Annotated in this window: 45 protein-coding genes; 20 read left to right on the top strand and 25 right to left on the bottom strand. The window is 58.9% G+C overall.

Translation table 11 applies throughout. The features are described from left to right. A partial coding sequence (locus ACIOWL_RS20100; RefSeq protein WP_400389392.1) for a hypothetical protein occupies window positions 1-1,020 on the top strand: 1,020 nt, incomplete at its 5' end. Window positions 1,021-1,151: 131 nt separating this feature from the next. Here ACIOWL_RS20100 and ACIOWL_RS20105 read toward each other — a convergent pair. After that, a complete protein-coding gene (locus ACIOWL_RS20105) occupies window positions 1,152-2,180 on the bottom strand; it encodes a GAF domain-containing protein (RefSeq protein ID WP_400389395.1) in 1,029 nt (342 codons plus the stop codon). A gap of 292 nt (window positions 2,181-2,472) precedes the next feature. After that, the gene (locus ACIOWL_RS20110) at window positions 2,473-2,682 is read right to left on the bottom strand and encodes a hypothetical protein (RefSeq protein WP_400389398.1); all 210 of its coding nucleotides are present in this window, start codon (window positions 2,680-2,682) and stop codon (window positions 2,473-2,475) included. A 165-nt stretch (window positions 2,683-2,847) separates the two neighbouring features. Between ACIOWL_RS20110 and ACIOWL_RS20115 the strand changes: the two genes are divergently transcribed. After that, window positions 2,848-3,444 carry a dihydrofolate reductase family protein gene (locus tag ACIOWL_RS20115; protein ID WP_400389401.1) on the top strand — a complete coding sequence of 199 codons (597 nt, stop codon included), beginning with the start codon at window positions 2,848-2,850 and terminating at the stop codon, window positions 3,442-3,444. Between the two features lie 12 nt (window positions 3,445-3,456). Next, window positions 3,457-4,584, top strand: a complete 1,128-nt coding sequence (locus ACIOWL_RS20120) for a PQQ-dependent sugar dehydrogenase (RefSeq protein ID WP_400389404.1) — start codon at window positions 3,457-3,459, stop codon at window positions 4,582-4,584. On the opposite strand, the gene ACIOWL_RS20125 is transcribed toward ACIOWL_RS20120, so the two are convergent. Then, window positions 4,577-6,094, bottom strand: a complete 1,518-nt coding sequence (locus ACIOWL_RS20125) for an acetyl-CoA hydrolase/transferase family protein (RefSeq protein ID WP_400389407.1) — start codon at window positions 6,092-6,094, stop codon at window positions 4,577-4,579. The two genes, ACIOWL_RS20120 and ACIOWL_RS20125, sit on opposite strands and share 8 nt — an antisense overlap. 518 nt (window positions 6,095-6,612) lie before the next feature. Here ACIOWL_RS20125 and ACIOWL_RS20130 point away from each other — a divergent pair. Continuing rightward, on the top strand, window positions 6,613-6,978 hold the full coding sequence (locus tag ACIOWL_RS20130; RefSeq protein WP_400389410.1) for an SPW repeat protein: 366 nt from the start codon (window positions 6,613-6,615) through the stop codon (window positions 6,976-6,978). A gap of 119 nt (window positions 6,979-7,097) precedes the next feature. On the opposite strand, the gene ACIOWL_RS20135 is transcribed toward ACIOWL_RS20130, so the two are convergent. The 8 genes from ACIOWL_RS20135 to ACIOWL_RS20170 form a co-directional block, all read right to left on the bottom strand. After that, complete coding sequence (locus ACIOWL_RS20135; RefSeq protein ID WP_400389413.1) at window positions 7,098-7,415, bottom strand: hypothetical protein; 318 nt, start codon at window positions 7,413-7,415, stop codon at window positions 7,098-7,100. A gap of 179 nt (window positions 7,416-7,594) precedes the next feature. Next, window positions 7,595-8,464 (bottom strand): bifunctional hydroxymethylpyrimidine kinase/phosphomethylpyrimidine kinase, encoded by an 870-nt coding sequence (locus ACIOWL_RS20140; RefSeq protein WP_400389416.1) that lies wholly within the window; start codon window positions 8,462-8,464, stop codon window positions 7,595-7,597. 113 nt (window positions 8,465-8,577) lie between these two features. Then, on the bottom strand, window positions 8,578-9,033 hold the full coding sequence (rplI, locus tag ACIOWL_RS20145) for a 50S ribosomal protein L9 (RefSeq protein WP_400389419.1): 456 nt from the start codon (window positions 9,031-9,033) through the stop codon (window positions 8,578-8,580). 18 nt (window positions 9,034-9,051) lie between these two features. Beyond that, on the bottom strand, window positions 9,052-9,291 hold the full coding sequence (gene rpsR, locus ACIOWL_RS20150) for a 30S ribosomal protein S18 (protein ID WP_013350683.1): 240 nt from the start codon (window positions 9,289-9,291) through the stop codon (window positions 9,052-9,054). Window positions 9,292-9,353: 62 nt separating this feature from the next. Then, the gene (locus ACIOWL_RS20155; RefSeq protein ID WP_400389422.1) at window positions 9,354-9,917 is read right to left on the bottom strand and encodes a single-stranded DNA-binding protein; all 564 of its coding nucleotides are present in this window, start codon (window positions 9,915-9,917) and stop codon (window positions 9,354-9,356) included. A 55-nt stretch (window positions 9,918-9,972) separates the two neighbouring features. Next, on the bottom strand, window positions 9,973-10,269 hold the full coding sequence (gene rpsF, locus ACIOWL_RS20160) for a 30S ribosomal protein S6 (protein ID WP_400389425.1): 297 nt from the start codon (window positions 10,267-10,269) through the stop codon (window positions 9,973-9,975). Window positions 10,270-10,698: 429 nt separating this feature from the next. Further along, window positions 10,699-11,715, bottom strand: coding sequence for a GNAT family N-acetyltransferase (locus ACIOWL_RS20165; RefSeq protein WP_400389428.1), 1,017 nt, complete (start codon window positions 11,713-11,715; stop codon window positions 10,699-10,701). A 413-nt stretch (window positions 11,716-12,128) separates the two neighbouring features. Next, window positions 12,129-14,189, bottom strand: a complete 2,061-nt coding sequence (locus tag ACIOWL_RS20170) for an acyltransferase family protein (protein ID WP_400389431.1) — start codon at window positions 14,187-14,189, stop codon at window positions 12,129-12,131. A 179-nt stretch (window positions 14,190-14,368) separates the two neighbouring features. Here ACIOWL_RS20170 and lhgO point away from each other — a divergent pair, with 179 nt between their 5' ends. Continuing rightward, entirely contained in the window at window positions 14,369-15,577 is a 1,209-nt protein-coding gene (lhgO, locus tag ACIOWL_RS20175) for an L-2-hydroxyglutarate oxidase (protein WP_400389434.1), read from the top strand. Here the strand turns inward: lhgO and ACIOWL_RS20180 are convergent. The 3 genes from ACIOWL_RS20180 to ACIOWL_RS20190 form a co-directional block, all read right to left on the bottom strand. After that, window positions 15,574-16,122 carry an LURP-one-related/scramblase family protein gene (locus tag ACIOWL_RS20180; RefSeq protein WP_400389437.1) on the bottom strand — a complete coding sequence of 183 codons (549 nt, stop codon included), beginning with the start codon at window positions 16,120-16,122 and terminating at the stop codon, window positions 15,574-15,576. The genes lhgO and ACIOWL_RS20180 overlap by 4 nt on opposite strands. 77 nt (window positions 16,123-16,199) lie before the next feature. Next, the gene (locus ACIOWL_RS20185) at window positions 16,200-16,691 is read right to left on the bottom strand and encodes a helix-turn-helix domain-containing protein (protein ID WP_400389440.1); all 492 of its coding nucleotides are present in this window, start codon (window positions 16,689-16,691) and stop codon (window positions 16,200-16,202) included. 220 nt (window positions 16,692-16,911) lie between these two features. Further along, complete coding sequence (locus tag ACIOWL_RS20190; protein WP_400389443.1) at window positions 16,912-18,192, bottom strand: M18 family aminopeptidase; 1,281 nt, start codon at window positions 18,190-18,192, stop codon at window positions 16,912-16,914. 363 nt (window positions 18,193-18,555) lie between these two features. Between ACIOWL_RS20190 and ACIOWL_RS20195 the strand changes: the two genes are divergently transcribed. The 3 genes from ACIOWL_RS20195 (at window position 18,556) to ACIOWL_RS20205 (ending at window position 20,463) form a co-directional block, all read left to right on the top strand. Continuing rightward, window positions 18,556-19,017: a helix-turn-helix domain-containing protein gene (locus ACIOWL_RS20195; protein WP_400389446.1), complete on the top strand. Its 462-nt coding sequence runs from the start codon at window positions 18,556-18,558 to the stop codon at window positions 19,015-19,017. A 36-nt stretch (window positions 19,018-19,053) separates the two neighbouring features. After that, a complete protein-coding gene (locus ACIOWL_RS20200; RefSeq protein ID WP_400389449.1) occupies window positions 19,054-19,653 on the top strand; it encodes a PIN domain-containing protein in 600 nt (199 codons plus the stop codon). 315 nt (window positions 19,654-19,968) lie between these two features. Continuing rightward, complete coding sequence (locus tag ACIOWL_RS20205; protein ID WP_400389452.1) at window positions 19,969-20,463, top strand: lipopolysaccharide assembly LapA domain-containing protein; 495 nt, start codon at window positions 19,969-19,971, stop codon at window positions 20,461-20,463. On the opposite strand, the gene ACIOWL_RS20210 is transcribed toward ACIOWL_RS20205, so the two are convergent. From ACIOWL_RS20210 to ACIOWL_RS20250, 9 genes are all read right to left on the bottom strand, one after another. Then, window positions 20,460-21,155 carry a response regulator gene (locus ACIOWL_RS20210; RefSeq protein ID WP_400389455.1) on the bottom strand — a complete coding sequence of 232 codons (696 nt, stop codon included), beginning with the start codon at window positions 21,153-21,155 and terminating at the stop codon, window positions 20,460-20,462. The genes ACIOWL_RS20205 and ACIOWL_RS20210 overlap by 4 nt on opposite strands. Window positions 21,156-21,158: 3 nt before the next feature. Beyond that, window positions 21,159-22,454 (bottom strand): sensor histidine kinase, encoded by a 1,296-nt coding sequence (locus ACIOWL_RS20215; RefSeq protein ID WP_400389458.1) that lies wholly within the window; start codon window positions 22,452-22,454, stop codon window positions 21,159-21,161. A 25-nt stretch (window positions 22,455-22,479) separates the two neighbouring features. Beyond that, window positions 22,480-23,334 (bottom strand): ABC transporter permease, encoded by an 855-nt coding sequence (locus tag ACIOWL_RS20220; protein ID WP_400389460.1) that lies wholly within the window; start codon window positions 23,332-23,334, stop codon window positions 22,480-22,482. A 6-nt stretch (window positions 23,335-23,340) separates the two neighbouring features. Next, window positions 23,341-24,267, bottom strand: coding sequence for an ABC transporter ATP-binding protein (locus ACIOWL_RS20225; RefSeq protein ID WP_400389462.1), 927 nt, complete (start codon window positions 24,265-24,267; stop codon window positions 23,341-23,343). Window positions 24,268-24,406: 139 nt separating this feature from the next. Then, window positions 24,407-25,435 (bottom strand): YdcF family protein, encoded by a 1,029-nt coding sequence (locus tag ACIOWL_RS20230; RefSeq protein WP_400389464.1) that lies wholly within the window; start codon window positions 25,433-25,435, stop codon window positions 24,407-24,409. Between the two features lie 23 nt (window positions 25,436-25,458). Continuing rightward, window positions 25,459-26,871 (bottom strand): phytoene desaturase family protein, encoded by a 1,413-nt coding sequence (locus ACIOWL_RS20235; protein WP_400389466.1) that lies wholly within the window; start codon window positions 26,869-26,871, stop codon window positions 25,459-25,461. Then, window positions 26,868-28,355, bottom strand: coding sequence for a glycosyltransferase family 87 protein (locus tag ACIOWL_RS20240; protein WP_400389469.1), 1,488 nt, complete (start codon window positions 28,353-28,355; stop codon window positions 26,868-26,870). The genes ACIOWL_RS20235 and ACIOWL_RS20240 overlap by 4 nt, the downstream gene beginning before the upstream one ends. Before the next feature lie 72 nt (window positions 28,356-28,427). Continuing rightward, on the bottom strand, window positions 28,428-29,114 hold the full coding sequence (locus ACIOWL_RS20245) for a DNA-binding response regulator (RefSeq protein ID WP_400389472.1): 687 nt from the start codon (window positions 29,112-29,114) through the stop codon (window positions 28,428-28,430). Then, window positions 29,111-30,430 carry a sensor histidine kinase gene (locus ACIOWL_RS20250; RefSeq protein WP_400389475.1) on the bottom strand — a complete coding sequence of 440 codons (1,320 nt, stop codon included), beginning with the start codon at window positions 30,428-30,430 and terminating at the stop codon, window positions 29,111-29,113. Before ACIOWL_RS20250 ends, ACIOWL_RS20245 begins: the two co-directional genes overlap by 4 nt. A gap of 256 nt (window positions 30,431-30,686) precedes the next feature. Between ACIOWL_RS20250 and ACIOWL_RS20255 the strand changes: the two genes are divergently transcribed. The 7 genes from ACIOWL_RS20255 to ACIOWL_RS20285 all read left to right on the top strand — a co-directional run bounded on the left by ACIOWL_RS20255 (window position 30,687) and on the right by ACIOWL_RS20285 (window position 38,912). Next, entirely contained in the window at window positions 30,687-31,883 is a 1,197-nt protein-coding gene (locus ACIOWL_RS20255; protein ID WP_400389478.1) for a cytidylyltransferase domain-containing protein, read from the top strand. A gap of 11 nt (window positions 31,884-31,894) precedes the next feature. Next, window positions 31,895-32,788, top strand: a complete 894-nt coding sequence (locus ACIOWL_RS20260; protein WP_400389481.1) for an N-acetylneuraminate synthase family protein — start codon at window positions 31,895-31,897, stop codon at window positions 32,786-32,788. A 100-nt stretch (window positions 32,789-32,888) separates the two neighbouring features. Continuing rightward, entirely contained in the window at window positions 32,889-33,887 is a 999-nt protein-coding gene (locus ACIOWL_RS20265; RefSeq protein ID WP_400389484.1) for a glycosyltransferase family 2 protein, read from the top strand. After that, entirely contained in the window at window positions 33,884-35,236 is a 1,353-nt protein-coding gene (locus ACIOWL_RS20270) for a polysialyltransferase family glycosyltransferase (RefSeq protein WP_400389487.1), read from the top strand. Before ACIOWL_RS20265 ends, ACIOWL_RS20270 begins: the two co-directional genes overlap by 4 nt. Further along, entirely contained in the window at window positions 35,233-36,291 is a 1,059-nt protein-coding gene (locus ACIOWL_RS20275; protein ID WP_400389490.1) for a hypothetical protein, read from the top strand. Before ACIOWL_RS20270 ends, ACIOWL_RS20275 begins: the two co-directional genes overlap by 4 nt. 7 nt (window positions 36,292-36,298) lie before the next feature. Next, entirely contained in the window at window positions 36,299-37,531 is a 1,233-nt protein-coding gene (locus tag ACIOWL_RS20280) for a DUF6716 putative glycosyltransferase (protein WP_400389493.1), read from the top strand. Between the two features lie 295 nt (window positions 37,532-37,826). Further along, window positions 37,827-38,912, top strand: a complete 1,086-nt coding sequence (locus tag ACIOWL_RS20285) for an inositol-3-phosphate synthase (RefSeq protein WP_400389496.1) — start codon at window positions 37,827-37,829, stop codon at window positions 38,910-38,912. Window positions 38,913-39,468: 556 nt separating this feature from the next. On the opposite strand, the gene ACIOWL_RS20290 is transcribed toward ACIOWL_RS20285, so the two are convergent. Both ACIOWL_RS20290 and ACIOWL_RS20295 read right to left on the bottom strand, forming a co-directional pair. Further along, the gene (locus tag ACIOWL_RS20290; protein WP_400389499.1) at window positions 39,469-39,591 is read right to left on the bottom strand and encodes a hypothetical protein; all 123 of its coding nucleotides are present in this window, start codon (window positions 39,589-39,591) and stop codon (window positions 39,469-39,471) included. A 582-nt stretch (window positions 39,592-40,173) separates the two neighbouring features. Further along, on the bottom strand, window positions 40,174-41,625 hold the full coding sequence (locus ACIOWL_RS20295) for a CCA tRNA nucleotidyltransferase (protein WP_400389502.1): 1,452 nt from the start codon (window positions 41,623-41,625) through the stop codon (window positions 40,174-40,176). A gap of 124 nt (window positions 41,626-41,749) precedes the next feature. Here ACIOWL_RS20295 and ACIOWL_RS20300 point away from each other — a divergent pair, with 124 nt between their 5' ends. The 5 genes from ACIOWL_RS20300 (at window position 41,750) to trxA (ending at window position 47,219) form a co-directional block, all read left to right on the top strand. Continuing rightward, entirely contained in the window at window positions 41,750-42,289 is a 540-nt protein-coding gene (locus tag ACIOWL_RS20300; RefSeq protein ID WP_400389505.1) for an NUDIX domain-containing protein, read from the top strand. Beyond that, window positions 42,273-44,030, top strand: coding sequence for a murein biosynthesis integral membrane protein MurJ (gene murJ, locus ACIOWL_RS20305; protein WP_400389508.1), 1,758 nt, complete (start codon window positions 42,273-42,275; stop codon window positions 44,028-44,030). The genes ACIOWL_RS20300 and murJ overlap by 17 nt, the downstream gene beginning before the upstream one ends. A 129-nt stretch (window positions 44,031-44,159) precedes the next feature. Then, window positions 44,160-45,803 (top strand): hypothetical protein, encoded by a 1,644-nt coding sequence (locus tag ACIOWL_RS20310; protein ID WP_400389511.1) that lies wholly within the window; start codon window positions 44,160-44,162, stop codon window positions 45,801-45,803. A gap of 99 nt (window positions 45,804-45,902) precedes the next feature. Then, window positions 45,903-46,871, top strand: coding sequence for a thioredoxin-disulfide reductase (gene trxB, locus ACIOWL_RS20315; protein WP_400389514.1), 969 nt, complete (start codon window positions 45,903-45,905; stop codon window positions 46,869-46,871). 24 nt (window positions 46,872-46,895) lie between these two features. Then, complete coding sequence (gene trxA, locus ACIOWL_RS20320) at window positions 46,896-47,219, top strand: thioredoxin (protein WP_400389517.1); 324 nt, start codon at window positions 46,896-46,898, stop codon at window positions 47,217-47,219. The last annotated feature ends 1,422 nt before the right edge of the window (window positions 47,220-48,641 follow it).

Genomic DNA, 48,641 nt, shown 5'->3' on the forward strand with positions numbered 1-48,641 from the left:
GACATGGATGGAGAGCACCAAGACGGCAAGATTGTGCTGGCGGAAAATGATGGCTCATTTTCGGAAATCTCAACATGGGGTATGGACATGTGCTCGCTGGAATGGATGAAAGATGGACTGTACTTCAGTGATATGAAGAACGACTACAGGTTCGACAGCGAAGGGCTCACGAGGTTTGAAAGCATGAAAACCGACAGTCAATACGCGATGCTTCCAGCCAATCAAAATACCGTCATCGGCCTCTATAACTTAGGCTTCAGCGATACGGGCTATACAACACAGGTTGTGACTACAACCGAAGATGGAAGCTCCCTGCAAGATGTCGAAGGCGGGTATTTCATTGCCTCGCAATGCGAAGGAGTAGTCTATGGAATCGGGTTAGCCACAGGACCGTATTCCAAGACCAACGACCCGGATACCGAGCCCATGGTACTCAACCAGCTATCGGGCACAACCGATGGGAAAGAGATCAATATTGGCACTAGCACAAAGGCTAGGGAGGGTGCAGTTCTCGATGATGCTCCTTGTATCGATGGAAAAATCTATTACATTTCGGACGAGAAACGAGGTGGATTAGAAGTTCCGCCTGAGGCAGTCCTGTCAATTTGGGATATAAAAACGGGGAAGTACGAGAGCAAAGCATTGCACTCAGACCAGGATATCGAATCGTTCATTAGTGAAGACGGCACAGGGCTTCCCCAAGTGACTAACCAGTCCGTGAAAGGCGGGACGCTTGAGTGGTACGGACTCGAAGATTCGATCATGACCACTGATTTGGAGACAGGGCAGACGGAACGTAAATTCACAGTTGAGGGGCGTAGCGATAATTCTGCATCGTCCAAGGTGATTTTTACCGATACAGAAGTTATTGTCATGGTGGATAACAACGACGGTTCACAATACCGATTTCTACGCTATAACAGGGGCACAGGACAGCAACTGGAAAACGTGGTGCTGGACATCGATCCAGGAAAGCTGAGCGGCGGGTTATTTTTCAGAGGTTTTGCCATACGACCTTGAAAGTCATGGTGCTTCTTTGACCATCGGAACAGTCGGAAACGCCGACCCTAGAATCGGACAAAAAAGCTTTTGCCGAGCTTCTGATGGCTAGCTAGGAAATGCTGCCAGAAGCTCGGGGCTTTCCGGCTCACTCAGTCGGAGAAAACCACCGGGACGGTCAAACGATACGGCCGCGCAACAATGATTCCACCAAGTTTTGCCCGAAGCCGAGAGACCTCAGCACGAACTGTCACCGGGGTAACTGGCTCATCCCACAACTCACGCAACCCCTCCAACCCCACACCCTGCGCATGGCTGGCCAGCACCTGCAAAATACGCCAGTGCCGAAAATTCAGCGGCACCTCGGTACGTTCGGATCCCACCCAGATCACCGCACGCAACAACGGACCACCACACAGCTCCAGCACACTCTGCGCCGCAATGGGACGCAACAGCCAACCTCCCGGGACGGATTCAGCGTTCATGGCACCCAAATCGCGTACCCAAACGCTTCCTTCGTGAAGTCCCCCAATCACCGAAAGCCGCCCGGGGCAGTCGAATCCACGGCTAGCGGCCACCGCATACTGCTCATCAACCAGCACATAATTCTCAACCGGCTGATCCACCGAACCACGCAGCTCATTTAGCTTGAGCTGATGCAGCCGCAATAACTCGCCTTCCGCCTCACGGGCGGTTGCAGAGACCAGCGCCAGTGTGTGCGGATGCGCGGTGCGAAAAGAGCCTGCCAGTGTCACGGTGGCAGCCAGCTCCCCGGTGACCGGATTGATGATCGGAGCCGAGGTGCACACCCACGCATGCTGCTCCTCGCGGCCATGTTCCGGTCCGAAAACTTGCACCGGCGCCCGCTCGGCCATGGCGGTGCCGATTCCGTTGGTTCCCACATCAGCCTCACGCCAACGAGCACCCGCCACAAAACCGATCCCATCACTTTGTCGGCGGACCGACCGCGGACCGAGCACCGAAAGGATATAACCCTCGCCATCGGTGACTACCAGCTGATTTTCGGCTTGCCCAGCCATGGACAGCAATCGCTCGTTTAACAACTCGCCTAGGATCGGCAATTCGTCATTCTCGCGCTGCCGCTCAGCCAACGCAGATTCCGGCAACATTTCAGGCACTCCGCCACGCCCCGGCGCCCGCCCCCATGAACGCGCAATCACGGGACGCACCTCCCTGCGTATCGGTTCGCCCTGAGACCACGTACGGTGCAACGGCAATAGCTGTCGAGCATAATCCAAAGGATCCATGCCGGCTCCCAGCGCAGCCTGAAGGCTCGGGGAAGCAACAGGACGGACGGTTCTCATTCCTAGAGGATGACATGCATTCAGGCGCAAGAAAAGAGGTCTGGAGAGATCGGTATGAGGTTCGTGCCGGCATCTGACGAGAAAACCGAAAGCATGACCACACGCAGCTTTGCCACAGGCACTGACGTTACGGTCCACCGCACAGCAGCTAGTTTCGAAGTGCCTGCGCTACATCGAGTTTTGTTGCTTTTAGTGCAGGAGCCACGGAACCGAAAAACGCCGTAACAAGCGATGCTAACAACCCTAAAGCGCAAAATCTAGCAACCAGGGTGTCGCGCGAAAAGGTCATTGCGCTCAGCTCGATCAATGCTTTCCCCATGTCCTGGGAAAGATCGGGCACTGGTTTGTGAAGCGGCATCTCCGAACACGACATCGCATCCACAGCTAATGAACCCGTGAATGTACACCCGCCAACTTCCCCAAGGACCGAAGGGCTGCTCTTGACCCGGCAAGAGGGTTCCGCCCCGCACGGCATCGGCGTAGAGTTGGCGCACTGCATAGCCCATCAGTTGGAGGGTCCATCATGTCGGCAACCTATACCTTCGATGTGTTCAGCAGCCTCGATGGTTTCGGCAGCGCGGGTTCCGATTGGGGCGGCTACTGGGGCAAACAAGGGCCAGAACTGCTCGGACGCAGATTACAGCTCTACACCCCGCCGTGCCGTATGGTTTACGGGGCACAGACCTTTCGCCTCTTCGAACACTTCTGGAGCCAAATCGAGCAGAACCCGGAGGTGGAGGATCCATGGGGTGTCGCCATGCACGAACAACCAACCACCGTCATCTCCAGCACCTTGGTGGAACCACTGAATTGGCCCGATGCGACCCTCGAACAGGAGGACGCGGTTCGGGTGGTCACCCGGCTCAAGGCGCAGTCCGAGATTCCATTGCGCTCCCATGGTTCCTTGGCCTTGAACCATTCGTTGTTGGCCGCAGGATTGGTGGACTTTATCCAAGTCACCGTGTTTCCGGTACTCACCGGGCGTAGCGGAGCTAGCCCCATCTTCGCCGGGATGGATGACTATGATCTTGAATTAATAGACTCCCGGCTGCTGGATCACAGCATTCAAGAGCTCACTTACCGCCCCACCTTGCACGTGCCAAGGCATCAGGCTCAGTGATAAGGACTTGTCATGCAACGCTCGCGCGCCCTGAGCACCCTGATCGCCGCTGGGTTGCTGCTTGCCTCCTGCTCGGTTCCCAACTCCCCGGCGCCAACCAGTCCCCTGCCAAACGCCTCAGGACCGAACGGCACGGAGCCGACCAGTGATGCCCCCACAAAAAATGATCCGGAGCAGACTGGTCAACAGCACACCCTGGCCACTAATCTAGCTGCGCCTTGGTCTGTGGCGGCGGCAGGGGACGTACTCTTGCTCAGCGAGCGAGACACCGGGCGCATTCTCGAGGTGCTTGATCAAGGTGAAGTCCGGGAAGTTGCCCGGCTGAACGACGTCTCCTTTGGCGGTGAAGGTGGTCTGCTGGGGTTGGCCTTCAAAACACCTGACCGGCTTTATGCCTACTCGACAGGCTCGCAGGGCAACCGGATCCAAGAATTCCAGCTGTCCGGAACTGCCGGAAGCTACTCCCTCTCGGCGCCGACCACACTGCTTGATGCCTTGCCGTCCGCGTCCAACCACAACGGCGGACGGCTGGCTTTCGGTCCGGATGGCCTGCTTTACGCAAGTGTCGGGGATGCTGGCAGGCCCGCAAACGCGCAGGATCTGGGAAGCCTTGGCGGGAAAATACTTCGGCTCACCGCGGACGGCGAGATTCCAGCAGATAATCCATTCCCGGATTCCTACGTATACAGTTATGGCCACCGCAACGTTCAGGGCCTCGCATGGGATGCGGACGGAACAATGTACGCCAGCGAGTTCGGGCAAAACACCTGGGATGAACTTAACCGAATCACCGCTGGCGGAAACTACGGTTGGCCCGAAGCCGAGGGCCACACCTCGAACGACTCCGGCTTCATCAATCCCATCGCCCAGTGGCCCACCGACCAAGCCAGCCCCAGCGGTATCACCATCATCGACTCGGTGCTGTACCTGGCAAACTTACGAGGTCAGCGGCTACGCGCGGTTCAGTTGGCGGACCCAACCGAGCAGCGTGAACTGCTCGGCGAATTAGGCCGGCTGCGCGATGTGGCGCCGGGTGCCCCGGGTCAGCTGCTGGTGCTCACAAACAACACCGACTCACGTGGCGACCCGGGGCCAGGGGATGATCAGCTCATCTCCATCGAGCTGTCGGAGGTCAATTAGCCGGGCGCATGTCTCCGGTCTCGAAATATCGCTGGTGCCAGGACAGGGCCTCGCCCAGCAGGTGCGGGGTGTGTTTGCCGTAGCTCTGGCTGCGGGCGCGGTCGAAGTAGTCCTGCAGCAGTGGGCGGTAGTCCGGGTGTGCGCACTGGTCAATGATCACTTGGGCACGCTGCTTGGGCGAGTGGCCGCGAAGGTCGGCCAGGCCCTGCTCGGTAATCAGGATCATGGTGTCGTGCTCGGTGTGGTCCACGTGGGAGGCGAACGGGACGATACCTGAAATCTTGCCGCCCTTGGCGGTTGACGGGGACATGAAGACCGACAGGTAGCCGTTGCGGGCAAAGTCGCCCGAACCACCGATGCCGTTCATGACGTGTGAGCCCAGTACGTTGGTGGAGTTCACGTTGCCGTAGATATCCGCCTCAATCATGCCGTTCAGCGCGATACAGCCCAGCCGGCGGATGATCTCCGGGTGGTTTGAGATCTCCTGAGCTCGCAACAGAATCCGCTCACGGTAATGGTCGACGTTTGTGTTGAACTCGGCGATCCCTGCCTCGGACAGCGAGAAGCTGGTGGCTGAGGCAAACTCAATGGTGCCGTCCTTGATCAGTTCAAGCATCCCGTCCTGGATGACCTCGGTGTACGCGGTCAGGCCCTTATAACCACCGCGTGAGAGCCCGGCCAGCACCGCGTTGGCAATATTGCCCACACCGGACTGCAGCGGCAGCAGCTTTTCGCTCAGGCGGCCGGCACGGATCTCATAGTCCAAAAATCCCAGCAGGTGATCCGCGATTTTCTCGCTGGTGACATCCACCGGAGCGAACGGGCTCAAACGGTCCGGGGCATCGGTCTGAACCACGGCGACAATCTTGTTCACGTCCACGTTCAGATACTTCTGGCCGATGCGGTCACGCACCGTAGTCAGCTCGATGGGTTTCCGGTGCGGAGGCAAAGCGGTGCCGTAGTAAATATCATGCATTCCATCCATGGCGGCGGACTGCTGGGTATTTACCTCAATGATGACCTTGTCTGCCATCTCCAGCCAGGTTTTGTTGTTGCCCACGGAGGAGGAAGGAATCAGGTCGCCCTCGGCGGTCACCCCGACGACCTCGACGATGGCGAGGTCGATTTTTCCATAAAAACCAAACCAGGCATGCTGGGCCACATGGGACAGGTGAATGTCCATGTATTCCATGTTTCCCTCATTGATCCGGCGGCGCAGTTCCGGGTCGGACATGTAGGGTAGGCGCAGATTCATGCCTTCCGCCTTGGCAAGGACCCCGTCAAGTTCTGGGGCGGTGGAAGCGCCGGTCAGCACGTTGATCTTGAAGTCGCGGCCGGCCTCATGTTCGGCCCCGATAAGTTTGGCCAGGGCGCCGGGCACGGCCTTCGGATATCCGGCACCGGTGAAGCCGCTCATGGCTACGGTCATGCCGGGCTTGACGAAAGTGGCGGCTTGCTCCGCGCTCATCAGTCGTTCGGTGAAGGCGCGATGGTGAATACGCTGGTGCATGTTAGCCCTTTCCCACTTCATTGTGATCCGCAACAGTAACGGGTGTCTCAACCCCATACTCTAGTGTCGCTTTCACCCCTTGACCGCCACTTTCTAGGTGCTTTGCCGAATAAAGCACCCACAAAGCGCTGACGTGCTCAGAGTTTGCGGTAGCCGGTCACCGGATGTGTGCAGGTTGCGAGTAATATTCTCCCCCGGCGTCCCCCGGCTTCTACATCGAGTACGTGCGTTGGACCGTTCCGTTGTGATTTACAGATTCGCTGGATACTCGTGGTGGCCTGGATTTGCCGCGAGCTCCCATCATCGCGAAATTCGAAGGCGCTCAACCCAAGTGTCTGGGTTAAAACTGCGTAGAAACGGTCGTCCGGCAGGCCAGAAATTCACCACCGTCGAAAGGAAATCAGGTTGTTACCGTTTTGTCCCCGAATAGCCGTTGACCGCCTTCCGGGCCGCTCCTACATTTGAAGGTGACTCCCGTCGGGGGCCCACTGAAATTTCAGGTTGGAGGTCGGTTTCAAATGAAGAAATGGACTCGGTGGCAAGACTGGGTCGGTGTGGCGGCAGGCTTGTACGCAGCCATTGCATCAATCTGGCTCGCTGGAACAACCAGATCCATGACGCTGATGATGGTTTTTGGTCTGTTGATGGTCGCAACCGCCGTATTGAGCGTTGCGATGCCACGCTTGGTCTCAATGGAATGGGCGCTGGCTGCTGCTGGCGCACTGCTTTTTGTCTCGCCATGGATAGGACAGTACACCGGCTACGCCATGAGCACGTGGGTGTCTTGGATTTGCGGTGCCGTTGGTATCGCGGCAGGCCTGATGGCCCTAGCACCCGCCATGGAAATGCGTCATGCAACGGGTGATTCGAACACGGCCCACTAGAACCCTTGGATGGCCAGTTGTACGTTTATTGTCTGCGTTTCGGATTTTTTGGCTTCCGGAACGCAGACAATTTCGTTAACGACGTTCTTCGGTTACCACCGGCCACCCTTCGGGTTCTCCTAGCCGAATACTGCGTGAACTCCATCCGCTACGTAACGCAGTTCCATCCGGCACCCCATGGCCTCTGCATGTCGGCGCAGGGTTCCCAATTGCGCTCGGTCAAGCTGCCCGGCTTCAAGTTTTTTCAAACGCGCAACATCCATGTTGAGGCTTACTGCCAGTTCCTTGGCACCGAGCCCAGCCAGTTCTCGCAGTTGGGTCAGTGATTGCTCACGCGATTCTTGGGAGCCATCATTCAAAGCATGGAGGCGGTGCTCTTCCAGGCTTCGCCGCTGTTCTTCCGAGAGTTCGCGCGGATCAAGAAAACCGAATCCCATGAGTAGTGTTCTCCCAAGTACTTCAATGACTGGACTGCTACACCAAACCTAAGGTCTTGGATTTGCCGGGAAATTACACTTTGCGGGCGCAAAGATGAACAGGAAATGAGACCGCGGTTTTTCGGTAAGTGGCTTCGAACCTACGGTTTGGATCAGGGAGCCGGCCTACGTCCCGCTCACTACAGGTTGTTTTTGGAGCTGAGCTCAAGGCTGCGCGCCACGAGCCGTTCACGGACACCGATACCGGCCCGGTACACGGATTCAACAATGCCCAGCCCCTGGTGCAGTCCTGCAATGATCGACGCGGCCATCACATCCCCGGTGCCCTTGGCTCCAGATTCCAGCCGTTCAAAGTCGATTACGTCCAGCGAATCAGGTGTGAGAACAAGGTTCTGCCCCCGGGCGCCTGCCTGTTGGTTGGCTGCATGCTTCAAACCGGTCACCGCAATCCAGCGGCAACGTCCAGCCAGGAGCAGGCGTGCATCGGCGGCGACCTGTTCGGTGGACGGCGTCTGGTCAGGCTCTCGCCCCAGCAGGTGATGGAGTTCAAAGAGGTTCGGAACGATCCCCGTAGCCAGCGGAAGCAACTGCTCACGCAAGACCCCGGCAACCGCTGGATCGGTGTAGGCTCCCACGTCGTAGTCCCCCAAGGTAGGGTCCACAATGACGCGCAGCTGCGGCCTGCGCTCCAGCAGTTCCCGAATCCAGTCGGCCACCGCGCCGACCTGCTGCGGGGTTGCGAAATATCCGGTGTACACCGTGGAAGCCTCGTCTGCCACGCCCAGGGCGGTGAGATCATGCAACGCATCATTAAGCCACGGCCCCGACAGGTCGGCCGCATGCACGTTGGGATAGTGCGGCAGGTTGCTGAGCATGGCGGTGGGCAGTGCCGCGACCTTGAGGCCGTAGCTGTTGAGCACCGGCACCGAAGCGCTGAGGCCTACGGTGCCGTAAACGACCTGTGATCCAATGGCGATGACGTTTACCGGGCGGGAGTCCAGTTCCCACCGCTGCCGTGACAAAACGCTGTTTTTATCCTGTTGATCCACACCCATATCGTAGCGGTTGCCGGAGCGCCGATGGCCGGTTAAACGCCAAAGGGCGGCACATGCCCCTTGCGGAGCATGCACCACCCGATGAACGAAAGGTGAGTCTAAAAGACTTACTTCTTTGCGGCAGCTACAACCTGCAGGCGCACGGTTGCAACAACGTCCTCGTGAACGCGAACGGTCGCGGTGTAGTTACCGGTCGACTTGATGTTGCTAACCTCAACGTTGCGCTTGTCGACCTTGCCCAGGCCGGCAGCCTCAACAGCAGCAGCAATGTCTGCGGTCTTCACGGTGCCGAACAGGCGGCCGTTGGAGCCAGCCTTGACGGTAACCTTAACCGGCTGGGACTTCAGCGATGCTGCAAGTGCCTGAGCTTCCTCAAGGTTTGCAACGGCGCGAGCGGCGCGAGCAGCCTTGATGGACTCAACCTGCTTCTCACCGCCAACGGTCCAGACGATTGCGAAGCCGCGTGGCAGCAGGTAGTTACGGGCGTAGCCGTTCTTTACCTCAACAATGTCGCCAGCAGCACCCAGACCGGATACTTCGTGAGTCAAAATGATCTTTGCCATTGTGATATCCCTTCTTCCTTAGCCGCGGCCAGCGCCGGAGTAAGGCAACAGGGCAACTTCACGTGCGTTCTTGATTGCCTGAGCGATCTTGCGCTGTTCCTGAACGGAAACGCCGGTCACACGACGAGCGCGGATCTTACCGCGGTCGGAGATGAACTTGCGCAGCAGTGCAGTGTCCTTGTAGTCGATGACGGTGATGTCAGCGGCCTTCAAGGGGTTGGACTTTGGTTTGGGCTTACGGATTTCAGCCTTAGCCATCGTGGAGCTCCTTTAGTTTGGGAGCCCGCAGAGTGATCTGCGGGATGGTGAATAAAAAGTGTTTAGAAAGGCGGTTCGTCGTTGCCTGGGTTGCCCCAGCCGCCACCATTATTCCCGCCAGTGCTCCACGGATCAGCGGCTGGAGCGTTCCAGCCACCACCCTGCTGCGGCTGCTGTTGTTGCGGCTGCTGCTGTGGTGCATTTTGCTGTGGTGCGTTGGAGAAGCCTCCACCGCCAAATCCTCCGCCGCCACCGCCGGAGCGCTGGGTGCGGGTTACCTTGGCGGACGCAAAGCGGAGCGACGGGCCGATTTCATCGACTTCGAGCTCCATAACGGTGCGCCGTTCGCCTTCCTTGGTGTCGTAAGAACGTGAACGCAAACGACCCTGGGCGATGACACGCATGCCCTTGGTCAGCGTTTCAGCAACGTTCTCTGCAGCCTCGCGCCATACCGATGCGCGCAAGAACAGGGCTTCCCCGTCCTTCCACTCATTGGACTGGCGGTCAAAGGTGCGAGGAGTCGAAGCGATCGTAAAGTTCGCTACGGCTGAACCGGACGGCGTGAAACGCAGCTCCGGATCGGCGGTCAGGTTTCCGATAACGGTAATAACAGTCTCGCCTGCCATTGACTCTCCTTAGAAAAGTTTGAACGTTTGTCTTACGACGGAAGTACAGGCGTAATTAAACGCGAGCCTCTTCCGGACGGGTGACCTTGTGGCGCAGGATCAGTTCGTTGATCTTCAGCTGACGCTCAAGCTCAGCCGAAGTAGCTGGATCTGCGGTGTAGTTCACCACGATGTAAGTGGCTTCTGCCTTCTTCTTGATTTCGTAAGCCATCTTGCGACGACCCCAGATATCAACCTTGTCGATGGTGCCACCGTGGGAGCGAACAACCTCGAGGTACTTCTCGATGGTTGGCTCTACGGTGCGGTCATCGACCTCTGGATCGATGAGGACCATAAGTTCATAAGCACGCATGTGAACCCACCTCCTTTGGGCTAAACGGTCGCGGCATTTCCGCAACAGGAGGTTCTTGCGTTGCCTGAGCCGGACACACCCAAGTTTCGGGCGTGCGGTAGCACAGACCTTACAAGCTTACCCGAGTAACCGAACATGTAGTAGTTAGGGTGTCGTAGATCATGGGAGTCATCGCGCAAACCTCAAGTTCACACTTGCCGGCGCAGCGCCTCCCCGAGTCGTTTGGCGGCTTCTTCCAACCGGTCTTCGGCAATATGCCCATAGGAAAGCCTCAGGTGGCGTCCGCGTGGAACCCAGCGTCTTGGGCCTGGCGCCGTGGTCTCTCGACTGAGTGAGCCGCTGGAGCCGATCCGATGGCGGCGCCCTGTGCTTGGGGGGAACGAAAGTTTGGTGTTGGGTGAGGTCCGCAAGGAATTTGGCGTGCTGTACCTAGGCGAATGACGGAGCCGGATCCACCGTTTTGCCGAAGGCCAGCACATGGCCGATGCCCGGGTGCTCGCGTTCGCGCAAATGCAGGCGCCGGTACCCCAGTTTTCCGTATAACGAATGCGCCGGAAACATCTTGATGCCGGAGTTCAGGACCACCCGTTGCAGCCCTCGCTGCGCGGCAAGCCATTCAACGTGGCTGATCAGCAAGGTGCCGATACCTTGTCCCTTGGCATGCGGGGCAATGGCCAGAAACCTGAAATCGAGTTCGTCGGGCTGGCCAAGCTCGGATACGTTCGCCCCGGGTTTGGGAGTTGTCACCGTGCCAAGCAAACGCCTGGTTGAGCGCTGTGCGGCAATCCAGACTTGATGTTCCGTTGCCCGGCTCGACACCGCTTGCAGGGCTTCGCGGTACTCCTGGCGAATGGAATAATCCGATTCGTAGGATTCGAGGGTCAGTTCTGCCACATCAGCGTATTCGCTTGAGTTGGCCTGGCGCACCACGATATCGCTGCCCCACAAACGCTGGGCATACACCACCAGGTCCGGGTGGGAATCGTTGCCCTGCACATCACGCCACGGCTGTCTCTCATAACCGAATCCATCATAAAGTCGGCGAGAACGCTGATTGTCCGCAGCAGTGTCCAACACCAAGTGTTCGGCATCCCAGAGATCCGCCACACGGGCGGCCTCTTCAAGCAGTAGCCAGCCGACACCTCGCTGGCGGGCTTCGCTGTCCACCGCCAGCAAACGAACTTCGGCTTCCCCTGGCTGCGCCTGGCGGGAATACGGCACCCCTGCTGGCAATACGGTGACTGTGCCGCTGAGCGCCCCGGTCTCAGAGTCTTCCGCGACAAGTACTTCACCCTGGGCCGCACGCCCCTGTGTGTCGTGCAACAAGCTGAGTCGATCCGCAGTGGCAGCCCGGGCATTTTCACCTGTATGTCCGAATGCGGACAACGCCAAGTGGGCAACGGCTTCGTACTCGTTTCGACGAGCGGTTCTCACGTGAATAGCCATAGAGCGGCGCATCCTTTGTTTCCAGGATCCTTGGGCAGGGCAACATTTCCGAACCACAGGTTGTTTGAGCAGTGCGCCAAACACAAAACATGAGCGGGAATTGATTGCCAGCCAAGTCGGCTGAACGATTTTCTAATCTCCAATCTAAATATCAGCGCTGTCCGTGCGGAGGAGATGTCAAAGTACGACGTCCCGTGGAGAAATATGTCATCCACCATCCGCGTGAGGTAGCCAGCACCGCTGGGATGTAAACCGTTTGTGCTTTCACCAAGGCTCAGAGCGGCCTGAATAGAGACACCCTCACCACCGTCCCGGATCGGATAGCTTCCTGCTCCCGGCGTCAAAAGCTGCACCTACCAGAGCACTGGCCGGGGCAAACTGTGAAGTTCTCAAATTATTAGAGGTTCAGTTGGTCAGCGAACCGGTTTGATGAGCGGTTGAACCCGGCGGATGAAGTCCGGGGCGACGGTGCGCATATAGGTATCCGAGACATGGTGTTTATCTCGATACACCAAAACGTTTCCCACCAGCGCGGGACAGCTCCCGGAGTTGCAGAATTCATCGGTGAGATCTACAACTTGCGCGCGGGGTTCCAGCTTCCCGGCCTCTTCGGTGGCATCCGTAGGCACCAAGGCGTCGGTGCGCGGGGTGGCGCACCGTCCGGGGTCGTCCGGGTTTTCGGCCAGGCAATCCCTGGCGTACCCGTTCAGCGCTGGGCGCGGTGTATCAACCAGCGCAATGACATGGATCCCGGCGTCTTCAAGTTCTGACCAGGCATCGGCGAAACCACGTGCCGGATCGGTGCTGTACCCGGCCTCCGCCCAGTTGGCCGTCAGGACCACGTCAATATCACCGCGCTCACTCAAACGATGAGTAATCGTTTCATTGGCTTCGCTGCAGGAAATTGAACCGTTTACTTCCGCGGTGCGTTGCGCCTTCGAGTAGGGGCAGGAGTCCTTCAGATATGTGACCAGCTTATAGTCATTAGCCTCAGCCAGCGCCAGCACCGCTTGGTACCAGTGGGTGGCATGTGAATCACCCACCAGGGCAATCGTTGTGGTGGCGTCCGGGTTCCCGAATTCGCATTCTTTGGACTGAAGAGATTGAGGTTTTTGCACGCAGTCGCCGATTGGCGGTAAATCTTCGTCTGCTTCGCTCAGCGTCGGAACTATCTGGCGGTTCTCCCCCACATACGCCTGCGATTCGAGATCCAAAGACGCTGCACCAAACCCCTCGGGCGGGTTGGTTCTCAGCTCAGTGGCCTCCAGGTTCTGCTGCTGGGCAAGCGCTGATTGAGCCTGCTGAGGAACAAAACCCAGACTCGCCACCAGCGCCACCGAGGTCGCCCCGACCAGAATGGTGCGCCCTGCGCCGCGGGAAAGAATCGACCAGTTCCGTACCGGATTCTCGACATATCGATAACTGAGCTGCGCCAAACCCAGCGACACGGCCAGCAATCCCACCGAGACGACAGGTCCCGCTTCTCCGCCAAGAAGATGTGCGGCGAAAACGATGAGCGGCCAATGCCATAAATATAGCGAGTAGGACACCGCCCCGACCCACTGGACCGGAGCGCTGTCCACCAGCTGATGGACCGACATGACTCCACTGGTGCGTTCAGCGGCGATGATCAAAACGGTAGCCAACACCGGAACCAGGGCGGCCGTACCGGGAAATACCGTCCCGTCGCCATAGGTGAATGCCGTCCCAGCCAATGCCGCCAGCGCAAAAAGCACCAGGGCGCTACGCAGCCAATCCGGAATCCCCTGAAGGATTTTCTCCCCCTTCGCGGCCCGGTGTGCGGCGAACAGGGCCAGCAAACCTCCCGCCGCCAGTTCCCAGACACGGGTTGTGGTCACGAAGTATCCGCTGGGGTCCCCGCTAAACCCCAGGAGGGCAGAATACGCCAGAGAACTCAGTGTCACCACGGAAAACCCGATCCAGAGCGCACGGGTTCTCCAGCGACGCTTGACGCTCACGTAGGCGATCAGCACCAGCAGTGGCCAGAACACGTAAAACTGCTCTTCGACGCCCAGAGACCAGAAATGCTGAAGCGCGCTGGGAGTTTGCTCTGCCGCGAGATAATCCACCGATGACGCAGCCAACACCCAGTTCTGCACCGACAGGGCTGAGGCGACCGCTTGGATGCCCACCAATTGCCACAAGGTACTGGGCATGAATATGAGTGTGCCAATCACGACCACCACAATGACAAGCAAGGCCGCCGGGAGGATTCGCCGCACCCGACCGGCATAAAAGGCCAGAAGGTCAATCCGGCCGGTCCGGTCAGCCTCCCGAAGCAGGTGAGAGGTGATGAGAAAACCGGAGATCACCAAAAAGATGTCCACCCCGATATACCCGCCCGGCAAGATGTCGGGCTCCAGGTGGTAGAGCACCACCAACAGGACCGCCACGGCGCGCAGGGCTTGGATCTCAGGCCGAAAGTTTCTGACCGGGGTGGAAAACGAACTCATAGTGTTTGATCGAATCAGCCCCGGGTAAACAGCGGGTGAGCATCAGGCAACGCACGCAGAAACGGGAGCTCAGACATCTTTGTTTTTCCACGCTTAATTCAATTGTTTCGCGCCTGATTCGTGGGTAGCGTTTCTTGATGTCCAATTGAACATCGCCATCACCCAACGAAAGGTTCCCCATGCCTCACGCCACGTCGTTTGTTGTCGTCGGCGCCGGAATTATCGGCGCCGCGGTGGCCCGGGAATTGCTGCGCAAATATCCCGGCGCAAACATCACCGTGGTGGACAAGGAACACACCGCCGCAGCGCACCAGACGGGACACAATTCCGGGGTAGTGCACGCCGGGCTTTACTATGAGCCCGGCAGCCTCAAAGCCAAACTTTGCCGACGCGGAGTCCAGCTGCTCAAAGAACTTGTGGCTTCCAAGGCACTTCCGTATGAGGCATGCGGGAAGCTCGTGGTCGCCCTGGAACCCGAGGAAGAACAACGGCTGAAGAACATTTTTGATCGGGCCAAAGCCAACGGGGTTCCCGGGGTGTCGTTGCTGGGTCCGGACGGTATCAAAGATATCGAACCCAATGCCGTGGGACGGATGGCCTTGCATTCACCCGGCACCGCAATCATCAGCTACCGGGCGGTCACCGAAGCCTTGCTTGAAGAGGTCCAACAGCTAGGAGGCGACGTCCGTTTTGGCTGCGCCGTTGAGCGTATCGAAGAACTGGCGTCCGGGGTTCGCGTGCACACCAGCGCGGGAGAATTACCGGCAGATCATGTCATTGTTTGCGCCGGCTCCCAGTCCGACCGGCTGGCGCGCGGTGCAGGGGCCAACAGGCAGCCACGTGTGGTGCCGTTTTTTGGCCAGTATTTCCAACTGGAGGAAAGCTACCGCAGCATACTCAACGGGCTGGTCTATCCGGTCCCGGATCCAAAATACCCATTTCTCGGGGTCCACCTGACCAAACGTGTTGATGGACAGATGATGGTTGGGCCTAACGCGTTCTTGTCCCTCTCCCGGGAAAAATATCGGGGACTGGGTTTGGATTTCAGAGACCTCGGTGAGACGCTGAGCAACCCGGGGTTCTGGAAGTTCGCCTCGCGCAATTTTCCTACGGCTTTCCGCGAAGCTCGCACCGTCATCTCGGAGCAGTTTTTCCTCAAAGAGGCCGCCAAATACGTTCCCTCCCTGGAGGGCGCCAAAGCTGCACGCCTGACCCGCGGGATTCGGGCCCAAGCCATGGATGCCGACGGTCGATTGCTGGATGATTTTGCCATTGACTACCGAGAGCATGCAACACACATCCGCAATGCCCCGTCCCCCGGTGCTACCAGCTCACTGGCAATCGCCGAGTATATTGTGGAATCCCTGGCCTCCAGAAAATCCGCTTAACCCCGGTTCTGTTTCTCCCGAATCAGGTCCAAGGCCAGCACCGAGCCGATGCTCATTAGACGATGGCCCACACTGAGGTTTGGAGCCAGCTGCACCGAATAGGTTGATTTGCCCATCAAGGCATTGCCAAGACCCGACCAGCTGCGTGACACGCTGGCAATCACTGCCGAACGCGCGCTGATCTGAAATTCGAAGTCCCAGAGATTGCCAAGCAACTCGATCTCTTCACCTTGGAACTCCACGGTGATCCGGGTCTTGAACAAGGTGATCCGCTTAACCAGGTTGGCGATGTGCTGTCCCTGCCCATCAAGGATCTCCATCCGGTCGCGCCCCACGGACATGTTGTCCTTCACCTGCAGGACCGGGTTATTCGGCCCATCGAACACCGTCAGTTGCCGCGACCCCGCAAATAGCCGACCCAGGGCGCTGCCCCCGGTCTCCACGTGAGCGATCTGCGTTCCTTGGCCATCCAGGATCGCGAAGTCGTTTTTCATCAGATTTTTGATCTGCTGAAAAACTAACACGTTAGGTTCGAAGATCGTCATGCAAGCGATTATGCCAGCAGGTTCGCCGCCGCACCGACTCCGGCAAGGCCCAGGTGCCCTGCTGGTGCGCTTCGGTGTTATCCCAAAATTCCGCGGTCGGCCTTGGAAAGTGGATACCGTTCGTCAAGTTTCGGATCCAGCACCAGACGGAACAGCGCCTCAAGGATCAAGCGTCCCGCACCCCAATAGACCGGGATTATCAACCAGCTGAACCAGCCCCAGTGCAGGGAGAAGGCAAGGAACACCGAGGCGAAAACCAACACGATTCCCACACCTCGGAAAATTGAGACCACACCCTTGGTGTAGGAATCTCGTTGTTCCTGCTGCTGAGCCACCCGCTGTTCCAGGCCCTCAACCGACGCCTGGAACTGTGGTGTCTGCACACTGGCGAACAGGTCGCCTACGGGCACCTGGAGGGCGGTGGCGATGCGGGAGAGGGTGTCCATGCTGGCATCCTGTCCGGCCTCAAGTCGCTGGACCGTCCGAACGGTGACCGAGCTTTCAGTAGCGAGCCGTTCCTGCGTCCATCCCTTGGAGCGGCGAATTTCTGCAATCCGTGATTCATTCATGAAACTCACATTAGCCATCACATGCCCGCCAGCACCACGACTTTGCCCCGACAACAGCCCGACAAAGTCACGACAGGAACACGACACCTGCTTGTCAGCCTGTAAATACGGGATTCAGTTGCACTCTCGGGTAATAGATTCCACAGAAGGCATATATAAAGATGTGACGGACCGAAGCCGGTTGCTGTATCGACAGCTCTCGGCCACGGCCCGTGCACTTTCAGTCGTTGAAGAACGTGCGTGCCACCTTGGACAGGTACCACGGGTCATCAACACCGCACATCTCTCGGGCCGAATGCATGGACAACAGCGCGACCCCCACATCCACCGTGCGAATGCCAATACGGGTTGCGGTCAGCGGTCCAATGGTCGAGCCGCAAGGAACTCGGTTGTTGGAGACAAACTCCTGATACGGCACCCCGGCGCTCTCGCACCACCGTGCGAACGCGGCAGCCCCCACGGCATCCGTGGCGTAACGCTGGTTGGCATTAATCTTCAACAGCGGACCGGCATTCACCTGCGGACGGTTCGCCGGATCGTGGCGATCGGCGTAGTTCGGGTGCACCGCGTGACCGGCATCCGCGGACAAACACACCGAGTTGGACAGCGCCCGCGCGGTGTCCTGAACTGTGGCTCCCAGCGAGGCCTGAATGCGTTGGAGCAGCTCCTCAAGGAAGGGGCCGCTTGCGCCTGACCGCGACTGCGAGCCCAATTCCTCATGGTCGAAGGCAGCCAGCATGGCGATGCGCTGCCCCTCGGGTTTACGCGCGTAGTCGCTCAACGCGATCAGACCCGCGTGCACCGAGGAAAGGTTGTCCAGGCGTGAGGAAGCGAAAAAGTTCTTACCGTCGCCAAACACCTCACCACGCTGCGCCGGAGCGGTCAGCACGTCATACCCGGCAATTTGCGCCGGATCTACCCCGGCAGATGCGGCGAGCACTGCAAGGATGTCTGCATCGGCAAGATCGCCCGCACCAAAAATCGGGTTGGTGTGGGTCTGCCGGTCAAGGGTCAGGCCGTCATTTACTTGGCGGTCCAGGTGGATGGCCAGCTGCGGGATCCGCAGCAGCGGTTCGGTTTGCGCCAGGTGCACCGACCCGTCACGCAATACCAGGCGGCCTGCCAGCACCAGCTCACGGTCTAGCCAAGAGTTCAGCAGCGGGCCGCCATAAACCTCGACACCGGCCTGCCACCAGCCGTTGGAACCCGTAGTGGGTTTGGGCTTGAGTTTGAAACCCGGGGAGTCGGTGTGGGCTCCGAGGATGTGGAATCCGGTAGTTGCGGTGGCACCTTCGGGCTGCACCCAGGCAATAACCGCGCCATCACGCACCACATAGTAGGCTCCGGCCCCAAGGGTCCACTCGTCAGCTTCATTCAGCGCCGTGAATCCGGCTGCATCCAGGCGCTTCGCCGCACTCGCGGCGGCGTGGTAACTCGATGGAGAGGTCGCTACGTATTCGGCCAAATCTGCAATGTGTGCCATTGCCGCGGCTTGTGCCATGACTGGGTGCTCACTTCTTTCGAGATCAGTTGTTTCAGTTTGTGCGCTCCAGCAGAACCTGCCGGACACCTTCCAGCTTAGTAGCCCGCACGGCAGATGATGTGTCAGGAGCCGCCAACTTTGCCAGACGGGGAATTACCGAGGAATTACGACCCCGGGGTTGACGTGGAACAACCTCGATACCCGTCTAAAGATCCGCGTTGGCAAGCTTCGCACCTGACGCCCGCACCCGACAGGTGCTAATCCCCGGATAAGGCAAAACAATAGTAGGCACCCGTCGCGAAAGGTCCTGAAAGCCGCTTCACCGGCATTGCACTTATTTCACTTATGATGCATAGTTGAAATAAGTGAAAGGAGAAAGTAGTGAGCTTACGCGCCACCACCCAAAACCTCCAAGTCCTCGACGTGACTCCTTCCCAGCACGAGGAAGCTGCAGAGGTTGAACGTCGCTTAGATGACGTTGACCCAAAAACCTTGAAGATTCGTATTGAGTCTACCTCCGGCGAAGAAATCGTCATCCCCTCTGACTTGGGAAAATTACTGCACCAAATCCTTCGGATGGCCGCATCGGGGAAATCGATTTCCATCTCTCAAATTACTCAAGAACTGACCAGCGTAGAAGCAGCCAAAATGCTGGGCATGTCACGCCCGACGCTTCTGAAACTAGCGGCACAGGGCGACATCGAGTTCCACAAGGTGGGATCCCATTCGCGCTTCACCCGCAAAGACATCCGGGCTTTTCAAGAAAAACGGCTGGAAGATCGACGCCGTGCCTTTGACGAACTGCGGGAATTCGAAGATTCTTTGGACTTGAATGAAACATAACATCGGTGTGGGCCATAGTTGCTTATCATTAGCATTATGCAACCGGGGCCCACACTATTGTTTTTAGATGCGAATATCCTGCTGTCACGAACACTTCGAGACTGGTTTTGCCTGATTGATCTGGAATCCGGTCACGAGGGGATACAGCTTCGCTGGAGCGAGGACGTTCTCGCAGAGTTCCTATACCACCTGCGCAAGAGGAACCCTTCAGCATCCGAGGAGAAAACCGGAGGACTACGCCGCCGCCTCGAGAATACTTGCCCCGAAGCTTTGATCTCCAATTATCAAATCCGGAAAGATCTCGTACAGTTTGGACGCGACAAATTTGATGCGCATGTAGTCGCTGCGGCCGAACATGGAGGCGTCGATTATTTGGTCACTAACAACATCAAGGATTTTCAACCCTTCGCCGACGAATGTGAATTTGAAATCTACTCTGCCGACGAGATGCTTTGCCTGATCTACGAACGCAGACCCGATGTCGTTCGTACTGTTGTCCAGAGGCAATTTCCTTATTGGGCAAAGCGCCAAAACCCCAAAACGCTTCACGAAGCACTTGTAGCAGCGCAGGCCCCCAACTTTGCAGAAAAGGTCAAGACTCAGCTAAGGCATCTAGCCATGTCAGGAACGTACTAAAGGCAGGGAATAGCAACAGCGCAATCAGTCCCAGTCCTTCAAATAAGTCATAAAACCCCTCATCCCCGGCACCCTTCGGCGCTTGGTGGGTTTCATCATTTATGTGCGTCAAAGCATCCTCGCCGACCGACGCGCCTGCCGGTCGCCACTTATCGTGGGAACTGCGGTCAAAGTCACCGGGAATCCGCCCGGCGAAGTACCCGGACTGTGCCAGACGGGGAATTACCGAGGAATTACGACCCCGGGGTTGACGTGGAGCATCATGGGCATCAATGCTGTGAACAGGTCCCTATTGGCCAAGAAAGCGAGCGCACCATGTCAAAAGCCAACCGTACCCCCGAGGAACTTCCCGAGTTCTCAGATGCGCGCGAACCTCAGCGAGAAACCGAGCTGGAGCTTTCAGGTGAGCCTGAGGGTGAACTGGCTCCGTCAATGAGCTCTGATCCGGTAGCCGTTGAAGCCGAGCAATCCTATGACCTGCAAGAACCAGATCCCCAAGGCCTGCAGCCGCTTCCGGCGCCAGAGCCAGACGAGCATTCCGGCTCAACAAAACTCGGCCGGTTATGGACCGCTACCGTGATCAGCGTGCTGCTGCTGATCTTGCTGATCATCTTTATCGCCCAGAATCAGAATCCGGTCACCGTGCAATACTTCGGGATGCGCGGGGAAATCAGCTTGGGCCTGGCGCTGTTCATCGCCGCGTTAGGTGGCGCCTTGATCGTTGCGGCCATCGGCGCGGCACGCGTGATCCAACTGCGCGCCAGCGCACGGAAAAAACGCCGGGCCGAAAAGAAGAACTCCGCGTTTTAGAAGTCCAGCCCCTGTGAAGGGATCACCAATCCGGTCTCGTAGGCATAAACCACTGCCTGGACCCTGTCGCGCAGGTGCAGTTTGGTCAGGATGCGTCGCACATGGGTTTTCACCGTTGCTTCCGACAGGAAAAAGCGGTGCGCGATTTCGGCATTGGACAGGCCTTCGGCGAGCGCACGCAGCACTTCCTGCTCGCGCGGGGTCAGGTCGTCAAGCAGCGGATCGCGCTGCGGCGCGGCGGTGTTCGCGGGGGTGCGACCCGAGTTGCGCACATAGGTTTCCAGCAGCCGGGCCGTCACCCGGGGAGCCACCACGGCATCCCCGGAGGCAACCAACCGCACGGCGGAAACCAGTTCTTCGGGGGCCACGTCTTTGAGCAAAAAAGCGCTGGCCCCAGCCTGCAACCCGGAGAACGCATATTCGTCGAGGTCAAAGGTTGTCAGGATGATGATTTTGGTTTCCGGATGCGCCTTGGCGATACGTTCGGTGGCCTCGATGCCGTCCATGTTGGGCATCCGCACGTCCATCAGCACCACGTCCGGGTGAAGGGTCGCGGTCTGGGTTAACGCCTCCAGCCCGTCGGCCGCCTCTCCGGCAATCTGGATGTCGTTTTCGCCCTCCAAAATCAGGCGGAAGCCCATTCGCAGCAGGGGTTGGTCGTCAACCAGCAATACCTTGATGTTTTCGTCCATGTCCTACCCCTTTACGGATTTCTGATTACTATTCTTCGCACTGCACTCGGGCAGTTGCAACATCGCTTTCACAATCCAACCGCCACTGGCCACGGGGCCAGCATCTACCGTGCCGTCAAAAAGTTCAGCGCGTTCACGCATGCCACGCAATCCCCGGCCGCTGCCGACGCTTGGTACCCGGGTGGCATCCCCGTTGTCCATGATTTCCAAACGCACCTGGTGCCGGCCGCGTTCCAAGCGCACCTGCACATCGGTGACGTTGCGGGCATAACGCAGCGAGTTCGTCAACGACTCTTGGATGATTCGGAAGATGGTCAGCTGGAAGGCTTTGTCATCCGGCAACGGCTCGCCCACGTAGGTGTAGGTCAGTGGCAGCCCCGCCACCCGGAACCCCTCCAACAGGTGCTCCATGCTGCCGCCGGTTGGTTGCGGGGATAATTCGCTGCCTTCGCCTTCACGCAGCACCCCGAGCATCCGGCGCATGTCGGCCAGCGCCGCCCGGCCGGTGCCGGATAGTTCGCTCAAGACTTCCTCGGCCCGCTGCTGATCCCGGCGGCCCACCACACGCGCCCCTTCGGCCAGGGCAATCATGACCGACAGCGAATGCGCCACCACATCATGCATTTCGCGGGCTATGCGGTTGCGTTCTTGGACCTGCGCCAAGCGCGAGACCTGCGAGGCCCAGTGGTTCAGCTCAGCTTCGTGGATGCGGGAATTGCGGATGTAGCCGCCAATGGCCGCGGCGGCGACGTAAAAACCGATGAGGAATGCGGCGAACACCCCGATCAGGACGCTGGATAACACCGATTCGCTGATTCCGTCGCTCGGGTCCATGTCCATGTCGCTCATGTCCGGGAATCCAAGCAGCACCAGCAGCACCATCTGGAAACTTCCAGCCAGGATGGCCAACGGAATCGACCGCCGGGCCGAATAGCTGGTGGCCACCATGTACAGGGCCAGCATCATGCCCAGGCCCTCGGCCCCGTACACCGCCCCGCTATCCAGGATCGAAATGCACTGCAGGGCGAACACGATGCACAGCACCGTCATGGGTGCGCGGCGGCGGAACAGCAGTGTTCCGGCGGTTGCCAAGGTGATCAATAACAGGACAATCCCGTGGCTGGCCGGTGTATCGGCCATCAGCAGCACCCCGGGCAGGGTGCCCAGCAGGTAAAAGATCACGACGCCAAGAGACACCAAACGCGGATGGGTCCTCAGGTACCTGCGTACCCGACCCATCCGCTTGGCGGCCAGTTCGTCGAAGGAGGCGACCGACTCCTGCAGCGAAAGATTGCTCATGGTTTCCAGTGTAGTTTTCCGAACCCTACTTGATGTCGCGGCTCTTGAGCAGAACCCCGGCCAGGATCAGCGGAATGAGGATCCAGCCGGCAACACCGAGCAGCTGTTGCCAGGTCTCAAGGGTGCTGGGGTAGCTCAGCGGAAGGGCCAGCCCGAGGCCCAGCTGGTCCGGCATGAACCGGGCGTAGTCCTTGAACCAGTCGGTGACCGCCATCAGGATCTGCGCGATCATCGGCAGCACAAAAAACAGTGCAACCAGGCTGGTGATGCCGCCGGCCGAGTTGCGCAGCAAGCCGCCCAACGCCAGGCCAATCAAGGCCGCCATGACCACTGCCAGCACGCCGTACCAGAGCATTCGGGCGAACGCTTCGCTGCCCATATCCAGGGTCAGCGAGTAGTTCTCGGCCAGCGGACGGCACACCAGGTAGGCGGCCAGGGTGGAGACCAGCTGGACCACCGCGGTCAGCACGGTGATCATGATGATCTTGGCGGCCATGACCCGAAGCCTCTGCGGGCTGGCAAGGAAGGTGCTCACCGCGGAGCCGGTGGTGAATTCGCCGCTGAATAGCAGCACCCCCAACACCCCGAGGATCAGTTGGGAGAACATCAGGCCCGAGGCCAGGGTTTCCACCGCGAAGTCGGTGCTGCCCATCATTTCGGTGCCCGGGATCTGCTCACCGGCTGGCATGTTCTGCATCAGCGATCCAACACCCCAGATGCCGATGGCGGCGATGCCGACATACACAACGATCGAGACCAGGATCAGGATTCGTGTGGAGTTCAGGGAGAAGAAACGGATCATTTCGCTGCGCAGCACTCCGCCGAGGCTGACCTTGCCGCCGGTGCGTGCCGCGGATGGTGCCGCAAGTTCGGTACTCATGATTTCCTACTTCCCATCCTGGTTGTCGGTGGACACCTGTGAACGGTATTCGATGGCGTCACGGGTCAGTTCCATGTAGGCGTCCTCCAAGGTTCGCTGCAGCGGACGCAGCTCGCTGAGCACCACCCCGGTCTCTAATGCGCGGCGGCCGATCACCTCTGATTCGGGTCCGGTGACCTCCAAGGTGGTGGCATCCAGCCGGCGCAGCTGCACCCCTTCGGCGGCCAGGGCGTTCATCAGCGCGTCGATGTTTTGGGATCGGACCATGGTCTGGGCCAGTCCGTTGTCAATGAATTCGCTGATTGGCGCATCGGCCATGATGCGGCCTCGGCCGATCACCACCAGGTGATCTGCGGTCTGCGCCATCTCGCTCATCAGATGCGAGGAGATCAGCACGGTTTTCCCCACCGATGCTTGCTGGCGGGCCAGGTTGCGCACCCAGGCCACCCCCTCGGGGTCCAAACCGTTCACCGGTTCGTCCAGGATCAGCACCTGCGGGTCCCCCAGCAACGCGGTTGCGATTCCCAACCGCTGGCCCATGCCCAGGGAGAAGCCGCCAACCTTTTTGCGTTGCACCGGCGCCAACCCGGTCAGTTCCAGCACCTCGTCCACCCGGGACTTGGGCAGGTTAGCGGTGGCCGCCATGGCACGCAGGTGCGCCCGCGGGGTCAATGACTTGTGAACCGATTTGGCTTCGAGCAGGGTGCCAACCTCGGTCAGTGGGTGGGTTGAGGTCTTAAAGTTTTTCCCGTTGACGAGCACCTGCCCGTACGTGGGGTTTGCCAGTCCAACAATCATTCGCATGGTGGTTGATTTACCTGCGCCGTTGGGGCCGAGGAAGCCGGTGACGATCCCCGGTTGAACCGTGAACGACGCGTGGTCGACCACGGTTTTTGCACCGTAAGTTTTGGTCAATTCCTGTACCTGGATCATATATCCAGCATAAAAAAACTTCGGCTTGGGCGAACCGCCCGGAATGCTGATTTTGCTTCTCCCTCAAAAGGCGGATCAGCTGGTCCCCGGCCTTGGCTTTGTGCACCTTGGGGTGCATAACTGGGCGTCGGCGCGCAGCCTAGCCCACCGAGGTTGCAACAAGCAGTGCCCCGATGATCATCATTGCGAACGGCAAGGCAAGGATGATCATGAACTTCCGGTGGTCCCGGGCGATGGCAACACATTCACGCAGGAACGCGCTGGGCCGGTAGTACGCTGCGGTTTTACCGCCGAAGGCGCGGGCATCAAGCCCCAGCGCCCGCGAGGCCAGCCCGGCCCGTAGTGCGTGGTAGTCGCTGGTCACCAGCCACAGCCGGCCATCGGCTCGCCGGGCCCGCACCAGCTCGTTGGAGAATTTCAGGTTTTCAACGGTGTCCTTGGCGCGGTCCTCCAGCAGGATCTGCTCCCGAGGTATTCCCTGCTCGGCGAGGTAGCGTCCCATGCTCACCGCTTCGGGTTCGATTTCGTCCGGTCCCTGTCCCCCGGTGGGCACCATTAATGGTTTGGGGCCATCCTGTGCGCCGTACAGTTCAATGCCCTTATCCAGCCTTCCCCGCAGCAACGGGGTGACTTCACCGTTGATGGTGCGGGCACCGAGCACCACCACTGCGGCTCCCTGGCCCTTGGCCTGGAACCTGGCGTGAACCCAGGAATACAACAGCAGCATGACAAAGATGCTCGCGCTGAATACCGAAACAAAAAACATGATGAACGCCAAGGACAGGCTCCACCAGCGCCCCAGAACCACCAAGGCCAGTGCCGCCACTGGCAGCGCAAAAACCAGGATCCCGGCGATCAGCGACAACAAGTTGGGCAGTTTGGCGCCTTCACGGCGCCACATCAAAATGCCGTTGTGGATCAGCGCGCCGCCAAAAACCACCAGCATCAGGGGTGTGAGCACCACCAGGATCGTGATGAGGAACCCGAAACCGGGGATAAAGGCCGCCAGCATCTCGGAGAGTGTGGACAGGGTGATCAGCACCAATGGCAGCAGTGCCGCGGCAAGCACCAGCCGCCGCGGATCGCGGCGATACAGCGCACCGAAAACCACCCACAGCACCGCGAGCAGGGCCAGGGAAATGAAGTTGTACCCAAAGTCTTCCATCATGCTCCAGCCTAGACGGAGTGCGCTCAGGTCATCCCGAATTCGCGTTTTAACATCGCTTTAGCTCCAAGATAACCGCCCATCCCATGGACCGAGGGCCCCGGTGGAGTCGCCGAGGAGACCAGGTACAGGCCCTTGCTTTGCAGATACCAGGGGTCGGTGGAGATCACCGGGCGTCGAACACTTCCCAGCAGATCCATGGTGCCCCCGGACAAATCCCCGCCCACCAAGGCGGCATTCTGTTGTTCGAGTGTCTGTGCCGTGGCCACGTGGGATTCGAGGATCAGCTCACCGAAGCCCGGGGCCGCGGCCTCGATCGTGGAGATCATCTGCCGGCTCATGTCATTCGGGGCACCTAGTGGCACGTGGCAGTAGGCCCAGATGACATGCTGGCCCTTCGGGGCGCGGGAGTCGTCAAAGCTCGAGGGTTGGGAAACGATCATAAATGGCTTCTCGGCTGTCCGGTGATTCGCTTCGCGCTCGGCGCGACCCACCTGCACCGCATTACCGCCCAGGTGGACCGTACCGGCCTGGGCCAGCACCGGGTCCGTCCAGGGCACCGGCTGCGAGAGGACAAAATGCACCACACAGCTGCCCGGAGACCTGCGAGTTGCGGCCAGGGTTTTGGAGAGTTTCTCCGGTATCCGCGCGCCGGCAATAAGCCCGGCGGCTTCGGCGGAGGTATCAAAAAGGACAATGTCTTCCGACAGCTCTCCAAGGTCGGTGACGTGTTCCCCGGTGCGTACCCGGCCTCCGGCGGCACGAAGTGCTGTGGCCAGTGCATCGGAAATCGCTTGGGATCCGCCACGCGGAATCGGCCAGCCCTTGGCGTGGGCGGCGGCGGCCAAAAATAATCCTGCCCCCGCATTGGCCGGGCCGCGTGAGCCGCCGGCCACGTGAGCAGAACACCCCGCATACAGGGCGGCCGCTCGCTCGTATTTCGCGGAGAACAAATCCTTCAGCCCCATCCCGGCGACCGTGCTGATCGCAAATCTCGCCAGCGTGGCAGGATGCGCTGGAAGTTTGAGCAGCGGGTTCAACAGGGTATCGCCCAGGGCTTCAATGTGCTCAACCAGCGGTGCGAGCACCCGGGAGTAAAGTTCCCCGCTGGCCCCCAGGTCATTTTTGGTGCGTTCTAAATCCCGCCAGGCGTAGGCCGTTCCCCCATCAAGAACGTGGGCAAAGGACAACTCGGGAACAATGAAGTCCACCGTGTCCAGCACCCCCAGCTGAGACATCGCCGGAGACTGCAACGCCATGGGATGCACGGCGCTTCCTAAATCAAAACGGGCCTGGGAACCATCAAGCGGTTGGGTCCGGGCCGCTCCGCCAATGGTTTCATTGGCCTCGTACACCGTGACGTCCAGCCCCGCCCGGGCGGCTACCGCGGCCGCGGCCAACCCATTGGGTCCAGAGCCGATCACCGCCACCGAGCTCATGCGTCGGCCTTCGTGTTCAGCGGTGCGGCGTCAGCGGCCTGGTCGGCTTCCGGCTTCGGGTCTCGTTGCATTAAACCGCGCAGGGTGAACTTGTCGGCGGCCCCGGCGAAGGGACCTGCCAGCGGGTCGTCCTGTCCCACCGCGCGGATCGGATCACGCCGCGGGTCAAGGACCGAACGCACCACCAGATACATCAGGTACGCCAACATCAGCATGTGCGCGAAAACCAAAAAGACGTAGCCGTTTTGCGGGAATACCTTGTGGATTTCTTCGGCGTCCAACGAATCCAGATAGAACCACAGGCCGTAAAAGTGTGCGACTTCTACCAGCATCCACACCGCGAACTCACGCCACCGGGGCAGGGCCAAGGCGAACAGCGGAATCAGCCACACAATGAATTGCGGCGAATACACCTTATTAACCATCACAAACGACGCCACAATCAGAAAAGCCAGCGAGCCCACCCGCGGGGTCCGTTTGGCCAGCAGTCCCAGCACCGCCACACCGAGGCAGCACAGGAAAAACAGGATGATTCCCCACCGGGACATCTGATCGGCCGTGAAGGGCTTAAGGACCTCGGAATCTGCGGCCAGCAGGTTCCAGACGTGCCAGAAGCTGGAGAATCCTGCCCCGCGCTCTGATGAAAAGGTGAAAAAGTGCTTAAACGAGTCCGGGTAGGCCAGCGCGTAGGGAAGGTTGACCACGATCCAGGTCAGGGCCGCACTTCCGCCGGTGACCCAGAACGGTTTAAGTTTTCCGGTGCGCACCGCGATGACCAAGAGCGCGCCGAGGACAAAAAACGGATAGATCTTCATGGCCGCGCCCAGCCCGATCAGGATTCCCGCGAGCACCGTGTGTTTCCGGGCGAAGCTGAGCATTCCAAGGGCCAGCAAGGCTACGGCCCACATATCCCAGTTGACGCTTCCGGCAAGGATGATCCCCGGGGCGATTGCCACCATGGCCGCATCCCAGGGGCGGCGTCCGCTCATCCGCAGGGTGCAGATCACCGTGACGAGCCAGAGGATCGCCACCAGGATCAGGTTCATGTCGAAATAAATCAGGGCGCGGTTGGCCACCGACTCGGGGACTAGCCAGGCCACCACGGAGGCCACCGCACTCATCAGTACGGGGTATTCGAATTGTGCATCGGCGGAGAACGGAACCCAGGGGTTCTCGGCGAAACCGCGGGCCCCGAAGAGCGGCACCCAGTCGCTGTAACAGGCGTAGACATAGGGGTTGTTGCCGCCCCAGCCGTTGACTCGGCACGGGTTTTTGGACAACAGCATCAGCAGTGAGCCAACGATGGTCATCAGGATCAGCACACGTTCCACGGTGAAAAATCCGGGGTTCACCCGTCCGGGGTCGCTGTGCCGGCCCAGCGGCCCGCCGATCACCGCGGTGAATTGTCGCAGGAACCCGTCGGCCCTCGAGGGCACCGTGATCCTCAGTGGACCGCGCTGTGGCGTCTTCTTCTGGGCACTCATGGTTCCCAGCCTAGTTTGCCTTGGCACGGCATGCGGGATTTATGACCATTTGGTGGTCAACTCCTTGTGTTTTCAGCCCTGAAGATACGCCAATACGGCTTTTACCCGGCGGTGCCCGGATGCTTCGGGAGGTAAATCGAGTTTAAGGAAGATCGCTGCGACGTTCTTTTCGACAGCGCCATAGGAGATCGTCAGGGCACTGGCGATTTCGGTGTTGTTCAGCCCCCGAGCCATCAGTTCCAGAACTTCACGTTCTCGACCGGTGAGTTTGTTCAATTGGGCTCCGTATGCGGGAGTTGCTGAAGATTGAGCAGGTACCGGCCCGCCCATCAGCTGAGCCACCACGTCGGGATCCAAGACAGTTTGTCCCTCGGCAACCCGTCGCAGGCTCAGCAAAAACTCTTTGACGTCCGTGACCCGGTCTTTGAGCAAATATCCCACTCCTCGCGGGTCGTTGCCCAGCAACTGGGTCGCGAAACGAGTCTCCACCCATTGCGAAAACAACAGCACCGGCTGCAGCGGATACACCTGGCGAATGGCAAGGATGGCTCGAAGCCCCTCGTCGGTATGGGTCGGCGGCATCCGCACATCCGAGATGACAAGATCAGGTCTTGTGCCTTCCTTGTGCAGTGCCTGGAACTGTGTGAGAAGTTGCGTCCCGTCTTGGGCTTGCACCACGATCTCATGCCCACGACGCTCCAATAGCGACAGGAGCCCGTCAAGCAGCAACACGTTGTCTTCGGCGAGCGCTATTCTCATACCTTTGAGCCTAACGGCAGCGTAATGAGCACTTGTGTTGGGCCGCCCGGAGGGCTGGTAATTTTCAGGGTCCCGTCCACCGCCAGCAACCGATCCTGCAATCCGCGTAGGCCCGTGCCTCGGGCGGCATCGGCTCCGCCACAACCTTCATCACGAACTTCGATCTTCAGGTATTTCGCTGATTGCCGCGAACCGAGCTGGACGGAAACCCAGGCCTCGGTGGCACCGGCATGTTTGGCCACGTTTGTTAATGATTCTGAGACCGCAAAGTAGGCGACGGTGACAATCGGCGCGGGGATGGACTGAGTCTCAGCAAGTTCATCCAGCGCCTCGGCGTGAAGGTGAACCGTCAGACCCGAGCGGGATACCAAGCTCTCCAACGCCGGCCCCAACCCGGAATCAAGAATTGGGGGATGTATTGTCCGGGTGAGGGAACGCAAATCCTCGATGGTCTCGCGGGTGGCATGCTGTGATTTGGCGAGCACCGCATCAATTTCTTCGGGTGAGTACCCTTCTTCGAGCATCAGCCTGGCTTCGCTGATCTGCATGCCTGCTGCAACGATTTGAGCCTGGAGTCCATCATGCAGGGAGCGTTCGAGCTGTTGAAGGGTCTGCTGCGCATTGCTGACGGTGAGATCCCGGGCCGTGATCGCTTGGGTCAACTGGCGGTTTGTTGCGCTTTGTCCCAGCAAACCGCGGGTCAAGCCGGCGAATAACCGGGCAAAACCACCGGTCATTCCGGGCCAGCACCATAAGCAGATCACCCCGATGATCCCCACCAGCACGATGGACGGCGTGCTGTCCAGAAAATAGCCTTCACCAAAACTCGCCCCACGGTGCATCTCTCCGTCAGTTCCCCTTTGGGCCGGCAAGAACTCTCGCCACAAGCTGTAACTGATGCCTCCCAAACCCAACACCAAAACAACCGTGCTGAGCACCCACCCGATGATTGCCAATGGAAAACTGAGGAACATAAACGCCAGCGCCTTCCACCCGGTTGGATTCCCCAGGTGCGCCGCATATGAGCGCCAGAACCCGGAGGGAAAAGCCGCGGCAAAGGGGGCGGCGATGTCCTGTCCCAGGCAGGCAGCGGCCAGTCGGCGGTAGAGAACACACCAGGATCCGGCGGCAACGATGAGCCACCCGGGAACCCATAAACCCACCACGGTGACGGCCAGTGCGGCGATCAGGCTGGGCACCAGCACCACATAGGCAAAGGCAAAGGGAGAAAGCAGCAACATCACGGTGAGGTAGCCAAAGGGCTTCCACGCCCGGGCACTGAATGGGGCGCTGATAAAACGCGTCAAGGTGGTCATGTCATTAACTATTCTCGCTGAAACCGGCCTTGTGAATGAGGCCCACCACCGAGGTTCGGCTCACGCCGCACGGGGGCCTGCCCCCGTGCGAGGGCTGAAATCACGGGTAAATCCGGTATCCAGGTGAGCTCTGGCTGAACAACACATTGATTTTGACAAGGCCTCCAGCAAACCAACAGGTAAATAAACCCGCACTTCACCGGGTGTTTACCTCATAACACCCGGGAGGTTAACTCAGCTGTTTAATCTCATTCTTGTGAGCAATACCAATCAGCCAAAAGCCCTGGCCATCATCCCCGCTCGGGGTGGGTCCAAGGGCATTGAGCTTAAAAACCTGCGCCGGATCCACGGCAAATCCCTGTTGGGACGAGCCATCGAATCCGCTCAAGCCGCAACCTCAGTCAGCGAGGTTGTGGTCAGTACCGACCATCCGGACATCAAGGCCGAGGCCTTGGCCTACGGAGCCCGCGTGGTGGACCGGCCGGCAGAAATCGCCGGCGACACCGCAACCAGCGAATCGGTCCTGGTTCATGTGCTGAACAATGAACCGGTCCTCCCGCAAGCCACCCTCTTCATCCAGTGCACCAGCCCGTTTATTGATCCGGCGGATCTCGACACGGCGGTGAACCGGGTACTGGCCGGTGAGCTTGAGGTGAGTTTCGCGGCCGTGGCCGATCACGGTTTTCACTGGTCGCTGGATGCCGACGGGTTGGCGCAAGCGGTGGGCCATGACAAGTCCACCCGTCCGCGCCGGCAGGACCGTGAGCCGCGTTTCCGTGAAACCGGCGCGTTTTACGCCATGAATTCGGCCGGCTTTTTGGCCGCGAACCACCGCTTTTTCGGTCGGGTAGCCCTGCATGAGGTGCCTGCCGAGCATGGGATCGACATCGATACCGAAGCGGACCTGCTGTTGGCTTCCTTGCAGGAGGAACACGGTACCGAGCCGGTGTTGGTGGACGCGGTCATCACCGATTTCGACGGGGTGCACACCCCGGACACCGCCTACCTGGACCAGTTCGGCACCGAATCCGTGCGGGTCTCCCGTTCGGACGGGATGGGAGTTGCCCGCTTGCGCGCCGCCGGGGTGAAGTTCCTGATTCTCTCCAAGGAAGTGAACCCGGTGGTCGCGGCCCGGGCCGCCAAACTCAAGGTCGAGGTAGCGCACGGCATCGAGAACAAGGCCGAATACCTGGCCCGCTGGCTTGCCGACGAGTCGATCAATCCGGCGCGGGTCGCCTACCTGGGCAACGACATCAACGACCTGGGGCCCATGGGCCTGGTCGGTTGGCCGGTGGCCGTGGCCGATGCGCAACCGCAGGTCGCCCAGGCCGCACGGCTAAGGCTCACCCGCGACGGCGGGCACGGCGCGGTCCGCGAGCTGGCTGAGCTGGTGCTCGACGCCCGCACGAGCGCCGCGGAAACAACCCACAAATTTCAAAGTTTCACCCACTGAAAGGCAGTACCATGACCTCGATTACCACTGACATCAAGCCGGTTGCTATCGGCGAGAACCTGCTCGGCGCAGACCAGCAGGTCTACGTCATCGGCGAGATCGGCATCAACCACAACGGCGACCTGGAGATCGCCAAGCAGCTGATCGACATCTCCGCCGAGGCCGGCGCCAACGCGGTGAAGTTCCAGAAGCGCACCCCGGAGATCTCCACCCCCATGGACATGCGCGACAAGATCCGCTCCACCCCATGGGGCGAGATGACCTACCTGGATTACCGCTACCGCGTCGAGTTCGATCAGGCCCAGTACAAGGAACTGATCTCCTACGCCGCTTCCAAGGGCCTGCACGCCTTCGCTTCCCCGTGGGATGTCCCATCGGTTGAGTTCATGGAAGAGCAGGGTGCGGTGACCCACAAGGTCGCGTCCGCCTCCGTGACCGACATCGAGCTGCTCACCGCGCTGCGTGAGACCGGCAAGCCGATCATCCTGTCCACCGGCATGTCCACCATCGAGCAGATCGACAAGGCGGTGGAGACCCTGGGCACCAGCAACCTGGTGCTGATGCACGCCACCTCCACCTACCCGCTGCCTCCCGAAGAGGCGAACCTGCGCATGATCGAGACCCTGCGCGAGCGTTACCAGGTGCCGGTCGGCTACTCGGGCCACGAGCGCGGCCTGCAGATCTCGCTGGCCGCCGTGGCCCTGGGCGCGGTCACCGTGGAACGCCACATCACCCTTGATCGCACCATGTGGGGATCGGACCAGGCCTCTTCCCTGGAGCCCAAGGGCTTCGCTTCGCTGATTCGCGACATCCGCATCCTGGAAGAAGCCATGGGCGACGGCGTCAAGAAGGTCTTCCCGGGCGAGCTGGCACCGCTGTCCCGCCTGCGCCGCGTCGACGGCTAAGCACACCAGACGCACCGCAACCGGCGGCCGGAGAATCCCGCTCTGGCCGCCGGTTGCGCTACACCCTCATCCAGCACCGCTACAAGGAAGCCGAGCAGCAATGACCAGCTTGACCCCCGGCCGCATCTCCGTGGTTATCCCGGCCTACAATCAGGAGGCGTATATCTGCGATGCGTTGGCCTCATTGGTCCGGCAGAAGTTGGGCCGCTGGGAGTTAGAGGTGCTGGTGGTGGATGATTCCTCCACCGACGCAACCGCGGCGCTGGTGGAAACTTTCCAGGACTCGCTGCCCGGACTGCAGTTGATCCGGCTGGGCGAAAACGCCGGGGTTTCGGCGGCCCGCAATGCCGGGCTGGAGCAGGTCAGCGGGGAGTTTTTCACCTTCTTGGACCCGGATGATTGGTACAGCCCGGAACACCTGGCCGTTTTGGCCGATTCACTGAACGGGTTGCACGTGGATTTTGTGCGCAGCGACCACGTCCGCGTCACCGGCACCAACCGGGTCATCCACCGCGCTCCGCAAGCGTTGCGCGGGATGCCGTTGGCCCCTGCCGATGACATCGAACCGATCGATTCCCCCTCCATGGTTGACTATGCGTTCGTCTGGGCCGGAATGTACCGCACCGAGCTGATGAAGCAGCGTGGACTGTTCTATTTCGATGCGGACCTGCACAGCGCCGAAGACCGGTTGTGGTTGTGGAAGGTCCACCTTGAGACCTCGCGGTATGCGGTGGTCTCTTCCCCGAGTGTGTTCTACCGGCGCGGGCTACCGGGTTCGCTAACCCAGGTGTTCGACGAACGCCAGCTGGGTTTCATCCCGGCCTATGAGCGGATTCTTTCCGAGGTTCGTTCCCACCCGGACTCCGAGCGCCACCTGCCCAAGGCGTTGCGCCAGTTTTTCGCTATTGTCTGCCACCATGAAAAACGTGCCAAGCACTATCCCCCGGCCGTTCGGCTGGCCATGAAACAACAGCTGCGCCAGGTATTCACCTCGATCGACCCGCATTCCGCACTGCAGGTGGCGCTCGAGATGGATGTGGCCCGCCGCCGCCATATTCTCTCATTTTTGCAGCCCGGCGCGATCGGAGCCAGCAAGTGATCGCATTAGTTGAGGCCAGCAGCTACTTTCAGCTTGTCTCTTTGGCTGGAATGGCGGACGCGGGGATGCTTCCTGCGGCCGATGAACGGATCTTGGTGTTGGCCAACGGTTCCCAGGTGCCGGAGCTGACCACAGCCTTGCAGGACTGCCCGGGATTCGAACAGCTCGCCGCGCGTTTCGACCGGGTGGTGGACTATGCCCAGCTGATGGCCCCGCGCCGCCCGGCCCAGTTCAATCCCCGCGAAGACGAACTGCACATCTTTGAGCGGCTGCTACGCGAAACCTGGTCTCTGGGAGACGAGCCGCTGGTTTTGGTCCTCGAATCCATTCAGGTCAACCCGTCCCAGGCGTTGGCACGGATCTTTTTCGACGCGGAAATTTGGGTCCACTCCGACGGGCTGATGTCCTACGGCCCGACCCGCAGCAAGCTGTCCATGCCGCTGCGCCAACGGATCACCCGCACCCTCCACGTGGATTTGGTCCCGGGTTTGGAACCGGCATTGCTGGCCGAGCTGAATCCCCTGCGTGAGGTGCTGCCGGCACCCGCACTGGCGAAAGTGTTTGAAGAGTTGGCCGCGGGGGCGCAACTCCAGTTGCCGCCCGACGCGGCACTGGTGCTCGGACAATACCTGGGGTCCCTGGGATTGTTGGACGCCGAGGAAGAATTCGAGCTGCACCTGCAGATGTTGCGCGAGGTCGACCAGGCAGGAATCTCAACCGTCCTGTTTAAGGCCCATCCCTCGGCAAGCCCCACCGCAGCGATTCGCCTGGCACAGGCTGCGGCGGACCTGGGAATAGATTTCCAGCTTTTGCGCACAGATCATTTGGCCGAAACCGTCATCGCCTTGGCTCGCCCCAAGCTGGTGGTCTCGTGTTTCTCCACCGGACTGGCAACCGCCCGCTACATCCTGGACACCGAGGTCACCGCGGTGGGTACCGGCATGATGCTGCAGGCGTTAGCCCCGTATGAGAATTCAAATCGAATCCCGCTGTCGATCATTCATGCGTTGTTTGTGCAAGAGATCCCGGTCCCCGTCGACAGCGAACATCCGGCAGGGCAGGATGCGCTCTCACAGCTGCTCACCGCGGTTTCCTACTGCATGCAAGCCGCCCGGCTCCCTCAACTGCGCGAGCCTGCGGCCGCCTTTCTGGCTGAGCACTATGCCGAGTATTCCGCGCACTTTAAGCGCCGGCGTATTACCAAACTGGAGCTGCCGCCCCTCTGGGCTCATCTGCCGGCTCGCCGCAGCCTTCCCTCAAAGGTGCGCGGGGCCTCGCGTCATGTCTTGCGGCGCGGTTCCAAGGGACTAGACTCGTTGTCCAAGTCGCTCAGCCGCCTAGCCCAATGACCACCGCTACCACCCGCCGTGAAGGAAAGTCGCGTTCGATGTCCATGAACCTCTCCCGCCAAGACACCTGGGAAGTTCCTCGTCCGAGGTTCGGCACGGCGTCGGTCTGGGTTGAGTCGCCGTTGCAGCTGCTTTCCGCTGTGGAGACCCATGCGGCCGGGTTGCTGGGACATGAGGTTCGTATTGTGCCGCGCCAGGGGCTTCCCCTGGAGGCCACCACCCAGGCCTTGCTGGCGCAGGCACCAGCCGGGGTCCAGTTTCTCCCGGCGGCCCGCAAGCCGCCGGCCCCGCGGTCCCCCGCGGAACGTTTTGTCACCGGGGATGCCTACTCCGGCAAGGTCCAGCGCGCACTGATAGCCGGGGTCAAGGCCAAAGAAGTGGTGATCATCGATGACGGTTTGGCTACCTTGGCGCTGATCAATCAGCTCGTTTCTTCCGAGCCGACCCCACTGATCCGTGCTCGAGCAAAAAATTCGGCGGCAAGAACCGCCATGGGCCTGGCAATGTGGCACCGGCTGCGCCAGCTGGCCCGCGACGGTCGGCTACTGATTGTCTCAGCGCTGTTTGTCACCCCGGCAACTCAGAGCCGCATGAATGAGCTGGGCATCAAGTTTGCGCAACACAAGTTCGAATGGCTCGCGACCCAACCGGTCGCCGAGCGTTTCACCGAACCGACCCTGTTGATCGGTTCCGCGATGGCGGCCGACGGGTTGATTCACGAAGAGCCTTACCTGAAATGGATCGAATCCGTTGCCGCCGATGGGCCCGTCGCCTATTTTCCACACCGCCGCGAAACTCCCGAGTTTCTGCAGAAGATCGGCCAGATCACGAACGTGGTGCCCAAGGAACACACGGTTCCAATCGAAATGCGGTTGCGTGCATTGCGTCCCGGGCAGGAAATCCGCGCCCTTCCATCCACCGTTATCCCGTCGCTACGCCTGTTATTGGGTCATGACGCAGGCCAGCTGTATCCCCAGGCAGTCCCGGATTCTTGGTGGACTGAGTCAACTCCGGTGCCGCTGCGCGAACACCTTTCCAGTTCTTTGAAGGTGTGAAATTTTCATGAACCCGTCAATTCTCGCCATCGCCGATTCCGATTCCTATTTGAAACTGGCGGTGACCTTCCTTGACCGCCTAGGCCCGTCGTGGGACCGGCGTGTAGCGCTGGTGCGCACTCCGGTCATGCCCACCGAAGAACAAATTGCCGCCGCGTTTTCCGGGACGAACTTCGATCCCCGGGACTTGCAGTTTTTGACCCTGCATCAGCTCAACTCGGCCTCGATCCCCGAAGATATTGTTTTCGCCGCCGCCACCGGACCGGTGGTCGCCGAGGCATATTCGAGGATCTTGCGTTCAGAGCCGGTGAATGCACGTCGCACCGCGCTCATCTCCGCGCTGCCTGGTGTCGCCTATCCGGCAACGGCCAAAGGGTGGAACTACCGGCGGGCCGGGGATGCCTTTATCTGCCATTCACATGCCGAGGCTCGAGACTTCTCTTTCATGACCGAAGATCATGAGGGCCACCAACCGACCATCATGGTCAGCAAGCTGCCTTTCCTGCACTCAGCTGGTTTCCCGCCGGAACCGCACAAAGATATCCAAAAAATTGTTTTCGCTCCACAGGCCAAAGTACCCGGTGCCCGCGAAGAGCGAGAAGCGATCTTGTTATCACTGGAGCAAACCGCACGGTTGAACCCCGGGCTCGAGGTGACCGTGAAACTGCGGGCCCGCGCCGGCGAACCGCAGACTCATCTTGAAGCCTTCCCCTACGACCAGCTGCATGATGACCTGCAAGCCTCGGGCCGGTTGGGGCAACATTCGCACCTGCGGTTCGAAACCGGAACCATGTCCAGTGTTTTGGATCGCCACAGCGCTTTAGTCACCGTTTCCTCGACCGCAGCGCTCGAGTCATTGGATCGTGGACTACCGACGATGATCCTTGCCGATTTTGGTGTCAATGAGCAAATGATCAACGAAGTTTTTCGTGGATCAAACATCCTCGGCAGCCTGGATGATCTTGAATCGTTAAGTTTTTCGGCTCCAACCAAGGCTTGGCTGAGAGAAAACTATTTTCATCGGATGGATGGCAGCTTTCAGGAGTCGCTGGCAATCCTTGCGCAGCAAGCCCATCACGGCCGCTTAAGCACCGACGCGGAAGTTCTCGCGTTCATCAAGAATCAACCGATGCGCCATCGACTACGCACCGTGCTTCCCACGCCGGTGGTGCGAGTGTTGCAGAAAATAAGACGATTGCTCAACAACGGTGGTCAGAAAAACCTCAGATCCACGTCATGACTAACTCGCAATTTATGCCTGACTATCTCTATTGACCGACACTACTCCCTTAGTCAGCACCAAAGGTATAAACAGTAATGTACATTTTACAGACCATCACTAGTAACGAGTCATTCAGATTTTGGTCGAAATTGTCTCAGAATCATGCACGCGAGGTTTTGTTACGCTGTTCACTGTCTATTGAGGGAATGTTTCCGCGCTCCAAGGACTTAAGATCAATAGGGGTAGAACTCTGCGCCGCGGCTTCCGCGCGCCCAGCTACCTGAAGTCTTATCAGTTTCAATAAGGAGTTCATGTGTCGGCGAACCCGATTCGCGTTGCCATCGTTGGCGTGGGCAACTGCGCCACTTCCCTAATCCAGGGTGTCGAGTACTACCGGAATGCCGATGCAGATTCCACTGTTCCCGGTTTGATGCATGTGCAGTTCGGCGATTACCACGTCGGCGACGTACAGTTTGTCACCGCTTTCGACGTTGACTCCAAAAAGGTCGGCCTGGATCTCTCCGAGGCAATCCTGGCCAGCGAGAACAACACCATCAAAATTGCCGACGTCCCCACCACCGGCATCACCGTTCAGCGCGGCCACACCCTCGACGGCCTGGGCAAGTACTACCGCCAGACCATCGAAGAGTCCACCGCCGAGCCTGTCGACGTCGTTCAGGCGCTGAAGGACGACAAGGTCGATGTGCTGGTCTGCTACCTGCCGGTTGGTTCCGAGCAGGCCGCGAAGTTCTACGCACAGTGCGCAATCGACGCAGGCGTCGCCTTCGTCAACGCCTTGCCGGTCTTCATCGCAGGCACCCCGGAGTGGGCGCAGAAGTTCACCGACGCAGGCATCCCGATTGTTGGCGATGACATCAAGTCCCAGATCGGCGCGACCATCACCCACCGTGTGATGGCCAAGCTGTTTGAAGATCGCGGCGTCGTACTGGACCGCACCTACCAGCTGAACGTTGGCGGCAACATGGACTTCAAGAACATGCTCGAGCGTGATCGTCTGGAGTCCAAGAAGATCTCCAAAACTCAGGCAGTGACCTCGAATACCTCGGCCGAACTGGGTGAGGACGATGTGCACATTGGCCCATCGGACTATGTTGCCTGGCTCGATGACCGCAAGTGGGCCTTCGTCCGCCTCGAGGGACGCAACTTTGGCGATGCCCCGGTCAACCTCGAATACAAGCTGGAAGTGTGGGATTCACCGAACTCGGCAGGTGTCATCATTGACGCCGTGCGTGCGGCCAAGATCGCCCTGGACCGCGGCATTGGCGGACCGATCCTTTCAGCATCGAGCTACTTCATGAAGTCGCCGCCAGAGCAGTACGACGATGAGACCGCGCGTCAGAAGGTTGAAGCCTTCATCCGCGGAGAGCTCGAGCGCTAAAGCTGACGAGCGTCGCGCAGCCGCTGTAGAAATCTTCGGGTTTCTGCAGCGGCTGTTTGCTTATCCCAAAAGCGGCCGGCAGAACCAGGGGTAATCCAGAGAACCGATAGGGCCTCGTAGCTCCTGAGAGAGACAACAACCTCGAAGGAGTTCCGAGAGGTCAGAGAATATCGAAGCCAAGACCAAATTATTAGAGCCTATACGGCACGGGTTACAGGGGGAGCTTCATCATGTTCCCCAAACTCACAAAAAACTCAAAATCAAAACAAAATTTTGAGTTTGAGTTTTCAGACCGCGCGGTCAGCAGGTTTGACCAAAAAATTTGGTCAGATCCACGGCAACCGCGGCGGGCCGGGAAGGGCTATTTCTCGTTATTGAACAAATTATTTGCTCAGGATCGGCAGGCAACTTCTCCCAGATTCTTCACACGAAAGTATCCCTAGATGCGGGAAGCCCGCCGGCTTGCAGGCCGGCGGGCCTCTGAATATTGTTCGGCGAGTTCATCATGTACTCCTGTATTCGATTGTGCTGATAACGGTAATGGCGTTATCAGTCCCTAGCGAATGCGGAAGTACATCTCTGGCGGTACGTGGTTTTTCAACTCACGCTGGCGCATGTTGCGGCTGAACTCTGCACTGTCAAGGTACTTGTTCTTGCGCTTATCCTGGCGTTTGGTCACTTGGTTTCCCTCCCTTCATGCATAGTCTGCGAGCTGGGAAGATTTTGACGGGTAGTAGAGATTGCACGAGCCTTGAGGCTTTCCGGTCCAGCGAAGATTAGTTCCGAGGTCCGTACTGCGCGTTGAGCTGTCGTGGTGAAAAGTGGAGCAGACATGAAAAAAGTTCCTAAGGTGGGAGTCGATTACTGACTTTCAACCTCAGGAACTATGCCGGGATGCCTAGATGATTTTAGGAATCCGCTATTCCGGAGGTTGGGGAGACGAAGCGATGGCCATTGGGCGCAGAAATGCCATTGCCGGATCGCACCGGGCGATCGGTCCAAAAGGTCTGATTCATATTCATCGTGTCCCACCTCCTAAAATCTGCTCTGAGTCAATCGCGGTCAACGCGAGACTGTCTTTGGATATCTACCTGATTCGAAATTCTCATTGAGACTTCCCAATCACAGTATTCAGCATACATGCGAGATCGGTTTGACGCCAGCCATATCCACATTTTGTTTAAGAATTTTTTGAGTGCATCGACGAAGAGCCTGACTCTCCGTGGAGAATCAGGCTCTTCGTTGATGCACTAGTCAGATACTACTCGTCAGTAACTAGATCTTGGGATTCCGGTTGTTGCGACCACCATTCCCGGAGTCGCTCTCTGGCAGCCTCTTCACCCAACACACCTTCGTCCAGACGGAGGTTCAGCAAAAAGTTGTAGGCTCGCCCAACAACAGGACCGGGCCGAATCCCGAGCATGGACATGATCTGCTGCCCGTCAAGGTCGGGGCGAATCGAATCTAGCTCCTCTTGCTCGGCGATAGCCGCAATTCTCGCCTCGAGGTCATCGTAGGCAAAGGATAGCCGCTCTGCCTTCTTGCGATTGCGTGTAGTCACATCCGATCGAGTCAGGCAGTGCAGACGGGGCAGAAGGCTGCCGGCATCGGTCACATAACGGCGTACGGCAGAGTCGGTCCACCCAGCGTCGCCATAACCGTAAAAACGCATATGCAGCTCGACAAGGCGCGCCACAGACTTCGTGGTGTCCTTATCGAAACGCAGGGCCCGCATGCGGGCCTTGACCAGCTTTGACCCGACCATGTCGTGGTGCCGGAAAGACACCGCTCCGCTCGGTTCGAATTTTCGCGTCGCCGGCTTGCCGATGTCATGCATTAGGGCAGCAAAACGCAGGACAAAGTCGGGCCCCGGAACGGCTCCATCTTCATCGGTTTCCAAAGCAATAGCCTGCTCCAGCACGGTTAACGAGTGCTGGTACACGTCCTTGTGGCGGTGGTGCTCGTCGATTTCCAAACGCAAGGCAGAGACTTCAGGCAACACACGATCAGCCAGGCCGGTATCCACCAGCAAGTCGATTCCGGCGCGTGGGTCCGCTCCGTTGATCATCTTAACCAGCTCATCACGCACACGCTCCGCGGAGATAATCTCAAAGCGGTCGGTCATCTCGCTCATGGCCTGGCGTACCTCGGGGCTCACCTCGATCTTCAGCTGCGAGGCAAAACGGGCTGCACGCATCATCCGCAGCGGATCATCCGAGAAGGAAATATCCGGGGATCCGGGCGTCCGAATCTGCTGATCGGTCAATGATGAGACACCATCAAAAGGGTCAACCAGTTCCAGGTCCGGAAGGCGTAGCGCCATGGCGTTCATGGTGAAGTCGCGACGGAAAAGGTCATCACGCAAGTTGTCGCCGAACGCAACAACCGGCTTCCGCGAATCTTTGTCATAAGCATCAGCGCGGTAAGTCGTGACTTCTAGCGTGAAATCGCCTTTCCTGAAGGCGATGGTGCCGAACTCCCTACCTACATCCCAGGTATTGTCGGCCCACCCAGCGATGATTTTCAGGGTCTCTTCGGGGCGCGCGCTGGTAGTGAAGTCAAGGTCCGGAGAGACGCGGCCAAGGTACAGATCGCGGACCGGTCCGCCCACCAGGGATAGCTCATGACCTGCCCGGACGAATCGGTCTGCGAGCTCAAAAATGACCGAAGGCAGGATTTGACGCAGTGCGTCATGAGTGGGAAGTGCATACATAGTGACTTAAGCGTGCCAGAAATTCAACGAGTTTGCTTCAATTTTCAGTGACATTGCCAGCGAGATCACTTACTAGCCCACGTCGATAAGGCGAAGGTGGGCACTTTCTAGATAGAGTGGATTCATGAACCGACCGATCCCGTCTGCCCCAAAGCGCACGCCATTGACTGCGTCAATGGCTCGCGCGCAGGCAACTGGCGGTCACACAAGTCTGCCAACCGTTGAGGAAGTCTCCTCCGGTGGCATCGTTATCGACTTTGAAAAACCCGATTTTCCGGTCGCGATCATCGCTCGCTACAACCGTGGCGGCCGCCTGGAATGGTGCCTGCCAAAGGGGCATCCGGAGGGTGAAGAGACCAACGAGGAAGCGGCTATCCGCGAAATCGAGGAGGAAACCGGTATTGCCGGACAAATCCTCGCCCCCTTGGGATCGGTTGACTACTGGTTCACCGTGACCAATTACCGTGTGCACAAGACCGTGCACCATTTCCTACTGGAAGCTACCGGCGGACGGCTGACCATCGAGAACGATCCCGATCACGAAGCCGTTGATGTCGCATGGGTGCCACTCGATGCCCTGGGCAAACGCCTGTCCTTCCCCAATGAGCGCCGGATCGCAGAACTGGCACGCGAGGTTCTAACGAAGTATGTCTCAGGTTCCTAATTCCTTTCAGGGCTCCGACCACCCGGTGACCGGTGCCTTGGAAATGATTCCCGAGCAAGCGGCCACGCCTCCGGCGACCAGCACCGGCTCCAGGTCAAAGGTGTATGCGCTGATGGCTTCGGGCACGCTGGTGTCCCGCATCCTGGGCTTCGTTCGCACCGCCCTGCTTGCCATGGCAATCGGTTCGGTCACGTCGGTCGCGGATATCTTCGAGAAGGCAAACGTCATCCCGACGATCATCTTCATGCTGTTGGCCGGCGGCATTTTTAACGTGGTGCTGATTCCCCAGCTGATCAAGGCCTCCAAGGCCGCGGACCGCGGAGCTGCCTACACCTCCAAGCTGATCACCCTCACGATGGTGGTGATGGGGTCTCTGGCGGTAATCCTGACACTCTGCGCCAGGCCGCTGATTGTCGCGCTGACGAATAACTGGACCGAGCCAATGATCGCCCTGGGTACGGCATTCGCCTATTGGTCCTTGCCTCAGGTGTTTTTCTACGGCCTGTATGCGGTGCTGGGCCAGGTGCTGAATGCAAATGGCCGCTTTGCCGCGTTTATGTGGGCTCCGGCGGTTAACAACGTCATCCAGCTACTGATCATCGGCGCATTCATCCTCACCTTCGGCGCCTACTCCTCCGGGGATCCGATGGAGACTTGGACTACGGGCAAAACCATCTGGCTCGCCGGCGGGGCCACCCTGGGAATCGTGATGCAGTCGGTGGTGCTGTTATGGCCGCTGAAAAAGATCGGGCTCAAGCTCAAACTGGACTTCGCCTGGCGCGGTATGGGGTTGCGCCATGTCGGCAAGCTGGCCGTATGGACTTTGGCCGCGATGGTTATTGGCAACATCTCCTCGCTGTTGTATTCAAAAATCGTCTCCGCGGCCACCGCCGCCCGCACCGCATTGCCAGCGGATCAGGCAGCTTCCGTGGCCGGCGAATACGCGCTGAACACCTCGCAGCTGATCACGGTGCTGCCGCATTCATTGTTCGCCCTGACCGTGGCGACGGTGCTTTTTAATGACTTCACCCGGGCCTTCCATGAGAACCGCCGCCAGGATGTTGGCGCGTTGCTCAACCAGGGAATGCGTTCGACGGCTATCCCCATCATCTTCTGCACCCTGGTGTTTATTGTGCTCGCCGGACCTTTGGGACGTTTGTTCGCGGGCCAGTCCGAGTACTCGGACCAGGCCGCCGGAGCCTTGGGGCAGCTGCTGGTTTTGACCGCCCTGGGCCTGCCATTTAAATCCCTGCAGTTCTTTATGCTGCGTGTTTTTTTCGCCGACGAGGACACCCGCACCCCGATGCTGATCCAGACCGCGACCGCGGCCCTGGGACTTGTGCTCGCGTTCAGCGCCGCCGCCCTGGTCGACCCGTTGCACATCGCGGCGGCCATCGCGTTCATCTACGGCCTGACCAATGTGCTTGGTGCCATTGGCACTCATTATCTGGTCAAACGCCGGTACGGCAACTACGGCATCACCCGGGTCATCGACACCTACGTGCGCATCGGCTGGATGGCAACGTTTTCCGCGGTTTTCGGCTGCTTGGTGTTGTGGCTTATGGGCGGATTCAACTATGGATTCGCGTATGAATCACTAGTCACCGCCATCATCACGGTCATTGTGGTGGGTGGCGTGATGGCCATAGTGTTCATTGGTTTGCTGTACAAGACCAAGGTGCCCGAGCTTGATGGATTCCTGGGCCCGCTCCTGCGCCGAATCCCCGGACTCAAGCGCTAGCCCAACCCGCCGGAAGAACCAAGGTGATTCTGCCCAAATAGCCACCAATCCGCGGACTTCGGCAGGTAACATGGCAGGTGGTGGTGCCTCACTGCCGTCGAACCGCAAACCAACCCCTTGGAGATGCACGTGTCGCAGCCAATCGATGTCGGCTCCGTTCTCAGCGGCCGTTACCAGGTCACCGAGACCGTCTTGTCATCCGCAGAAGGCGATCTGGTCCTCAGCGGCATCGATCAGGTCCTCAACCGCTCGGTGAGCATCATGGTGGCATCGGTTCACAATTCTTCGCAGCTTGCCACCAGCGCCCGCGAGATCGCGATGGGTGAACGCTCTGCCAACGTGCAGGTCCTGGACCTCGGCATCACCGATTCAAATCAGACCTATCTGGTCGCCAACTTGGCCCGTTCCTCGGACATGCTGGATCTGGTGCTTGAGACCGATGAAGCACCCTACGTGGAGCCGTTTTTCACCGACACCCTGGGCACCGAAATCTTCGGTGAATCACGCCAGTCGGTCCCGGAGACCTACGCGGACGATGACCAGTACTACGAAAACCTGCGCTACGAGGATGAACCAGAAGAGCAGGGCAAGGTCGGTTCCGCGCTCTCCAGCGGCTTCGCAGGGATCAAGAACCGGTTCAGTAAAAAGAACCAGCAGCCAGCCGAAGAGGTTTACGACGACGAGGCCTACACCCAGGACGATTACCAGGAGCCTGCGGCACCGTTCGAAGCGGACGACCAAACGGCACCGAACTCTCAGGTGGACGCGACCGCTGCCACCCCGGTGACCCCGGTTCAGCCGGAAACTCCAAAACCCAAGGTCACCCGCTTGGATGACAACGACGAGCCGAATGTCACCGCGACCGCGGCGCTGGCAGCCGCCGCCCAGTCCAAGGGCCAGGCTCCCCAAGCCAAAGCGCAGCCCAAGGCTCAGCCGAAACCGCAACCGGCGCCAGCCGCCCCTGCGGCAAACAAAAAGAAGGCCGCAGCGGCCGGCGCTGCAGGTGCAGCAGCTGGTGTCGCGGCTTCCAAGGCATCAACATTCCCTGCCGCGGCGAAAAACGCTCCAGCGCAGAACCAGCCGGTCGAGCCTGAGGATACCGAAGATAACACCTCACGGGGTACCCGCCTGCTCGTTGGTGCCGTATTGGTGATCGTTCTGGTCATCGGCGTGGTTTTCGCCTTCAACTTCCTTGGTGGAGACAAAAACAAGGTCGCTGAGAACGACGGCGCCCCGACCACCAGCGAAGCTCCCGAGGTTCCAGGCGAGTCCAAAGCCCCCGAAGAATCAGAAAACACTGATCTTCCGGCTCCCGCCATTGATGATGTCTCCCGCTTGGTTCCTGGCAACCAGCAGCTGAATGCCGAGACCGATAACACCTTGGCAAAGATGATCGACGGCAACGCCTCCAGCAGCTACAAAACGTATTCCTTCACCACCAACAACTTTGGCGGGTTCGCCTCCAACATGGTGTTCATCCTCGAGCTCGAGGAAAAGTCGGCCATCTCTGAGATCTCCTTGGAGGGCCTGAACGCAACCGGAGGAGCCTATGAGCTCCTGGTGGGTAGCTCGGATGATCTGGGTGACGCCACCTCCGTGGCGAAGGGTTCATTCTCCGGTCCATCGATCTCGGTTCCGGTCAAGGATGGCGACAAGGACTTCATGGAAGGCGAATTCGTTTTCCTGAACGTTACCGAGCTTCCGCGCCGTGCCTCGGGCGCCAACGAATCACGCCCGTACGGTCTTCAGATCGGCGAATTCTCCGCTAAGTAACACCCGCGGAATTTTTTACCAAAGCAATGTGTTGAGGTGGATAGTGAGATAAGCACTCGCTATCCACCTCGCACTATTAGAACGAAAGGGTTCTACCCCGTGACTTCAGTACAGAACGATGAAATCCGCGACGTAATCATCGTGGGTTCCGGCCCTGCCGGTTACACCGCTGCGATTTACACCGCCCGTGCAAACCTGAATCCTCTGGTCATTGCAGGCTCGGTAACCGCCGGTGGCGAACTGATGAACACCACGGAGGTGGAGAACTTCCCAGGCTTCCCGCAGGGCATCATGGGTCCGGACCTGATGGACAACATGCAGCAGCAGGCCGAACGCTTCGGCGCTGAGATCCTCTTTGACGACGTCACCGAGATGAACCTCGAGGGCGAGATCAAGACCCTTTCGCTGGCCGATGGCACCGTCTACCGTGCCCGCTCCGTCATCGTCTCCACCGGTTCCGCATACCGCGAGCTGGGCCTGCCGGACGAGAAGCGCCTGTCCGGCCACGGTGTCTCCTGGTGTGCAACCTGCGACGGTTTCTTCTTCCGCGAGCAGACCATCGCCGTCGTCGGCGGCGGCGACTCAGCCATGGAAGAAGCCCTGTTCCTGACCAAGTTCGCTTCCAAGGTCATCGTGGTGCACCGCCGCAATGAGCTGCGCGCCTCGAAGATCATGGCTGACCGCGCGTTGGCCCACGAGAAGATCGAGTTCGTCTGGGACGCCGAAGTTGTTGGGATCAACGGCGAAGACAAGGTCAATGGCCTCGTTGTGAAGAACCGCAACACCGGTGAGCAGAGCACCCTGGACGTGACCGGCATCTTCGTAGCAATCGGTAACGATCCACGTGTGGATCTGGTCAAGGATCAGCTTGAACTCACTGCAGAAGGTACCATCGCAGTTGAGGGTCGTAGCTCCAAGACCTCGTTGCCGGGCGTTTTCGCCGCAGGCGATGTCATCGATTCCACCTACCGTCAGGCAATCACCGCTGCCGGCTCCGGCTGTGCAGCAGCTCAGGACGTCGAGCACTACCTGGCCAACGTCAAGACCCCGGCAGAAGCCGCAAACTAATTCCTCAGAAAGGGGTTGCATCTCATGAGCAACGCTAAAGCAGTTACCGAAGCAACGTTCCAGGCAGAGGTTCTGGAATCCGACAAACCAGTAATCGTGGACTTCTGGGCAGAGTGGTGCGGCCCGTGCCGTCAGCTCGGTCCGATCCTTGATCAGATCGCCGAAGAGCACGCTGAGAAGATCACCGTCGTGAAGCTGAACATCGACGAGAACCAGGCGCTGTCCGCCAAGTACGGCATCACCTCGATCCCAGCCATGTTCGTATTCCAGAATGGCGAGCATGTTGCTTCCTCGCTGGGTGCAAAGCCAAAGGCTATCATCGAGAAAGAATTCGCAGAGTACCTGTAAACGACAGCTAGTCTCTGAAGTGGTGTAGCAGGACCAGTTCCTGCTACACCACTTTTTTGTCTTCTTTGGCCGTGTCTGGGCCCTATCCCTGCTCAGGTAAGGTGTGCGTCAGTCTCCGTGGGCTTCTGGGCAAAACATCTTACTAAACATCAAAATAACTTTGTTTTCGAATAAATTTGTTTCTTGTCTTCTAAGTAGGCGGCCCAGACACAGATCGTGACAGGATATTAGTTCAGAGGCATGCAGGCGGGTCGGTAGCTGCTCGGCAATCACCTTTGATTCGATCCCATCTCCTTCACTTATGACCTAGGACCTCTTTTGGTCACGACAGTTGCCAATAGCGCATCCCGGAATCATTGTTCGTAACCAGCAATATTCTCATTCGGGGCAACCTGCATCCGTTTTGTGGCCAGCGAGATTCGGATTATCCTACCGCAATGCAGCTCTTGGTCATCGCTGACAAGATTTCCCAAACCGCACAAAACGATACTGAAACCAACACGTCCGAGCTTCTCAACCGCATTACCACGGCGTAGGCGCCCCCGCTCAGCAGCGCATAGTTTTGAGAATTCAATTCGCTCAACGATACGCTGGTCGGCTGTTTGGATCGTCGTCGGAGGAAACTGTGCACAGTAAGAAAAGCGATGCAATGCCAGATTTCAACGGGCATCAATCCATTCCTACTTCAGCCACATGAAAGGGTTCCTCACCGACGGATGGAACTTTGCTCAGCTTTCCGGACGACTCCCATCTAGTGAGCCGATGGGTCTGAACACACATATTGTCTGACTCCGAACGAAGTTGTCGGATGAAAGCCAATATGTCTTGATACGCGCTGAGCTTCAAGTTCTACTTCTGATCTTCGACTCAACCGCAAAGATGGCCATCATAACCTCCAACGGGCACCCATCAACTGTTTGTCCAACGCGCTGACGTTTTCAGAATGAACCCGACGCAGTCTGTTCCAGAGACCCAAGCGACGTTCGCCAGCAATCGACAACCGCTAGGCTGCTCACCACCTCAAACCGTCGTTGCACTCAATTGAAGTGCTCCCTCCGGTCTCGAACCACAACTGTGTCATCCTGCTGGAAGCGAGGTGGGGAGGCTTTTATCAGTGCACTTGGCGCTAACGATGCAGAAAGCAGTACTGACAGCTATGCGGATTCCAGCGAAGGAGACGGCATCAATCACGTTCCCTGCTTCGGTGTGATGCCCACACCATTCTGTTCGATTCGTGATTCACGGACTACGTTTTTTACAACTACGGCTATGGCCTGATAAGGAATCCTCACGTAAGCGTCTTAGGGAAGCGATATCCTCTTCAGCGGGAAACCCTAATCCTGGTGCGGCTATTCAGGTTCATCGGGCAGTTGCAGCTGCTCAAGATCAGCCCATCAAATGCAAACAGGATTTCAGTGATTG

Origin of the sequence: Glutamicibacter sp. NPDC087344, from assembly GCF_044744225.1 — a bacterium.
Classification (GTDB): Bacteria; Actinomycetota; Actinomycetes; order Actinomycetales; family Micrococcaceae; genus Glutamicibacter.

Bases quoted from the DNA above. Each gene is read 5' to 3' on its own strand.
- ACIOWL_RS20220 (WP_400389460.1), bottom strand. From the start codon at position 23,334: ATGAGTACCGAACTTGCGGCACCATCCGCGGCACGCACCGGCGGCAAG.
- ACIOWL_RS20250 (WP_400389475.1), bottom strand. From the start codon at position 30,430: ATGACCACCTTGACGCGTTTTATCAGCGCCCCATTCAGTGCCCGGGCG.
- ACIOWL_RS20240 (WP_400389469.1), bottom strand. From the start codon at position 28,355: ATGAGTGCCCAGAAGAAGACGCCACAGCGCGGTCCACTGAGGATCACG.
- ACIOWL_RS20265 (WP_400389484.1), top strand. From the start codon at position 32,889: ATGACCAGCTTGACCCCCGGCCGCATCTCCGTGGTTATCCCGGCCTAC.
- ACIOWL_RS20215 (WP_400389458.1), bottom strand. From the start codon at position 22,454: ATGAGCAATCTTTCGCTGCAGGAGTCGGTCGCCTCCTTCGACGAACTG.
- ACIOWL_RS20125 (WP_400389407.1), bottom strand. From the start codon at position 6,094: ATGCACCAGCGTATTCACCATCGCGCCTTCACCGAACGACTGATGAGC.
- ACIOWL_RS20260 (WP_400389481.1), top strand. From the start codon at position 31,895: ATGACCTCGATTACCACTGACATCAAGCCGGTTGCTATCGGCGAGAAC.
- rpsR (WP_013350683.1), bottom strand. From the start codon at position 9,291: ATGGCTAAGGCTGAAATCCGTAAGCCCAAACCAAAGTCCAACCCCTTG.
- ACIOWL_RS20225 (WP_400389462.1), bottom strand. From the start codon at position 24,267: ATGATCCAGGTACAGGAATTGACCAAAACTTACGGTGCAAAAACCGTG.
- ACIOWL_RS20155 (WP_400389422.1), bottom strand. From the start codon at position 9,917: ATGGCAGGCGAGACTGTTATTACCGTTATCGGAAACCTGACCGCCGAT.
- ACIOWL_RS20245 (WP_400389472.1), bottom strand. From the start codon at position 29,114: ATGAGAATAGCGCTCGCCGAAGACAACGTGTTGCTGCTTGACGGGCTC.
- ACIOWL_RS20185 (WP_400389440.1), bottom strand. From the start codon at position 16,691: ATGAATGAATCACGGATTGCAGAAATTCGCCGCTCCAAGGGATGGACG.
- ACIOWL_RS20280 (WP_400389493.1), top strand. From the start codon at position 36,299: ATGAACCCGTCAATTCTCGCCATCGCCGATTCCGATTCCTATTTGAAA.
- ACIOWL_RS20135 (WP_400389413.1), bottom strand. From the start codon at position 7,415: ATGGGATTCGGTTTTCTTGATCCGCGCGAACTCTCGGAAGAACAGCGG.
- ACIOWL_RS20235 (WP_400389466.1), bottom strand. From the start codon at position 26,871: ATGAGCTCGGTGGCGGTGATCGGCTCTGGACCCAATGGGTTGGCCGCG.
- rpsF (WP_400389425.1), bottom strand. From the start codon at position 10,269: ATGCGTGCTTATGAACTTATGGTCCTCATCGATCCAGAGGTCGATGAC.
- trxA (WP_400389517.1), top strand. From the start codon at position 46,896: ATGAGCAACGCTAAAGCAGTTACCGAAGCAACGTTCCAGGCAGAGGTT.
- ACIOWL_RS20130 (WP_400389410.1), top strand. From the start codon at position 6,613: ATGAAGAAATGGACTCGGTGGCAAGACTGGGTCGGTGTGGCGGCAGGC.
- lhgO (WP_400389434.1), top strand. From the start codon at position 14,369: ATGCCTCACGCCACGTCGTTTGTTGTCGTCGGCGCCGGAATTATCGGC.
- ACIOWL_RS20300 (WP_400389505.1), top strand. From the start codon at position 41,750: ATGAACCGACCGATCCCGTCTGCCCCAAAGCGCACGCCATTGACTGCG.
- murJ (WP_400389508.1), top strand. From the start codon at position 42,273: ATGTCTCAGGTTCCTAATTCCTTTCAGGGCTCCGACCACCCGGTGACC.
- ACIOWL_RS20200 (WP_400389449.1), top strand. From the start codon at position 19,054: ATGCAACCGGGGCCCACACTATTGTTTTTAGATGCGAATATCCTGCTG.
- ACIOWL_RS20295 (WP_400389502.1), bottom strand. From the start codon at position 41,625: ATGTATGCACTTCCCACTCATGACGCACTGCGTCAAATCCTGCCTTCG.
- ACIOWL_RS20110 (WP_400389398.1), bottom strand. From the start codon at position 2,682: ATGCCGCTTCACAAACCAGTGCCCGATCTTTCCCAGGACATGGGGAAA.
- ACIOWL_RS20210 (WP_400389455.1), bottom strand. From the start codon at position 21,155: ATGGACGAAAACATCAAGGTATTGCTGGTTGACGACCAACCCCTGCTG.
- ACIOWL_RS20115 (WP_400389401.1), top strand. From the start codon at position 2,848: ATGTCGGCAACCTATACCTTCGATGTGTTCAGCAGCCTCGATGGTTTC.
- ACIOWL_RS20190 (WP_400389443.1), bottom strand. From the start codon at position 18,192: ATGGCACAAGCCGCGGCAATGGCACACATTGCAGATTTGGCCGAATAC.
- ACIOWL_RS20180 (WP_400389437.1), bottom strand. From the start codon at position 16,122: ATGACGATCTTCGAACCTAACGTGTTAGTTTTTCAGCAGATCAAAAAT.
- ACIOWL_RS20170 (WP_400389431.1), bottom strand. From the start codon at position 14,189: ATGAGTTCGTTTTCCACCCCGGTCAGAAACTTTCGGCCTGAGATCCAA.
- ACIOWL_RS20230 (WP_400389464.1), bottom strand. From the start codon at position 25,435: ATGATGGAAGACTTTGGGTACAACTTCATTTCCCTGGCCCTGCTCGCG.
- rplI (WP_400389419.1), bottom strand. From the start codon at position 9,033: ATGGCAAAGATCATTTTGACTCACGAAGTATCCGGTCTGGGTGCTGCT.
- ACIOWL_RS20275 (WP_400389490.1), top strand. From the start codon at position 35,233: ATGACCACCGCTACCACCCGCCGTGAAGGAAAGTCGCGTTCGATGTCC.
- ACIOWL_RS20205 (WP_400389452.1), top strand. From the start codon at position 19,969: ATGTCAAAAGCCAACCGTACCCCCGAGGAACTTCCCGAGTTCTCAGAT.
- ACIOWL_RS20120 (WP_400389404.1), top strand. From the start codon at position 3,457: ATGCAACGCTCGCGCGCCCTGAGCACCCTGATCGCCGCTGGGTTGCTG.
- ACIOWL_RS20165 (WP_400389428.1), bottom strand. From the start codon at position 11,715: ATGGCTATTCACGTGAGAACCGCTCGTCGAAACGAGTACGAAGCCGTT.